The sequence below is a fragment of the Mesorhizobium japonicum MAFF 303099 genome, from assembly GCF_000009625.1.
Taxonomy (GTDB): domain Bacteria; phylum Pseudomonadota; class Alphaproteobacteria; order Rhizobiales; family Rhizobiaceae; genus Mesorhizobium; species Mesorhizobium japonicum.
The window spans coordinates 3,204,296-3,261,311 of record NC_002678.2; the positions used below are offsets into that span (position 1 = coordinate 3,204,296).

Genomic DNA, 57,016 nt, shown 5'->3' on the forward strand with positions numbered 1-57,016 from the left:
ATGCCGGCGGCCGCGGCAAGCGCGGATGCCCCGATCAGCACGTAGCGGCGATCGGTGCGGTCGGAAATCCAGCCGAAGGGAAGCTGCAGGATCAGCGTGCCGAGCGGCATCACCGAAAGCAGCAGTGCCACATCGGCCTGGCTATAGCCCTTGGCCGTGGCATGGATTGGCGCGAAACCGGAAATCGACATGGACAGGCCGCCGACCGCCAGCATGCCGGCAACGCCCACCGGCGAAATCCGCCAGGCCCGGCGCAGCGCCACCGAGGCCGCCTGCGGCGCCGGCGGCTGCGCCAGCCGTGTCATGCCGACGGGAAGGATCGACAAGGCGGTGAAAACGATGCCGATCAGCGGCGCGTCCGCGGTTTTGATGTCGACCAGCGCCAGCGTCGCATAACCAACGCCGAGCCCGGCGACATAGGCGACGTAGAAGAAAGCCATCACCCGGCCGCGTATGGCGTTGGCCACGGCATCGTTCAGCCAGCTCTGCGCGACAATGAACAGGCCGCATATGGCAAAGCCGTAGAGGGCGCGCGCGCCGATCCACAGCACGGGGTGCGGACCGGCGCCGATGGCCGCGTTGGAGAGCGCGATCAGCGCCGACAGCACCATGAAGGCGCGGGCATGGCCAACCCTGCGCACCAGCGGCCCGGTCAGGATGCAGCCGGCAAGACCGCCGGCCGACAGGCCGGTGACGATCAGCCCGGCCCAGGTCGGATCGAAGCCCTCGACGCCGAGCCGGACCGGGATGTAGGCAAACATCAGCCCATTGCCGATGGCGATCAGCGCCATCGACACGATGACACTGGCGATCGCGATCAGCGGCGTCGGCGCGCTGCCATGCTCTGGCTCGACTGCGGGTTGGGTCTTGGTTTGAGTTGCCATATCCGGTCAGCATCGCCGATCCATCAGGCACGCGCCGCTGTAAAAACGACATGGCCGGGCGGCCTAAACGCTCGCCCTCGCGTTGCGGAGAGGCGTCACCCCTTCGCCATTTTCCGGATCGCGCTCGACGACAGCGACGAGCGCGGGCCGTGGATGAAGGTCCAGGCCGGCGCCCTCATGCGGGCAAGAAGCGGCGCGTCGCCTTCGTCGATGCGGGCATAGTCGAAGGTCTTGGCGACGACCGACGATAGGAACGACAGCGTCGCGCCCGGCCGGTCGATGACCGCGATCGGGAACGTCAGCACGATCTCGCGCCAGCGCTGCCAGCGATGGAAATCGCGCAAACTGTCCGCACCCATGATCCAGACGAAGTCGACGCCGGGATTGCGCGCCTTGACCAGCGCCAGCGTGTCGGCGGTGTAGCGCACATGATGCGCCGCCTCGAAGGCGGTGACCTTGATCTTGGGGTTCCTGGCGATCTGCTCGGACAGTTGCAGCCGCTCGGCCAGCGGCGCCAATTCGCGCGTGCTCTTCAGCGGATTGCCCGGCGTCACCATCCACCAAAGCTGGTCGAGCGCCAGTCGCCTCAGCGCAATTTCGGCGACCAGCGCATGGCCGGCATGCGGCGGATTGAACGAGCCGCCGAACAGGCCGACGGTAAGGCCTTTTTCGGCATGCGGCATCTTCAGGTAGGCGGAGGGGATGGTCGGCTGAAGGGACGACAGCATGGTGCTAGGCACCCCCCTCTGTCCTGCCGGACATCTCCCCCTCAGGGGGGGAGATCGGCGACTTCACTGACGGCAGAAATTCTGGGGCGGCAGCGATTGGCGAAAGCAGAAACAACAGCCAATCTCCCCCCTTGAGGGGGGGGCCGGCAGGGCAGAGGGGGGTCCGCGCGCGCAACGCCTCAGGCTCTATCGACGAAAAACGTCAAGGCCTCACCTGTCCCGACCCGCGCACGCGATATTTGAACGAGGTCAGCTGCTCCACGCCGACCGGCCCGCGCGCATGCATCTTGCCGGTGGCGATGCCGATCTCGGCGCCCATGCCGAACTCGCCGCCATCGGCGAACTGAGTCGAGGCATTATGCAGCAGGATCGCCGAATCGATCTCGTTGAAGAACCGCTCCACGGCCTTCGGATCCTCGGCGATGATCGCCTCGGTGTGATGCGAGGAGAAGGTCTCGATATGCTCGATCGCGCCACCGATGCCGTCGACCAGCTTCACCGCGATGATGGCGTCGAGATATTCGGTCACCCAGTCGGCATCGGTCGCCGGCTTGGCGTCGAAAAACACCTTCAGCACCTCTTGATCGGCATGGATCTCGCAGCCGGCGGCGCGGAGCGCATCGAGGATCGGCACCAGGTGCGTGGACGCCACCGCGCGGTCGACAAGCAGCGTTTCGGCGGCGCCGCAGACCCCGGTGCGCCGCATCTTGGCGTTGACGGCAATCTTGACCGCCATGTCGAGATCGGCGGAGCGGTCGATGTAGAGATGGCAAATGCCTTCGAGATGGGCGAAGACCGGCACCCGCGCCTCGCTCTGCACCCGCCCGACCAGGCTTTTGCCGCCGCGCGGAATGATGACGTCGAGCGCACCACCCAGCCCCTTCAGCATCTCGCCGACAGCGGCGCGGTCGGTGGTCGGCACCAGCTGGATGGCGTCTTCCGGCAGGCCGGCGGCCTTCAGGCCCTCGACCAGGCAGGCATGGATGGCAGCGGAGGAATTGAGCGAATCCGAACCGCCGCGCAGGATCACCGGATTGCCGGCCTTGAGGCAGAGCGCACCGGCATCCGCCGTCACGTTCGGCCGGCTCTCATAGATGACGCCGACGACGCCGAGCGGCGTGCGCACGCGCTCGATCCGCAGGCCGTTCGGCCGCTCCCAGGCGGCGATCACGTCGCCGACCGGATCCTTGAGTTCAGCGATTTCACGGATGCCGTCGGCCATCGCGCGGATGCGCGCCGGAGTGAGCTTCAGCCGGTCCATGAAGGAGGCGGACAGCCCGGCTTCCTCGCCATTCGAGACATCGATGGCATTGGCGTCGAGAATGTCCTGCTGTCTGGCGACGATCGCGTCCGCCATGGCAAGCAGCGCGGCATTCTTGGCAGCGGTGGGGGCGATGGCCAGCGGTCGAGCGGCGGCGCGGGCGCGGCGGCCGATATCGGCCATCAGCGCCACGGTGTCATCCCCGGATTTTTCATGCAGCTTCAGCATGGCTCATCCTCCGCTTATGTCGCCCCCAGCGTGACTCACCACGAGGTCGTCGCGGTGGATCATCGCTGAACGCGCTTCGTAGCCGAGCACGGTTTCGATCTCGGCCGTCTTCAGGCCTGCGATCCTTACGGCATCGGCGGCATCATAGGCAACCAGCCCGCGCGCGATCTCGCGCCCGTCGGGCGACAGGATCGCCACCGTATCCCCGCGCGAAAAATTGCCGCTGACCAGTTTGACGCCGGCCGGCAGCAGCGATTTGCCCGATGCGAGCGCACCGACGGCGCCGGCGTCGACCGTCAGCCGGCCGGCCGGTTCGAGCTGGCCGGCGATCCAGGTCTTGTAGCCCTTGACCGGATTGGCGCTCGGCCGGAAGAAGGTGGCGCGCTCGCCGCGCTCGATCGCCATCAGCGGCGACAGCCGCGTGCCCGAGGTGATGATCATCGCGGTGCCGGCGGCGGTGGCGATCTTGCCGGCATCGAGCTTGGTGCGCATGCCGCCGCGCGACAGTTCGGAGGCGGCAGCCCCCGCCATCGCCTCGATGTCGGGCGTGATGCGGTCGACCACCGGAATGAACTTGGCCTTGGGGTCGCGCGCCGGCGGTGCGGTGTAGAGCCCATCGATGTCGGAGAGCAGCACCAGAAGATCGGCGCCCATCATGGTGGCCACGCGCGCGGCCAGCCGGTCATTGTCGCCATAGCGGATTTCGGAGGTGGCGACCGTGTCGTTCTCGTTGATGACCGGCACCGCCTTCATCTTGAGCAATGTCGAGATCGTCGCGCGCGCATTGAGATAGCGGCGGCGCTCTTCGGTATCGCCAAGGGTCAGAAGAATCTGGCCCGACTTCAGGGCGCCCCTGCCGAGTGCATCCGACCAGGCGCCGGCGAGCGCGATCTGCCCGACGGCGGCGGCCGCCTGGCTCTCCTCGAGCTTCAAGGCACGCTTGCCAAGGCCAAGGATGGTGCGGCCAAGCGCGATGGCGCCGGAGGAGACGACGAGGATTTCGGCGCCGCCCTGGGCAAGCACCGCTATGTCGTCGGCGAGCGAGTCCAGCCAGTCGCGCTTCAAGCCGCTCGCGCGGTCGACGAGCAGCGCCGAGCCGATCTTGACGGTGATGCGCCGGTATTTTTTCAGCGACTGCATGGTCTTACTTTTCCCAGCGCGTCTCGACCACGGGCGCGGCCTCCGCGCGCGCCTCGGCAATCACCGTCATCAGCGCCCGCAGAACGGCCTCCACACCTTCGCCGGTGACGGCGGACAGCAGCATCGGCGCGCGGCCGGCGGCGCGCTTCAGCGAGGCCACCTTCTTCCTGCGTGCATCGGCATCGAGCGTGTCGACTTGCGAAAGGGCCAGTATCTCGACCTTCTCGATCAATCCATTACCATAGGCATCGAGCTCGGCGCGCACGGTCTTGTAGGCCTTGCCCGGATTTTCCTCCTGCGCCGAGACCAGATGCAGCAGCACGCGCGTGCGCTCGACATGGCCAAGGAAGCGGTCGCCGATGCCGACGCCCTCATGCGCGCCTTCGATGAGGCCCGGAATGTCGGCGATGACGAATTCGCGCGCATCGATGCGCGCGACGCCGAGGCCGGGATGCAGCGTCGTGAACGGATAATCGGCGATCTTCGGCTTGGCCGCGGTGACCGCCGCCAGGAAAGTCGACTTGCCGGCATTGGGCAGCCCGACCAGCCCGGCATCGGCGATCAGCTTCAACCGCAGCCAGATGTTGAGCTCTTCACCGGGAAGACCGGGATTGGCGCGGCGCGGCGCCTGGTTGGTCGAGGTCTTGAAATGCTGGTTGCCGAAGCCGCCATTGCCGCCCTTGGCGAGGAGGAAGCGCTGGCCGACCACGGTGAGGTCGCAGATCAGCGTCTCATTGTCTTCCTCGAACACCTGGGTTCCGGCCGGCACTTTCAGCGTGACGTCGGCACCCTTGGCACCGGTCATGTTGCGGCCCATGCCATGGACGCCGGTCTTGGCCTTGAAATGCTGCTGGTAGCGGTAGTCGATCAGCGTGTTCAACCCGTCGACCGCTTCCAGCCAGACATCGCCGCCGCGCCCGCCATCGCCGCCATCCGGCCCGCCGAACTCGATGAATTTCTCGCGCCGGAACGACACCGAACCGGCGCCCCCGTCACCGGAGCGGACATAGACCTTGGCTTGATCGAGAAATTTCATGGGATTGCAGTTTCTTTTATTGGCCTTGCGGCATTGCTCTAAACCTTGGGCCTTGCTCTAAACCAAGGCGCGGTCAAGGGCGAGGCCGTTTTGTGACAATGGCCGCTTGGGGTCGGCCGGAGACATGTTGCCATGAAGCTTGTAACCTACAACATCCAGTACGGCATCGGCCTTGATGGGCAATACGACGTCGCGCGTATTGCCGACGCGGTGCGCGGCGCCGATGTGGTCGCGCTGCAGGAGGTCACCCGCAACAATCCGAGGAACGGCGGGCGCGACATGGTCGCCGAGATCGGCGAGGCGCTGCCAGACTATTTCGCCGTCTATGGCAGCAATTTCGAGGCCAATATCGGCTCGCGCATCGAGAACGGCCGCGCCATCACGACCACCTTCCAGCTCGGCAACATGATGCTGTCGAAGACACCCATTCATCTGTCGCGCAACCTGCTTTTGCCGCGCAGCCGCAGCTTCGAGATGATGAACTTCCAGCGCGGCGCGCTGGAAGCGCTGATCGAGACGCCGCTTGGCTTCATCCGCTTCTATTCCATCCATCTCGATCACCGTAGCCCGGTCGAACGCGCCAGCCAGATCCAGTTCCTGCGCCGGCGCCTTTTGAACTACGCGCTCGAAGGCGGCGCGCTGTCGGGCGTCGCCGAGATCGGCCTGCCGGAATTGCCGCATCCCGAGGCCTTTGTCGCCATGGGCGATTTCAACATGCTGGCCGGCTCGCCCGAATATGTCGAACTGGCCGGCCGGCCGGACCATCAGTTCGGCATGCCGCTGACCGCCGACTTCGCCGTCGATGCCGCCGTGCGCCTCAACGTCACCGGCGACGATCTCGCCAGTTGGGTCGACCCCAAGGACCCGGCGAACACCAGCCGCCACAAGCGCATCGACTACGTCTTCACCAGCGCCTCGCCTGCCCGGTCGCTGCAGCACCTGTGGGTCGACCACCAGGCAACCGGTTCGGACCATCTGCCGGTATGGGCCGAACTGGGCTGACTCCAAATTTGATCCGAATTTCGGCACTGCGCGCCGAGATGTGTCGAGATTCAGGTCAGGCCGAGCCGAGAATGGTGGGGTCCGAGAACCGGAGCGGAGCGTACTCTTGGTACGTGAGCACCGGAAGCGCAGGACGCCGCCATTCGCAGGCCGGCCTCACCTGAATATCGACACATCTAGAAATGCACCCAGTTCCGCAGGCTCGTCCAGGTCTTGCGATCCAGCCTGTAGCGCTCGACCGGCACCTGGCCGGCGACGATCGAGTTCAGCATGCCCTGCCCGGCATACTGGAAGCCGCACTTGTGGATCACCCGGCGCGAGGCCGGGTTGATGACCCGGGTCGAGGCATGCAGCACCTGGACCGACGTCTTCTGGAAGGCGAGGTCGACCAGCGCGTGGGCGGCTTCCGTCGCATAGCCGCGCTTCCAGTAGGGTTCGCCGATCCAGTAGCCGAGCTCCAGCCCGCGATCGGTGGTGTTGAGCCCCGCGCAGCCGACGAAGGTGTCGGTTCCGGCCAAAGTCAGCGCATAGGCGATGCCGGCGCGGCGCGACCGTGTCATGGCCAGGAAGGCGCGGGCCTCGGCCTCGCCATAGGGGTGCGGCATGCGCGCCAGCATTTCGGCGACATGACGGTTGTCGGCAAGCTCGACCAGTTGGGCGATGTCGCTCTCGCGCGGCGCTCGCATCACCAGCCGCTCGGTGACCAGCACCGGGCAGTCTATCGCGTAACTTTCGTCTTCTGAGTCTTCCGCTTCGGCAACCATTTCAAAGTCCTCCAGGCACAAGAAAAAGGGGAGATGGAAACCCATCTCCCCTGATCCTTTTCCTGGCGTTGCCAGACACCGGTTCCCGAGATGGGCGCCGGTGTTCTAGTGCGGAACCGGCTACTCCGCGGCTTTGGTAATCGGGTTGACCGATACGTAGGTTCGGCCGTTGGCTTTTTTGTTGAACGTCACGGCGCCGGATTCGAGCGCAAAAAGGGTATGGTCCGTGCCCATGCCGACATTGACGCCGGGATGCCAGGTGGTGCCGCGTTGACGAATGATGATGTTGCCCGGGATGACGGCTTCGCCGCCGAACTTCTTCACGCCCAGACGCTTGGAATGCGAGTCGCGACCGTTGCGCGACGAGCCGCCAGCTTTCTTGTGTGCCATCTAACTAACTCCGTTGCGCCGCAAGGCGCCTAAAAGGCCTTATGAACGCGTTCGCGTTCCGTTTCAAGTCCGATCCGGCGGATGTTTCGCCGGAAAAATTACTTCTTCGCCAGTTCCTTGGCCTGCTCGCGCCAGTCCTTGATCTGGTCGGCGCTGAACGGCATGTGCTCGTCGATCTTAGCGACATCCTTGTCGGTCAGCTTGGCGAGCTGCGCGAAGGTAATGATGCCCTGCTCGTTGAGATCCTTGGCGGCGACCGGGCCGATGCCTTTGATCACGGTCAGGTCGTCCGGCTCGCCCTTCGGCGCCTTGAAAAGCGGCGCAGCGGCCGTCTCGGCCGTCACGTCTGCCTTGGGGGCAGCTTCCTTCTTGGCCTTGGCCTCCTTCGGCGCAGCCTCGGCAGCAACCTCGGCCTTGGCTTCCGCCTTCACGGCGGCCTTCTTGGCCGGCTTGGCGCCACCCAGCAGGATCTCGGAGATCCGCACGGTGGTCAAAAGCTGACGATGGCCGATCTTGCGGCGCGAATTCTGGCGGCGGCGCTTCTTGAAAGCGATGACCGTGCGGTTCTTGCCCTGCTCGACGACTTCGGCGGTAACCAGAGCGCCATCGACGAACGGCGCGCCGAACGTGACATTCTCGCCCTCGCCATGCGCGAGCACGTGGCCGATCTCGACGATATCGCCGACATTGGCTTCGACTTTTTCGATCTTCAGGAGATCGTTGGCGGCAACGCGATACTGCTTACCGCCCGTTTTAATGACTGCGAACATTTTTTGCCTTTCGCTGTTCGGTCGGCCTCGATGAACCGCCTGAGGCGGTTCGGCCGTCTTTTTGTCAGTCTGCGGGTTCAAAAAACAAGCGGCGCGGAAGAACCCTCCACGCCGATTGCGCGCTGTCCCTAACCGAAGGTTGCGTGGGAGTCAAGACAACAGCCATTGCCGGGACAGTTATTGGCCGGCAAAGACCGGGCATGTCGACATGAGCGCCCGGCGTCGCCGTCGCCTGGCGGCGAGGATGCGCGGTTGCCCGTGAAACCGCATGGGCTCGACTGCAAAGACCTGCCCTGTTTCAGCTGCTTGCCCGGCAGGCCAGACGGCAAGCCAAATATCGGTGGATTTGGCCTTGTAACCTGCCCGTTCAGCCGTTATCTAGTGCGCCGCGCCGGCAACGGCCGACCATGACCGCGGAGAGGTGGCAGAGTGGTCGAATGCACCGCACTCGAAATGCGGCATGGGTGCAAGCCCATCGGGGGTTCGAATCCCTCCCTCTCCGCCAGATACCATTGATTTAATTGGATTTTTCCAGATTTCTGCTGTCAACCATAAGGTTGACCATAAAGCAGAGATAAGCCGAAATGACCTTGCCCCTCCGATATAATCCGGTTTGAAGTTCGTTCTGGCCATCGAGAGGACCAGGACATGAAGCGCAGCCGCTTCTCTGAAAAGCAGATCATCGGAATTTTGAAGGAGCATGAGGCCGGGGTCTCGGTCGCCGATCTGTGTCGGAAGCACGGCGTCAGCGATGCTTCGATCTACAACTGGAAGGCCCGCTTCGGCGGAATGGATGTCTCCGAGGCTCGGCGACTGAAGGCGCTGGAGGACGACAACACGCGGCTGAAGCGGCTTCTGGCCGACGCTATGCTCGACAATGCCGGTTTGAAGGATCTGGTGGGAAAGAATGTATGGTCCGCCCCGCCCGTTGCAATGACGATTCCAGTTGCCTAAATGTATCCGGCCTCTCGCGAGTGGACTGCGGTTGCAGCCAGGCCCGTGAGAAGATCCGCGCTCGCCGTTCCCAATAAATGGTTCGGGCACGAAGCCCGCTTTTTTGCACAGGGCTTGCGGCATGCTGATCCACTGTTTCGTCATCACTATTCCCAAGCCTTGCAATCGAGCCGGAGGCGTTAGGCGAATGCAGGATCCCAGACAATACGCGCCATCTTAGCGGCAAGTGCGAACGGCCTTGTTCGGGTGCATCCGGCTCTGAAGGCCATCAAGCGAGCTTCCCAACCGATCCCACGTTCGATCCAGATGACGGAAGCACGATCGTGCTCCGTGAACCAGGAGCTTGCGGACATAGCGGTTTCCGCGCTTGCTGACGCCAAGTAGCTTCTGCATGCCTCCGGTCGAGTATTCTCAAGCGACCAGCCCCAGCCATGCGGCCAGATAACGGGCCATCTGGAATTGGCGTCCGCTCCCATCGGCCGCTAGAGGTGCCGTGGCCCCAATGCGCCGATCCCTGGAATCGTCATGAGCCGGCGGGCAACATCTTCTCGATCGGCAATTGCCTCGATCTCCCCTCGTCACGTCGCTGATGCGCTGCTCCAACTGGCGCAGATCAGCGAACAGGTCCATGAGCAGTTTGCGCATGCCGGCGAGAGGTCATTCAAGGTCATCGAGAACCAGTGGCAAGTCGAGCTTGAACAGGCCCGCTCCTTGTCTCAATGCAATGTCGTATTCCAGGCAGAATGCTCCCATCTGATTGATGAGACGCGTTCGCGTGCCGATCATCTGGTCGCGCACGCGATGCAGCGCCTGGAGGTCGGCTTGCTCCTCGCTCTTGATCGCGGCAAACCGCATCGTCGGCCGCGTTGCAGCTTCGGCTATGGCCTCGGCATCGATGATGTCGCTCTTGTTCGACTTCACATGTGGCTTCACGAACTGCGCTGGAATCATGCGAACCTTGTGCCCCAGTGCCTGCAGTCTCTGGCGATCCATTGTGATCCCGCGCACGATTCCATCCCCACGATCACAGGCGCTGCTGCCGCTCAAAGAACTGCAGCAACCCGTCGCGTCGAAAACGAGCTCGCTGGACTGGCTCACCCTGGGTGTCCAAATCGACGACGTGGAAGATGTTCTTGCCGATATCAATTCCATAGACGGCCGCAGGGCGCGGCGCATTGCGTGGGAACATTGCAGCCTCCTTTGGTGTGGTTGCCCAGATGATGCTGCGGGAGGAGCGGGTCATCCCATTAATGGTGACGCCCGCGCGGCCAAGCGGAAAGCTGTCGCTCGCCTGAAGGAAGGCTTCGGGATGAGCGAACGGCGGGCGTGCAAAGCCATCGGCTGTTGCCGCATGACGGTTCGCTACGAGACCAGCAGGCCGGACTACGGCGAGGTCCGCGAGCGGATGAAGGCGATCGCGCAGGAGCGTCGCCGGTTCGGCTTCCGGCGTCTTCTCGTGATGCTGAGGCGGGAGGGCCCCGGCTCTATCGGGAGGAGAAGCTCGCCGAGTGGCCGCAAGCGGGCGATTGGGACCAGGGCGCCGATGCTGGTGCCGCTGAGGCCCGACGAGCGCTGGTCGCTCGACTTCGTATCGGACCAACTCACCGACGGGCGCTGCTTCCGCATCATGGCCGTCGTCGACGATCGCACGAGAGAGGTGCCTGGCACTCATCGTTGATACGTCTCTCTCGGGCATGCGGGTTGCCCGCGATGCTATCCTCTCCTGGGCGGATCAGAACCGCGTCGAATGGCATTACATTGCGCCCGGCAAGCCGATGCAGAATGGCTTCATCGAGAGCTTCAACGGCCGACTGCGCGATGAACTGCTCAACGAGACGCTGTTTACCTCGCTGGCTCAGGCGCGCGTAGCCATCGCCCTGTGGCGTTACCGACTACAACACCGCGCGGCCGCACTCCCAAATCGCCTGACAGACACCGGCCGAGTTCGCCAGCACCTTCAATCCGCGACGGTCGCTCGCGCTGCGCTATGCCAAAGGCTCCGCGCCAGCGCCCGCGCTTCACCCGCCCAGCAGGGCACAACCCACGAGCAGGCTCACATTTCAAACTTACTCACTACCCTTTTTGGGGGGATTTCAATTATTAGGGATACCGTATATAAATGTCTGCGCCTCTGCGCTCATTTCTAAAATGGGGAACAGTCATGCAAAATGGAAAAACGCTTCAACTAGCGCTTCTGGCGTCTATTTCGCTTTTTCTCACCGACGCCGCATTAGCGAAGGATGCCTATAAGACACCCTGTAGAGTTGACGCCAAGCGGATTTGTCACATGGACAATGATGTTAAGGCGCAAGGCTGCCTTAAACAGCACCTCAACGAACTCACCCCGGCCTGCAAGGCGTTTCTCACAAAAAAATGAATGACTAAAGGCCTGTTAGGCGGGCGCTCGAGTTTTGACGGCTGCGATGATTTTGTCGGGGCGGCGGTCAAGAGAAGGGTTTGCGTTGCTGGTTGTGTTCTTGGCGGAAGCCGTTGATTGCCGCTTCCATTTCCATGGCAGTAGTTCGGGCAGCGCATCGCGCGAGGATCGGCACGCGGGCCAAGACGTTGAAGCCATCCCGATACTCAGTCAAAGACCAAAACAGATTTACTTAGTGGGACCGACTATTTGCACTCAGTCGCGCTGGTCTTTTTGGTTTTTTTAGACTTGGGACATTTGGGAAGGCTTGGTGCGCTATCATGACCCTTTCCATGACCGCCTCCGCCTCCGCCTCCGCCTCCGCCTCCGCCTCTAGCCGCTGCAGCGCCAACAAGCCCAACGCATCCGACAGTTGCGCTTATCATCGAGAGAAGTGCTCGACGTGACACACGCATTGTCCATCCTCCCGCTTGAAGCAAATTTTAGTAAGAAACAGGTAAATACGGAATGACATTCTATGTCACCATTATACGAAAACTGCGGGCTTCGCTACAAGTTTGTTAGGTGCGCACACCATCAGTACAGCTTGCCCATCACGCCTTGACAGCACTCCTCGACTGGATTCTTCCTGTCGATTTTGTTAGCAAGACGGAATGAGAAACCGATTGCCGCCCGCTTGGGCAAAGCACCTCAAAACTCAACCATCGGTTAAGGTGGCAATGCCGAAGGCCACACTGCCGAAAGCCCAGCCAAACGCCAGCCCGCCCCGCAGCCAGGCTGATGACATGCTGTTGAGACAGGCTCTCGAGCTACAGCAGGCTAAGCGACTGCCTGAGGCAGAGGAACTTTGCCTTCGCGTCCTTGCACGTACGCCAAACCATCCGCTGGCTTATTATATCCTGGGTACCCTCGGCATTGGATACGACAACGAGAAGGCCTTGCGGTATTTCGCTCGGGCGGTGGCAGAAGAGCCTCAAAATCCCTACTATCACCTTAGCCTTGGTGAGACCTATTTAAAAGTCAGCGAATTCACACCGGCGATCAGGCACATTCAGCAGGCCCTTGATTTGAAGCCGGATCTGGTGGAAGCGCTCTGCGCCTTGGGCGATGCTTACAATGAGTTTGACAAGGGGGAATTGGCACTGCCGCTGTTCGAAAAGGCGCTCAAGATTGACCGATATCATCCTCTGGCCCGATTGGGGCTGCCCTACGCTCTCGCAAGTCTCGGTCGCATGGACGAAGCTGCGGTTCTTTTGAAAGAGGCGATAGACCGGCGCATCGCGTTACCGACCGCTTACGGTGCACTTGTACAAACGCGCAACTTCACCGAAGAGCCCCCCGAACTAGAGTCGATCTTGGCGGAGCTTCGAGACCCGGATCTTGGATCGGAAGACGCATCGGCGCTCCATCACGCCGCCGGAAAAGTGCTCAACGACCTCGGCCGTTACAAGGAGGCGATGGTTCACTACAAGAAAGGGAATCAAGCCGGGGGTCATAAGTTCGATCTGGAAAACTATCGTCGCTGGATCGATGCCATGATCGAAACCTTCACCCCGGAACTGTTCGCTTCAAGGGCCGCTTACGGCAATCCCTCGGACGCGCCTGTATTTGTTGTTGGCATGCCTCGCTCGGGCACGACGCTGACCGAGCAGATCTGCGCCAGCCATCCCAATGTTCACGGGGCCGGCGAGCTCGGCAAGCTCAGACGGGTCGCCAATGGGATCGGCCTCGCGAACCGCTCCAACACGAATTTCGCCGAATCAATCGCGACGTTTACTCCCGATCTGACTAGGGCTTTGGCCGGGGAGCACCTTGCCTATCTGCGCGAGCGGGCTCCAGATGCGCTTCGAATCGTCGACAAGATGCCTCACAATTTCGAGCTGATTGGCCTGATTGGCATTCTCTTTCCCAACGCGCGTATCATTCATTGTCGCCGCGATGCCATAGACAATTGCATCTCCTGTTTCGTCCTGCGGTTCAATGAAGCGCACAGCTACAGCGCCGACCTGCAGACTCTCGGGCTCTATTACAGGGAATATGACCGTTTGATGCGACACTGGAACAAGGTTCTACCAGGCCGCATCTTCGAAAATCGCTATGAGGCGTTGATTGAAAATCAGGAGCAACAATCGCGCCGTCTCATAGATTATCTCGGGCTGCCTTGGGATGATGCCTGTCTGCGCTTTTTTGATAGAGAGGGTTCTGTAAATACTTATAGTCGCTGGCAGGTTCGCCAGCCGATCTACACATCGTCGATTAAGCGCTGGAGAAATTATGAAAGCGAAATCCAGTCTCTGATCGAATCGTTGGGCGATCTTGCCGAGACCTAACCGGTAGCTTCGGAGATTGGTCGGCCTTCTGGCCTGCCCCAATTCGCGTCCGACGGCCTGGCCCCCAGCAAAGCGCAACCTGATAAGTCGTGACTCGCTCGCATAGTAGTGCAGCTTGTACTAGCAAATGAAAAAACCCGGCGGTTGCCCGCCGGGTTCCGATTTCGACGATCCGAAATCTGTTAGAAGGAGCGCTGGAAGCGGAGGATGCCGCCGACGCTGTTCTTCTTGTCGGCGTTGGTCCAGTTGACATTGGATGGATCGGTCGTGATCTCACCAAACTTGCCATAGTGATCCCAGTCAACTTCGGCCGTAACCGTGAAGCCAGGAACGATGTCATAGGCAACGTTAGCCGCCACGCCATAGTTCTTGAGCTCGTCACCCGACACCTGAACGTTGAACGAGGCCTTCTCGTTGAATTTGTAGGTGCCGCCGGCCCAGAATGCCCAATTGCCACCCCACTGCTTGTAGAACCCGCGACCGTGAGCGTCGATAAAGTTGGTCGAGTCGTCGTTGAGCTTGCCGTCAGAGCCGTAACCGCCAATGACGAAAAGTGACAGCGCGCTGGAGACGTTCACGTCCAAGCGCACCTTGCCGGCCACCGATTCGTAGTTGCTGTCATAAGCGACGACGCCGGTGATGGCGCCCCAGCCCTGCGTGTACTTCACGCCGCCGACGACATGCGGAACATAGCTGTCAATCGTGCCCTTTCTGCCGGAGCCTTCTTCCAACGAGACCACCGCCGAGAAGCCGTTGCCGGCGTCGAAGTAGTACTGGACGACGTTGGTGTCGAAGTCGCCGTAGGGAACGATCGTGTCGTTGATGACGCTGCCGGCGTAGCCGATGAACGTATCGAAGGCCGATTCATCCTTACCGACGCGGAGACCTCCAAGCTGGATCCACGCGAAGTTCAGCGAGACACCCTTGTCGTGCGCGACATTAAAGTTCCCATTGGTGCGTGTGGCGTAGTCGTTGTGGTTGCCGAAGTTGAAGCGGGTCTCGGTATAGGTCTTCAAGGTGCCGAGCTCAGTCTCTTGACCGGTCCAGGTCCTCAGCGAAAGGCGTGCGTTCTTGTGCCAGTTGGACTGTTCCTTGCCGGACCGCACGTCGAACGCTTTTGAACCGTCGAACGAGCCGACATCGCCACCGGCGATGTCATAGCGGACATAGCCGCCGATACGCAGGCAGGTTTCGGTGCCGGGGATGTAGAAGTAGCCAGCGCCGTAGACGTCGCAGATCTTGACGTATTCAGCGGGTTCCGGCTCAGCGACGACGACGGCGTCGGCGGCGCGCGCACCGGAAACTGCGATCAGGGCCGCAGCGGAGCCGAGAAGAAGGCTCTTAATGTTCATTTTCTGACCTCCAGAAAGGGTGTTAAAAAAAGGGTCTGGGTATTCTTTGCTGAAGGACAGCGTTCCCTGCCCCATCCCCACTACCGAAAAAGATGCGCACCGCGCCGCTCCTTCGCAATGGACATTTACCCATGAGCCGGCGCTGTTCAACAACGATCGTACATGCGAAGGGGCTGGTGGGCTGCTATCGGCGAACCTTGTTGCAGAAATGACACGGATTGAACGCACCCGGTAATGTCTGGTTAATAAATACCCCTTTAGCAGGGAGACTTCAGCGGCGGTTCTCGTAGCCCGACGTATTGGTGAGAGGATCATTGAGATCCACACAGACGCAGGTTTAGGGCTTAGGGACTTGGCATCAGGCATCCGCGTGCGGGTTCGCGACAGGATCGTCACGAGCCGCAGCCACAACAGCGTCGACCATATCCATTCGCAGCATTTCGATGGGCAGACGCCCGCCGAGATTGGTACATGGATGGGTGAGCCAAAACCAGGCGGTTCTCGGATGCCCGATAATAGAAAGAACGTCGCCGATGCCCTTTGCCGGTCTGCCATCGACAAATTGCGTCAAAGGAAAAACGAACTTTCGCCTCCCCTTTAGCAGGGCAATAACCTCGCTGCGCCGTTGCCACCTATAAAGGGTGGATCTGGGTATACCGAAGGTCGCTTCCAAGAAAGTTGGTCCCGCCACCGGCCCAGCCCAATTTTCTATCACCATAGCACTGAGTTCGTTTTTTTGTTCCTCATGAAGGATAGCATGATCTGGTTTTGGCTGCTCCTGGTCGGACTCATCGCGAAACCTAGTCATCGCCGTTTTGGCGAGCTCGGCCACGAATTTTTTTGCAAACTCCCCTAATTCGCCCTGCATCGCGTAGATAGCTTGATGCTGTTTTCTCGGAAGGCTTAACATCGCAGCGGCGACGAGGCCGCTTACCAGCCCGGCGGAAATCCGCCCCTGTCTTCGCATGCCGTCATTATATTGAGCCAGGATAACCTCAACCTCCCCTGCCACCAGACTTGCAACCTCGCCTTGGATTTTCCTAAGGAATTCAGACGTCGTTTCATCAGTCATACCAGACCTCGTGCAGGCACCTCGGCCGTGACCCCGCGCGACGAGTGTCTTGAGTTAAGAACAGAGACGCAGATGTCGAGGTGATTAGTCGAGAGGTAGTCGTAGCGCATCGTCATTTTTAGAGTGCGATGGCCAAGCCATAGCTGTACCCGTCGCAAATCCACGCCCCCTTGAACCAACCTCGATGCACACGTATGGCGTAGGACGTAGGGAACAACGCCCGCTTCATCACCAAGGCCAGCCCGTACCTTAGCCTCATTCCAAGCGGCACGGTATTTGTGTTGTTCGATCCCGCTAAATGGTCCCGGTCCTGACGCCTTTTTTTTGATGGGCGCCAAAATTTCGATTAGGCGAGAGGATGCTGGAATAGTCCTTTCATACCTTCCTTTTCCTCGGGAAAGATGAATCTCTTTGATGTCAGCGGAAATATCTTCCCACTTCAAATTGATTATTTCATTTGTTTTTGCGCCTGTGTCAACAAGGACCACTGAAAGTTCATAGTATTCTATAGAAATTTCTCTTAGATGGTTGAATATGGACAGTTCCTCTTGATCCGTTAGAAACCTTATCCTTTCAGGAGGCTCTTCCAGCTTACGGAACTCCGGAATTGCTTTCACGGAGCCTGCCTTTAATGCGGCTCGCAATAGCTTACTAAGTGCCATTGTTTTTCGGTTGATAGTAGCCACGCTGTTTCCACGTTGGTGCAGTACTGAGTGAATTTTTTCTAGGTCTGTATAGGAAAATGATTGGAACTGGCAGTTCAGCAAAATTTCGTTAGCTTCCAAAATAAAAGAAAAGACATTAGTCCTGTGGGCACCGTCATTCCAGAGACTATCCCCAAATTTTTCCAAAAGTTGCCTCAAGGATGACGCCTGATTGAGCTCTACAGCAGATTGTGACATTGCTTTCACCCGGACGGTACGAATAAAAGGGATGATCACCAGGACATGGCCGCATCGTTGAGTGTCACCACCCGATCATTGAACGCTGACCCGAGGTTTTGATCAAGCCAGAGGAAGCGAAATTTCGTGAGTGAAGACCGGTGCATCGGGGGCTTTTCAAGCTTTACGCCTGCTCGCTGAATTAGCACTATGCCTGTTGTGTCGCGGCCACCATTGACCAGATAGGCCCAATCGTTTGTTCTATCGAGAGTTTGGGAGCAGGCCTTCGGGCATGGTCCAGAAATGTGCGAGAACATGGAGCGATCCTTTCCCGCGCGGAACGATGAACTGCTCAACGAAATCGACTCTTTCACCGTCGCGCCTCGCGCAGCATCAGGGCAGCCTCGGTGCGGTTTCTCACATACAGTTTCGACAGCACGCCGGTCATATGATACTTGACGGTCTTCTCATGCAGTTCCATGCGCCAGCCGACTTCCGTGATGCTCAGCCCCTCGACCACCAGCCGAAGAATGTTCGTCTGTCGCGCTCGGTCAGTTGCTCGAGCCCGCACCGCTATGCTGTTGGCAGGGTTCGGGGACTGGAGGTCCGAAAGCATGCGCTCCTACAATATCGGTGAAAGATAGCTTCGCCGGCCGCCATGTTCGATCCTTCTGTGATCGTTGGTGGTGAGGCCCGACGCTGAGGTTGCCGCCTCCCGTTGGGCCGCTTCGCGGCACCTCGAAGGCGCACCCCTGGGCGGGGGGTGTGTAGCGCCAGAGGGTGCTGATTACTAATGCGCCCCGCTGCATTGGCCCCGGCGGGGGGTCTTCGGGGACTTTCAAAGGGCGCAGGCAGGCCGACAGTCGTCGTCACGTGCACGTGCGGACCGTGCCTTCCTTCAAGAGCTTCTGCCAATCCGGCCCGAGCGTGTCGCGAGCAGAAACCGCCTGGGCCGCGCCCGGCTCGCCTTCTTTGAACATCTTCACCCCGAGCGATTGGTGGTGGCCGCCTGACACAATAGTAGGACCAGGGATGTATTGTGTGTTGGCGTTTAACGTCGCCATGTTCGCATTCACCGAGGCGGTACCTATCGTCTGGTAACTGCCCGGCATTTGAGTCACGCGGACATCGTTGCTCGCCGCCGCGTCATAGATGATGTAGCGATCATATCCGGCCTTGAGAGTGTCAATTGCCGCCTGCTTTTGCGCGACTCGCGCGGCACCGATGCCGCCGCAGACTGGCGCGGCCGAGGTTTGGACAATCTCCGTACTGGCCGATGTCCGGATGGCGCTGCTGGCCGCACAGGCTGACACAAGCCCGCACGATAGCGCGAGCGCAATGGCCTTGGATTTCAATGATGCCCCCTGCTCCTAACCCTAGGTCGAATAGAACGCGGGGCACAAGCGGCTGTCAATGTCATGCACGGTGAAATGCTGTATCTTTTGGGTATACTCTGACAAGACAGCGAGGCGAGACGCGGAAAGCGTCTTATTAGGGTTGACGTCCGCAATATGAGACAGTACGTATTGAGGGTCTAAACCCAAACGAGACAATTCGGAGCCGGCACCAATGAAATACGGATACGCCCGCGTAAGCACGACCGACCAGGACTTATCAATCCAGACCACGACGTTGAAAGCGGCGGGGTGCGAAGTCATCCGCGCGGAAAAGCGGAGCGGCACGAGCATGGACAAGCGGGCAGAGCTGGCGACGCTCCTTGATTTTCTCCGGGCTGGCGATACCCTGGTAGTGACGCGCATTGACCGCCTTGCGCGGAGCGTCGGCGATTTGCAGACGATCATGCGCCGCCTTCGCGAGAAAGGCGCACACCTTCAAGCGACAGACCAGCCGATTGATACCAGCACGGCCGCCGGGAAAGCCTTCCTAGATATGCTGGGCGTCTTCGCGGAGTTCGAAACCAATCTCCGCCGCGAGCGCCAGATGGAAGGCATCACCAAGGCGAAGGTCGCCGGCGTTTATCAGGGCCGCAAGGCTTCAATCGACGCGGAACAGGTGCGCGCCCTCCGCGATAAGGGGAAAGGCGCAACCGAGATAGCCAGGGAATTGAAGATAGGGCGCGCCAGCGTCTATAGGCTCATAGCGGAGTCCGCCTGACAACACTGATACCTCGGCTATAGCTTTTGGCCTTAGACCAGTGGAACCAGGTTCTGGAGGAGCTTGTGTTCCTTGATCAATTTTCCGTTGCGAGACGTCCGGATATAAGTGATCGATGCTCGTACTGGCTTAAGGAGTAGTGTATCCTTGAACTGCAAATCGGCAAGGTATTTAACCGCAAGGTCGTCTGCGACATTGCCCTTCAGCGTCCCCGCATCACCCTGAAGCCTCAATTCAAATTGGTGAGCGTCGGGCAATATACCTAAGAGGGTCCCTTCGACCAATTCTGTTTCCTCGGTGACCTCGACCGCATTCAAGCGCTCGTAGAGAATGCCGACGTCTGCATTTGTCAGAGCGAGAGCGTGCTCATCTCCAACAATACGGGTGCTAGCGCCAGCTTCCTGCAAAACTTTTGTAAACCTTTGCACGGCCGCAATCATTCGCGGCTGCGTGTTTGCGAGAATGTCGTCGAAAGTTTCATCTGACTGCTCGTTCGTCATTGCTCCAATTAGCGCTGTGGCACTTTCCACAGCCTGCTTCAGCGGGGTGGCGACAAGTTCGTGCTGATCTGGTGCGATTTCCTCAAGCATGAAACCCATGGACCCTCTCACCAGGTCCCGAATGAAAAGCTTACCCTTGCCTGCCCCCTTAATCGGGCCGCGCTCAGGGAGATCCTCGCCAGCCTGGGACGCAAGCGCGACCGAAATCATCCTCTGATAGCTATTCAGGGCGTCCGTCGAAAAATCGAGCCGTATGTCTCCTTGCCCGATCACTGGCAAACCATCAAAGATCAGTGCCACACTGGCGTAGCTATTGCTCTTGGCTTTCAACTCAGCAATTCGCAGATCGAGCTCACGAAGCCTATTTTCCCACATTAAGCGGGAGGTCCCCCAAGCTCCTTGGCCGGCCTCGTTCCGCTGACGCTCAACAAACTGCCGGTCGCTTTCGAGCGACTCAAGGGAGAGAAGCGTCGGCATTATGCCTCCCCTAGCATGGCGGCGGCTGCCTGATCTGAGGCAGGGTCTACCACGATTGCAAGAAACCCTTTCCAGGCAAAGGTGTCTCTCTGATGCGAAAACAAGCTATACCAATACATAACCGCTTGCAGCATGTCGCCAAGGGGCGTCCCTTCTACGAGCAGTGCATATGTGTCGAGCTTCAGGTGCTCCTTGTTATGCTCGCGGTTGGCAACCCTGTCGCGCCAAAAAGCTTCACCCTGTTGCAATAGTTCAGGTGCGGCACCGACATATTTGGAAGGCAGGTTCAAAATGCTGAACACGTCTATATCGCTCGGAGGCCGGTTCGCAGCCAACTCGATATTTTCCACAAAGCTTCCGTCGATGAATTGGACCCCAGACACATAGCCTTCCTCGGCTAGCAGTGTGCGGTAGCTGATCAGATTTCTCAGCAAAGACCGCCGCTCGGCAGTCGTTCCAAACGTTTCAACCACTTCTGTCATATGGGTAAAGTATGGCGATCGGTTGGCCGAAGTCGCGTCACCACCAATGAACGGTGGCATCAAGCCATTGCCGTTAAAGCCTGGTATCGGCAAGAGCCCCCCCATCACCGCCTTCGGTAGCGCACACTCTTACCAAGAATCGTAAATAAGTCTGCAACAAAATTAAAGGGCTTCCTGATGCGGTTGCTGGCAGCCGATTACGACCACTTGGATCTATTCTGGAAACATAAAGAGTACTTTTTCTTCATTTCGCCGCCTCCGGCCTGAACTTTCGCACAATCGTCTCGAACAGGATATCTGAGATCCACATAGCGCTTACGCCGATGAGGAACGCGGCGGCCAGTGTAGTCCTATCGTCGGAAGGGTCTGGGATCGGCAGTCCGGTCGCCTTGAAATAGAACACCACGGGCAGCGCGAGATAGGCCGCCGCCAGCGCGCTTGCAGATGGGCGAGGTCACCATTTCGCGCAGCGGAGGATGTCGGCGAGGCTGTGCCATCAAAAGCGTGCTGCGGGACATGGCCGAGGAAGCCGTTGACCGCGTCTGCGGTAGTCATTGGCGAAACAGTAGATCAGCGCCCTTTTTCCCAAGCGTTAGCTGTCACTCTCGATTGTAAGCGGCGTGGGTAGCGCGGGCGTTGCGTCGACAGTCAGCACCTTGGCCACCTTCGGAGAGGCAGCGAGCGCTGTCAGCGAGACAAGCGCCTGGAGATGAGCGTGGCTGTTGTCAACGGTTGCCCTCACGTCAAACGTGGCGTGGGGCTTGCCCAGCGTACGGTTGAGAATTTCCTGTGCCGCCGTCACGCGGAGCTTTTGGTCGTCGCCGTCGAGCGCTTCACCAAGCCTTTGCACGGCCTTGGGTGTCAAGGCGCGGAGCATCTCCTTCACTTCTTCGGGTGTTTTTGGGCGACCGCTCGGGTTGCCTGAGACGCCGGGTTTCCAGAGGTGTTTAGCCACGGAATTTTCCTTTCATATTAAAACCATGATGCGGGACTGATACCAAGATTGTTCACTGTTGGACAGTCTGCGGCCGGAGTTGCCTGATCGCTTCGGTGGGGGATACGCCCGCGCGGAGCTTGGCTTTGACAGCCTCGATCTGTTCGCGGGTGGCGGCCGGCAGCGGTTTCTTTTCGGCCGGTTCTAGCGCCGGTTCGGTGGTCTTGGTCTTGGTCTTACGTGGCATGTGTTCTGTTTCCTCAACGTTAGGTTGGTGAGTAGACGGGATTTCACCGGTTTCCGCCTGCTGTTCGATTTCAAATCGCGAGAGCGGGCCAAGCCGCGCTTCGAGCCATGCGCGAACGTCATGGACACGCGCCGGGTCGTATTCGATCGTGCTGAGAGGCCCGCGAGCGCCTTTGGGCCGGTACTTCACGCGGGAGGGGAAACTGGGGACATCCCCTTTCCTATAGTGGATAATAGAAGGTCCGCTTAAGGGGATGTCCCCAGTTTCTCCCCCCTTCGCGCGCTGGTATTCCTTCCGCGCCGCTTCCTCACTCGGCCACTCGTCAGGGAAGAACTTGAACGCGTGCCGCGCATTGTGCGGGAACACCCCAAACTCCCCTAAGAGCCGATCGCGCAAAGACACCATGCCCGCGAGTTCACCCGACGTGACCAAATCATCAATCAGCACCGTGTCTAGTGGCACGTCCGTTAGCAACCATACGACGACCGCGTCACCTGCTCCGCGACGAACCCCCCGCGCCCTTCCGACTGCCTGCACGAGTTCCGCTTCGGTGATTTGCCTCCGAACCATCTCCACGACAGGATGCGCGTGAACCAAGGTCTCGTTAGAGACGCAAAAGGGGGTGCCCGCGATCGCCCGCATGCGGTAATGGCCCCACCCCCGCTGAATGCCAGGTTCGGTCTTCGCGGGCACCGCTTCCGGCTGATCATAGAACAGCCCACTCGCGAGCATTTCCAGAACATCCCCAGCGGGCACCACGCGCCCTACCACCGCGAGAACGTCTACAACCTGCCAGCCATTTTGCCCCCGGAGGTTGCCGTAATGACCTAGCAACAGACGCCCCTCGCCGCGACGGCGTGCCGCGTCGGCTGCTTGCTCACTCTCCTCCAAAGCCTTGTAGGAAATCAGCCCTGCCTTCCTGTAAGGGGCGGTGAGGGCGAGTACCCTGCCAACGATACCGTCGCGACGCCTTGCCCGGGCGTCCGCCCGTTCGCGGGTATCCCGGACGCGTTCGGAGCCAACAAGAGCCGTCTTGCTGTTCGCGCGATCGACCACCTGCACCACGCGCATATGAGGCGCTTGCGCATGTACGCGGGTCACGTCTTCAGGGCGGAGGTTGGGGAGGGCGAGTTTCAGCAAACGTGCATCGCCGGTTGCGTCGATCGCGAGCACGGGTTGGTCGGCGATCTTGAGCCGCTTCCGATATCCGACCTGAAGCTGGGCGCCGCTCGCGGAATAGGTTACCCGCCAGCCGTTGAGGGGCTTGTCGGGCCGGGCTGTCATGATGTCGGGGGAGAGTTGCGCTTTGATCGTACCCCACACCCGCGCGTTGCTCCCCGCGTCTTTGAAACGGGCGCGGACAGAGGCGAGCGCGGCCCGGAGGGCGTCACCGGTCAGCCCGTCCGCGAGGAATTCCTTGAGCTTCGTCTTGATCGCGTCGGCGCGGCCGTATTCGATGTCTTTCGCGAGTTCCGCTGTGCCTTCGGTCAAGCCGGCGTCGCGGAGTTGGGCAGGGGTAGGGACATGTTTGCCGCCGCCCATCGCGTCATAGAGCTTCTGGCGAGCTTTTGCGAGGCTATCGATCGCTTCGAGGCGCTTCAGAGTGCCTTCCTGCCAATCGCGCTCCCATTCCGGCAGGTCGATGTCACCCGCCGCGAGGAGCTTTGCCGGATCGACCGTGACCCCTGTGTCGAGTGATTGGATGAAGGCTTCGTCAATGACAGCCATGTCGCAGTTGCGGGCGGTGTTCTGTGTCAGGTAGGCGGATGGCATGACCACCACTCCAGGCGCCTTCTTGTCGTTCCGTTGAGCAACCCAGCCGCAACCGGCTTTGAAGGGGCAGGTCTTGCACACCATATCGGCGACGTTTCCACCTAGCTCCTCAACCACGCCCGCGTGAGCGCGCATGTCGGGGTGGCAATACATTTCGCCCCGCACTTCGTCGGTACGGCCACGGTGGGAGCGAACGTTGACGCTGTCAGGGAAAAGGGCGCGGGCGCGTACCTCCACCTCCGCCGCGAGGGTGTTGTCAGGCACGAAAACGTGAAGCCGCTTTCCGCCTTCCCCAGCGAAGTGCTCGGCGTAGGCCGCCGCCGCGCGCAACGTCCGTTCGGTCTTCCCGAGGCCGGGGGTCGCAAGCAAGGCGGCGTGATGGATAGGAGTTCCACCTTCCGGCTCCAACACCTCCGCGAAGAAATCACGGGCGGCATCTTCAAGCACCTTTTCCGCCTCTGCGAGGGGGAGTTCCAACGGGTAATCCGCTTCGGCGGGCGCTTCGTCCATATCCGCGTAGAGCTTCACGACGCGCTGCGTCGCTCCCCGGATAATGCGGTCCAACTCGCCGTCTGTCAGGTAGCGCTCTTCAATGTCCTGCAAAGACCGTGTGCGCGGAGCGCTCCGGGCGGCCTTGCGGATCATCTCTTTGAGGGCCGGCATTTCCGCTTCCCACCGCGACGGGGGAGTGGCCTTTGCCCAATGCATACCCGCCGACAAGATGACAGCATGAAAGCCTTTCAGGTGTTCTTCCCCCTCGCCCATCTGAGCGAGGATTTCCTCAACGCTGTCGCCTGACACGATGTCACCCCACCCTGTTCCCTCGCCACGGGGAGCCTCATTCGCGAGGCCGATTGATGGGACCGACACGAAGTCCCTTGCCCCCTCCAGCCAGCCCCAACGGGCGCCGCAGGGATCGCTAGCACCCTGAAAAACGGGGTTTGCCGTGTAGTGGATTTGGACGCGGAGGAAGAGCCGGGGGTCGGCCGGGAAGCCCCGCATAGAGCGCCACGCCTTCAACTCCGCCTCGCCGAGCGGCCGGTCAAGCCAAAACCAGACGTGCATATTGATGATGTTTACGCCACCCTTCACACCCGCGCTCGATGATAGCTGCCACACCGCGCGGACGTTCTGGAACTCTTCGGGAAACTGTGTGCGGAGGAGCCATGACAGCATTTCCTCCGGCTCCCTCCGAATGTCCATCTCCTCCGGGCCGGGAAACTTGTCGATATCGACACACACCCAATGACGCGGCTTGTCATCGAAATGCGCATTGAGCCGGCGGGTCCTACCCCTCTGCGCCACGCTCTCAAAAGCGCTCCCGTTCGGTTCACCGCGAATTACCGTCTTCGAAGGGTCCGCCGCCGTTTCCATAAGCACCCGCGCAAGGTCATCGATGTCGCCGACAGGGGCTTGCTCAAAGGTGAACCATTTCGGGTCCGCGAATGCTTCCGTCGCCCACGCCCCAGCATGATAGACGTGTTTCTTCGCGAGGCGGCGGCCGGTGTGTTCTTTCAAGACAGTAATGCTGTCAGGCATGTCAGGCTTTCGTGGGGTTGCCGTCCGGCGGGGTTGCCATTCGGCAGGGGTTGTCAGGGAATAGGGGTAACTGGGAGAGCAAGCCCCCGCGTCAGGCGGGTTGTCAGGCGGTCAGGGAGCTGCCAGGGGGTGGAGGACAGCCCTTTTTAGGAAAGCCCGTGTTAGCAAGCCCCTCGGAGGGCTGGAAAACATGGCGCTTGGGCAAAAGGCCGACGACGCGTTGTCGGCCTTCAGCGCTTGTCAGGCTGTCAGCGTTCACGCCTTGGCTTGTGCGTGTTCAAGATGACGAAAGACGCTACGAGGCGGCGCGGGGCACCCGCTTCCTCGTTGCTGTAGTAAAGCCCCCACGGCATGTCGTTATCTCCAAGGACGGGGCTCCGCGAGACCCATAGCGCCGTGGCGGGGTGGAGTGTGTGGTGCGCCAGAGCTTTCAAAACCTCGCTCAGGTCTTCGTCGAGAAAACTCACACTCACCCCGAGGGGGTATTGAAGCTCCCGCCGGATGGTTTCGGCGAGGTCATTAAGTTTATTGTTAATGAGAAAGCTAACTTCGCGTGGAGAGAAGATTGGTTCTTCCCGCAAAAGCGCGTCGCGCGCTGGCCCTGGACCAAAAAAGGCCGCGTGTTCGTCAGCACGAAAGCCAAGAATTGTGGAGAGTTCGATACCCGAAACCATCGCATCGGGGTATTGGCGGAGGTAAAAAAGCAACTCGTCTTGGGTCGCTCCGAGGCCATTCACTTTGCCGAGATCGGTAGGAATAGCGTCTTGCCGTTCCGGTGTTGGGGTCATGGGTTTTTTCCTGGATTGAGCTCAGTCGCGCGCCGCGCCAATTTCTTTTGCGTTGGCGTCAAACCAGTCGCGTGCATCTTCGATCGCGATCACAGTCCGTCCGCCGATCTTCCGGGCTTTTAGACGCCCCGATTGTATTTCCTGGTAAATCTTCGACCGGCCTATCGACGCCCAGCGGGCGAAATCAGGAATGGCCAGTGCGCGAGCCTCGAATTTGGTAAGCATCTTCAAATTGCATCCTTTTGTATTGATTTGGATGCTTACGTTATTTCACAGAGCGGCCGAAAAAGCGATGCAGGACTTCGACTGGAACAACTGTCTATTGTACGAGACACACCATCTGTTGCTTCGCTGTGATTTGTCAGTGCTGGCAAGTCCTGTCAGCGCTGACAAGACTTGTCAGGTGCAGAACGCTGACCAAGCATCCATCAACACACGTCGCTTCGCCAACGCGTCGCCACGACGATATGCACGCTCTGTCGCGTCGCCTACCGCGTGGGCCAGCGCCGCTTCGGCGACTTCGCGAGGAGCGTCGGTTTCCTCCGCCGCCCAATCCCGAAACGCCGACCGAAAGCCGTGCACCGTCACGTCATCTTCCCCGCATTGCCGCAGCATCATAGCCAGCGCCATTTGGGAGAGCCCCTTGCCCTCTTTGGCCCCTGGGAAGATGAAGCCGTCAGGCGCAGTGCGGACAGGAACTACGGCGTTTAGGATTTCCAGCGCGCGTGCTGACAGCGGGACACGATGCTCGCGTCCGGCTTTCATCCGCGCGGCGGGAACCGTCCACACGGCGTTAATCGCGTCGATTTCGTTCCAGCGGGCCAAGATCACTTCCCCGGTGCGAGCGGCTGTCAGGATGAGGAATTCCAGTGCCAGCGAGGACACCGCGTCAGACTTGCGCAATTTGGCTACGAAGGCGGGAACACTCGCATAAGGAAGCGCGGCGTGATGCCCGCGCGATAGCTTACTCTGCCGAGAGAGTAGCTTATCGAGGTGGCCGCGCCATCGAGCCGGGTTCTCCCCCTTGCGCAAACCTTGCGCCTTTGCCGCGTCAAGAATGCGTTCAATACGGCCCTGTGTCCGCTTCGCAGTTTCGGGTTTCGCCGTCCAGACAGGTTGCAGCACGGCCAGCACGTCGGCCGTTTCGATCCCGTCGAGGGGGAGGCGTTGAAGGCGCTTCGCGTACACCTTCATCGTCATTTTCCACTGCGCAATGTGCTTCGCGTTTCGGAAGCCCTTGGCCTGTTCCGCAATAAACGTATCCGCGAATTCGCCGAACGTCTGCGCCTTGATTTGCTGTTCCTTTTCGCGGCGCGCGTCGTCCCAGGGATCACCACCTTGCGCGAGCGTTGCCTGATACGCACGGGCTTGGTTGCGAGCGTCTTTCAAGGAAATACCCTTGGGGCCATCGACTACCCCGAGCGCCAGTTCGCGGCGCTTACCGTGGCGGCTGTAAATGAAAACCCACCGCCGGGTGCCTGTCTTGGTGACAAACAGATAAAGCCCGGTGCCTTTGATGCTGTCAGAATAGATTTCGCCCGGACCGGCAAGCACCGCCAGCGCCTTGTCTGTCGTGATTTTCGCCTTTGCCGTCATGGCCCGCCTCCTAGAAACATAAAGGCAACCATAAACCAAACTGGCGGAAAGAGGCAAACACGACCGAACGCCAGCGGACATGTTTCTTGAAAAAACGCTTGTTATCAGCGGCTTAAAATACGACCCAAACCATCACGAACGATCCTGGGGTATATCTTGAGGCGGACTCCCTCTCCGCCAGATTTCTCGCCTAACTGATTGATTTGACAGACTATCTGTCATCGCCATTTGCCTCCTTCCCAATGCGTTTCCCAAGGAACCGCAACCGAAGGAGACTTGGAACGCATGGCGCTTCACCGACCAAAAACCAGATCATTATCGGCAGATTTTCACGCCGAACCATCCTTGTTGGGGCAATCGCAACCGTTCCGGCCGTAGGAGCCGCCACGGCAGCGCCACAGCAGGTACCGGTTTCCGACCCGCTGGTCGACGCAATGGCGGCATACCATGCGTGGATGGCCGACTTTATGGCTATTCCCGAAGGTCAGATAACTAGGGACAACGAGGAAGCTCTCGTCACAGCGACCTATGGGCCGGCGCACGACAGACTTTGGCATGAATGCCCACCGGCAACGAGCCTTCGCGGCGTGGCAGAGGCAATCCGCTACACCCTTCGCGAGAATTGCATTCTCTGCTCTCCCGCTGAGAACACGCTGGAATCCGCACTCGCGTTCCTTGTGAGGGAGCATGGCCTATGAACGCCCACACGCCCATTCTGAAGCCCCTTGGAATGCCGAAGGGTATGGACCCGCGCCAATGGCGCCAGTCTGTCGAGAAGCGCCTCAACGACCTTCTGGACCGCGCCATCTCGCTGATCACCGCGCTCGATCTCATGGAGGTCGATTGCGACCTGCAGGAGACAGCAGACGACGAGCCGTCGCTGGGTTGCATCGATGATCTTGAGCTCGACAATTGCGATCTGGAGGACGGCGACGATCTAGAGGGATTATGCCCTGGCGACTAATGGCGAAACCGTCATGTGGCCCGACGATCTGGAATCGCAGGAAGTGCTTGTGAGGAGCGGCATATGACCCTGCTCGATCCGAGCGCCGATCGGCTACCAGCGGCGATTAAGCCGAGCAACGACATGATCGTCCTGCCGTTCCACCACGCTTACCGCAACAACTTCGGAATGATCCCTGTGCGCACTCAAGACGATTTCATGCTCGTCTCGCCGTCGCACTACGACCCTGAGCGCTACCCGCCGGGCTCCGACGCCCACCATTTTAGCCCCGCTGCCTCAACGGTGGCGGGCTTTTCATTTGGCGGTGGGGACCAGCGGGATTAGCGGGCAAAACGCCGTCGCTTTCGAGTGTCAGCAGATGTGGTAAGGTTGATTGTCGGCGAGTAGCAGAGGTCCAGCAACAATGACTTTGAGGCGAACCAGAGCTCACGGCACATCCGGCTTGGTTCTAGCGGTTTGCATTGTATTTGCTTGGCAGAACGCCACTGCCGCTCAAACTTGCGACGCAGCCGCGACGCCTGGCGTCAATTGGCAGGACTGTGACAAAAAGCTTCTCATCCTAAAAGGACAGGACCTGAGCGGGGCGAACCTGATCGGTGTTGATTTCACTTCGACCGACCTGAGGAACAGCAATCTCCTTGCGGCAAATTTTGAAAAGGCAACGCTTGTGCGTGCTTCCCTGGCCGACTCGACCGCCAAAGGCGCCCGGTTCGACAAAATCGAGGCCTACAGGACCGACTTCAGCCATATGGACGCGCAGGGCGCTGTGTTTACGGGCGCGGAAGTACAGCGCTCGAATTTCCAGGACGCCAATCTGACCAATGTTGATTTCACAAAGGCGGAATTGGGGCGAGCGCAGTTCCATGACGCCGATATCAGCGGCAGCCGCTTTTCGTTTGCCAATCTCGCGCGGGCGGACTTCCGAGGAGCGACGTTCACCGCGCCGATAGACTTTGACCGCGCTTTTTTCTTTCAGACCCGTATCGAGGGCCTCGATCTTTCCAATTCGGCGGGTCTGTCCCAGTGGCAGCTCAACATGGCTTGCGGAGACGCCCGGACCGAGTTGCCTTCTGGCTTGACGAGGCCTGAAGATTGGCCCTGTAGCGAGCCATAGGCTCGGCGCCGTGTCGCTGCCGGGGCTGAAATCGTCAAGCGCGCCCTTGCGGGGGCGAAGCTTGCTAAACCCGTGTCTTGCGGGAGACGCCATATTCAATCAAGCGATCGCGCATTTCATTCAGAGCTCTTGCATATGGCTGGTTGGCATCGTCAAAGCCATCGTTGATAGTGCTCATCTTCCCCGCCAGGCGACGCATCGCAGCTTCATTTGTCCACACCCCATAGTTGGATGTGACAAAATCGAGTTTTCGCAATTCCGGGAGGAACTCGGGGAAGTATATGGCCGAGATGGCGAACGCCTTGGCAAGCGGCTCTGACGGCAATTCATGCTTTTCGCCAAATGCATTTATCCGGGTCTTCAGATTCATCCATTCGTCGTGCTGCTGCAGCAATCCGAACAGTTCTTCAAAGCGCTGAATCCGCGTTGCTCGGCTAGCCGAGCGGGATTCAAGCCACTGAGTAATTGCCGGTCCAACCGCAACGCCTAGAAGAGCCAACCCGCCGCCGACAATGACTGGCAACAATACCGACCATTGATCTGTTGCTTCTACCGGCAAATTCCGTCCTCCAGCCTCGCCGACCTATACACATGAATTTAGGCGAGAGCTATGAGGTCGCAGGCGGTGCCGCACGGAAGTTCGACGCGAACCCAACAGAGTGATCGCCGGCTGTTCACGGCTGCCCTAGGCGCTCAATCCTCGGACAAGCAGGCGCGACGATCACGCCGGCACGCCGGAGATGCCCAGCGCCTCGACGTAACGCTCGGCGAACACCTTGTCCAGCCACGGGTTGATCTGTCTCTGCAGGGTGAGCGTGTAGGTCGGAAACGCCTCCATCAGCCGCCGCGCCGCCGCCTGCGCCTCGTCCAGCCGGTTGAGTTTGACCAGCGCCATGATCACCACCCGGTGCGAGGAGCCGTAGTTCGGCATTTCATGCAGCGCGCGTTCTCCCCATGCCAGCGCTTCCTCGTAGCGCTCGAGCATCAGGTAGCTCATCCCGATGCCGGAGAGCGCGATGCCCTTCTCGGGGTCGACCGGGCTCAGCCGCATTGCCCTGTGAAAGTGCTCGATCGCGACGAGCGGGCGGCTGGAATGTGCGTTCACCCAGCCGCTGCCGGTATGGCCTTGGGCCGAATTGGGGTTGAGCAGCAGGGATCGTTCGATCGCGCCCAGCGCCATCTCGTAGTCCTTCGCGCTGTAGGCGATCACCTGCGCGGCGAAGCGCAGGCTCGTCGGGTCGTCGCGCGCTTCCGCCAGGACCTCGCGCGCCATGCGCACGGCGACTCGGACATCGTCGGGCTCGTGCCAGCACTGGCTCACGGACAGGCTGCGGATATAGGCGCCGAGTCCCTTTGCCAAGTTGAAGCCAGGGTCGATGCTGAGCGCCTCGTTGGTGAGCCGGCGCACGTCGGCAAAGCCTTCGCGCGTCATGCTGTAGAAGCGCGGCAGCGCGCGCAGGTAGAGGTCGTAGGCGCTGATGTAGTCGGTCGGCTTCATGCGCGCCTGCTTGATCTCCTGCAGCCGGATGCTCGGCTCGACAGCGCCGACGACGCTCTCGGTCACCTTGTCCTGCAGGTCGAAGATGTCGCTCAAGTCGCCCTCGAAGCGGTCCGCCCAGACATGGTGCCCGCTGATCGCGTCCACCAATTGCCCACTGATGCGTACCCGCGATCCTGCTCTGCGGATGCTGCCTTCGAGCACGTAGCGGACGCCCAGCTCGCGCCCGACCTGGCGTAGGTCCACCGCCCGGCCCTTGTAGGTGAAGGACGAGTTGCGGGCGATCACGAAGAAGGAGTTCACCCGGCTCAATCCCGTGATGATATCCTCCACCAGCCCGTCGGCGAAGTATTCCTGGTCGGGGTCGCCGCTCATGTTGGTGAAAGGCAGAACCGCGATCGAGGGTTTCTCGGGCAGGGCAGGCGGTGCAGCCACCGAGGCGCTGGCGTCGGTCTCGACGCGGTAAGCGCGCACAGGCCGCTCGATGTTCTTGAGGCGCAGGTCGCCGAGCGGCGTGAAGCCGCAGTCGAGCTTGCCTTGAAGGTGGTCGTAGGCGGTGCCCGAGACGACCACGGTGCCGGGATCGGCGATGCTTTCGAGGCGAGCGGCGATGTTGACCCCGTCGCCGTAGAGGTCGCCGTCCTCCTCGCAGACCACGTCGCCGAGATTGATGCCGATGCGCAAGCGTATCCGCTCTTCCTCGGCCGTCTCCGCCTCGTGTTCTGCCAGGGCCTGCTGGATCGCCATCGCCGAGGTCACCGCGTTAACGACGCTCGCGAACTCGCACAGCATGCCGTCGCCGGTGAGCTTGACGATCCGACCCTGGTGCTCGCAGACCAGCGGTTCGAGGAGGTCTTTGCGGTAGATCTTCAGCCGCTCGAGCGTGCCGCGCTCGTCGCGCTCCGTCAGCCGCGAATAGCCGACCACGTCGCAGGCCAGGATCGCTGCGAGGTGCCGCTGCGTGGTCATTTCACCACTCAGCCAAGCGCCTGCACGCGGGCCGCCCCGCATCCATGTCCTGCCAACTTCCAGGCGCCTCCCGTGCATGGTATCCATCTCTCCCAGTCTCCGCCGGTCGCCGATACAGAACGTAGAACGCGGCTTGACCTTGCCTTCACAAGATTTCGCTTTTCCGCTTGCGAGGCGTGGAGCGCTCCGGTCGCCGCGCCAACAGCCAACCGACGACACGCCCACGCAGCCTCTGGGGACGTTGAAACGCCACTCCTCCCAGAAGGTCGGAGATATTTCCTGACCTGTGTAACCGATTGACGCCACCGTGGCGGTGCTTTTGTATCGGGTAGGCATCACAACAGACGTTCGCGCCTTGAGGTGCTGACGCCGGCAAGTGGCGCAACGCTGCCGTCCGACGCCGGAGTGCGTCCACTTGAGGCGTGTCGCCTTCAGCCCGCCCCACCCGCCCGATGCGCCGCGATCGCACTCAGAAAAACCTGGCCGAATTCCTCGAGCTTCGCCCCTCCCACGCCATTGACCTCGGCGAAGGCGTCGAGGTCGCGCGGGCGGCGTTCGGCCATGTCGATCAGCGTCCGGTCGGAAAACACCACATAGGCCGGCACCTGGCGTTCCTTGGCCAGGCGCAGCCGCAGGGATTTGAGCGTGGCCAGCAGCGAGGCGTCGACGCCTTCGGCACCCGAACCCTCGGCCGCCCGCATCTTGCGCAAGGCGCGGCTGCGCATCTCGACACGGTAGTGGAACGGCAGTTCGCCCCGGCCAAGCGCATGACCCTTTTCGGCGATGGCGAGGCCGCCATGGCCGTTAGGGTCCGGTTCCAGGAACCCGCCGGCGACGAGCTGCCGGATCAGCGATGTCAGGAGATCCTTCTTGTGCGCCGCGCCGCTGCCGAAGCTGGCGAGCTTCTGGTGACCGCGGGCAAGGATCTTCTCGGTCTCATGGCCAAGCAGGATGTCAATGACATGGGCGGCGCCGAAGCGCTCGCCGCTCTGCGCGACCGCGGCCAGGATGATGCGCGCTTCCGCGCCGCCATCGGCGCGCGGCACCTGGTCGAGGCAATTGTCGCAATTGCCGCAAGGCGAGGCATCCTCACCGAAATAGCCAAGCAGCACCTGGCGCCGGCACTGCGCCGTCTCGCAATAGCCGATCAGCGTGTCGAGCCGGCGATGTGCGCGCTTCTTGTGCTCCACCGCTGCATCCTCGTCGTCGATGAACAGCCGCCGCATGCGGATGTCGCCTAGGCCATAGAGCATATGCGCTTCGGCCTTGCGCCCGTCGCGGCCGGCGCGACCGATCTCCTGATAATAGGCTTCCAGGCTGCCCGGCATGTCGGTGTGGAAGACATAGGCGACGTCGGGCTTGTCGATGCCCATGCCGAAGGCGATGGTCGCCACCATGACGACACCGGACAGTGTCATGAAAGCGTTTTGATTGGCCTCGCGCGCCTCCTTGCTCATCCCGGCATGATAGGCGAGCGCGGTGACGCCGTTCTTCTCGAGGAAGGCCGCCATCTCCTCCGTCTTCTTGCGCGACAGGCAGTAGACGATGCCGCTCTTGCCTGGGTGGCGCTCGATGAAACGCAGCAATTGCCGCTTGCTGTCCTGCTTGGATTCGATGGCGAGCTTGATGTTGGGACGGTCGAACCCCAGCACCAGCGTTTCGACCCGCTCGGCGAACAGCCGTGCCTCGATATCGCTGCGCGTGCTCTCATCCGCCGTCGCCGTCACCGCGATGATTGGCACGTTGGGGAAGATGTGCCGCAGCCGCGACAGGTCCTCATACTCGGGCCGGAACGCCGGCCCCCATTGCGAGATGCAATGCGCCTCGTCGATGGCGACCAGGCTGACCTCGAGCCTGGAAAGCGCCTCGAGCATGCGCTCGGTCATCAACCGTTCCGGCGCCAGGTAGAGCAGCCGCGTCTGGCCTGATGCCACGCGGCGCCAGGCCGCGACATTTGCCTCGCGGTCGAGCGAGGAATTGATCGTATCGGCGCCGACGCCCGCCAGCCGCAAGGCGGCGACCTGGTCCTGCATCAGCGCCACCAGCGGCGACACGACCAGGGCGAGCCCGCCCATGACCAGCGCCGGCACCTGGTAGCAGAGCGATTTGCCCGCACCCGTCGGCATGACCGCCAGCACATGGCGCCCGCAGAGCAGCGCGTCGATGACATCGGCCTGGCCGGGGCGGAAATCATCGAAGCCGAACACGTCCTTCAGGACGCGCCGCTTGGGATCCTCCGCCCGAACACTCGCAGCCTGTGCCGACATCAGGCGGACACCGGACGAGAAGCGATTTTTCGGGGATGGGAGAGGATGTGGGAATCGATCAAGATGCTCTCCGCGTGGTGCCTTGGAGTAGCGCAGCTGCCCTCGGAACACAACCGGAACAGTCATCCATGTTGACGGCGGACTGATTGGCCGTGGCCGGCGAAGGCACACCTTCCCCGGCGACACCTGCACCCCCGCTGGATTCCCTCCCGCGCCAGGATGTAAGCTTGGTCGGACGAGCCAGGGAGGGCGCGATGCTGCAGGTGAGACAGGATGTCCTCGGCGAACGGTTCCGGCTGCAGCGCGCCGCCTTCGAGAAGCAGCCCTTTCCGGATCCAAGCGTGCGGAAAGACCGCCTGAAGCGCCTGCTGGCGCTGACCGAGCACCATGAGGCGGACATTTGCGCCGCGATCGACGCCGACTTCGGTGGCCGCTCGGCGCATGAGACGCGGCTGGCCGAACTGTTTGTCGTGCGCGCCGGCATCCGCCACACGCTGTCTCATCTGAGCGGCTGGATGCGGGAACGTCGTGTCGCCACCACCTTGCCGTTCCTGCCGGGCCGCAATCGCCTCCTGCCGCAGCCGCTGGGTGTCGTCGGCATCGTCTCGCCGTGGAATTACCCGTTCCAGCTTGCCGTCGCGCCGGTCACGGCAGCGCTCGCCGCCGGCAACCGCGTGCTGGTCAAGCCCTCCGAACTGACGCCGGCCTTCTCGGCGCTGCTCGCCAGACTGGCCGGCGAGCACTTCGCCCCGGACGAGTTGAGCGTCATCACCGGCGATGCCGAGATGGGCAAGGCTTTCGTGTCGAAGCCTTTCGATCACCTGCTGTTCACCGGCTCGACCGCGGTCGGCCGCCAGGTCGCGATCGCCGCCGCCGCCAACCTGACCCCGGTCACGCTCGAACTCGGCGGCAAATCGCCGGCGATCTTCGACCCCTCCTGCGATCTCGATGCGGCAACAGCCAGCATCGCCTATGGCAAGCTGCTCAATGCCGGGCAGACCTGTATCGCGCCGGACTATCTGCTGGTGCCCAAGGGGCAGGCCGGCACGGTCGCCGCCAAACTCGCGACCGCGGTGGCGCAGCTCTACCCCACCTTGCGCGACAACCCCGACTATACCGCCATCATCAGCGAACGGCATTTTCAGCGCCTGCGCGCCATGATCGCTGAAGCCCGCGATGCCGGTGCCGATGTCGTCGAAATCAACCCGGCCGGCGAAGACTTCGGCGCCGCGAGCCGCAAGCTTTTGCCGACCCTGGTCAGCAATGCCGGCCCGGATTTGCGGCTGATGCGCGAAGAGATTTTCGGTCCGGTGCTGCCGATCATCGAATACGCCACCATCGACGAGGCGATCAGCCATGTGAACCAGGCCGACCGGCCGCTGGCGCTCTACTGGTTCGGCAAAGACAGCACCAACCGCCAGCGCATCCTGCGCGAGACCGTCGCCGGCGGCGTCACCATCAACGACTGCATGCTGCACCTGGTGCAGGAGAACCAGCCCTTCGGCGGTGTCGGCGCCAGCGGCATGGGCGCCTATCACGGCGAATGGGGATTCCGCACCTTCAGCAAGGAGAAGCCGGTTTTCCTGCAGTCGCGCCTGAGCGCCGGCGCCCTGCTGCGCCCGCCCTACGGCAAGACGTTCGAGCGGCTTTTCGGCCTGCTCCGGCACATCACCTGACCGAAGGCAGCCATCGGTTGTACGGCTCATTAAGCTTATCTTCACCACGATGCGGCAGGCTTCACATCCTGCGGTCATGTCTTGAGTACCGCGGCGCCACAAGCGCCCAGGCAACAACCCGCGCCTCTTTTGGGGCGCGGGTCATTCGCCCGCACTCGATCTCCCCGATTTGGCTAGGCAAGTCGTCGGCTAAAGCACGATGCCGAAAAGTGTGAAGCGGTTTTCGGACGACATTATGCGCTATCTCTTTGATTTAGAGCAAGAAAATCAGCCCGAGGCGGCGTAAAGCTGTCGACCAGCCGTCCCGCTTCCAGTGCCTTGACGCCGTGCACCAGGCCGGACGGCACGATGAAGCTGCCGCCGGCCTCGAGGATTTCCGTCCGGCCGTCGATGGTCACCTCGAAGCGGCCCTCGGCGACGTAGCTTGCCTGGACATGCGGATGCGAATGCAAGGCGCCGACACCACCCTTGTCAAAGCCGAATTCGACCAGCATCAGCTCATCGGTGGAGAGGAGAACGCGCCGCCTGTTGCCATCCGGCGTCGGCGTCCACGCCCCCTCGCCGGCATGCGCGAAGATCTTGGGCTTCGTCATCGTCGTCCCCCTCATCGCGCCAGCCAGCCGCCATCCACCGGCACCGCCGCGCCATGCATATAGTCGGAAGCCCGGGCCAGAAGGAAGACGGCGGCATCGCCAATATCGGAAGGCTCGCCCCACCGCCCCGCCGGAATGCGGCCGAGAATGGCGGCGCTGCGGTCAGGGTCGGCACGCAGCGCCTGCGTGTTGTTGGTCTCGACATAGCCCGGCGCGATGGCGTTGACGTTGATGCCCTTGGCCGCCCATTCGCAGGCGAGCAGCCGGGTGATCCCGAGCACGCCATGTTTCGAGGCGGTGTAGGAGGCGACGCGGATGCCGCCCTGGAAACTCAGCACCGAGGCGATGTTGACGATCTTGCCCCGGCGACCGTCGGCAAGGGCGCGCCTGGCGAAGGACTGGCAAAGCAGAAAGACCGTCTTCAAATTGACGTCCATGACATCGTCCCAGTCGGTCTCGGTCAGATCGACCGCATCGGCGCGTCGGATGATACCGGCATTGTTGACCAACCCGTCGAGCGGCCCGCTTTCGTCCCAGACCCGATCGAGCATAGGACCGGCGGTCGCCGTGTCGGCAAGGTCGGCGCTCACCGTCTCGAACCTGGCACCGATGGCCGCGACCTTGCTCGCCGTCTCGTCCATCGACGAACGGCCGACGCCGATCACCACACCGCCGGCGCGCGCGATCGAGAGGACAATGCCTTGTCCGATGCCGGTGTTGGCGCCGGTGACCAGAATGCGCTTGCCGGCCAGGCTGAAGGCGGAGAGATCGATGCCGGTGCTGTTCATGTCAGCCTGTCATGCTGATCCAACAGCCGCCGCCGTTGGGATCTTGAGCCGCCGCCATCAAAGCCGGTACGCCTTTTTCGCCAGCGTATGGGCCAATTCCCGTGCCAGCTCATGCGCCTCGTCCTCGCGCAGCCGATGCTCGGCGACGAGGCGCGCCAGGAACGCACAGTCGACTCGCCGCGCCACGTCATGGCGAGCCGGGATCGAGGGAAAGGCACGCGTGTCGTCGTTGAAGCCGACAGTGTTGTAGAAGCCGGCCGTCTCCGTCGTCATCTCGCGAAACCGGCGCATGCCTTCCGGACTGTCGTGGAACCACCAGGCGGGGCCGAGCTTCAACGCCGGGTAAACACCGGCCAGCGGCGCCAGCTCGCGCGCGTAGCTGCTCTCGTCGAGCGTGAAGAGGATCACCGTCAGGTCACGCTCCAGCCCGACGCAGTCGAGCAGCGGCTTCAGCGCCGTCACATAATCGGTCCGCGTCGGGATATCGAAACCCTTGTCGCGGCCGAACCTCTGGAAGACAGAAGGCGAATGATTGCGCCAGGAACCGGGATGTATCTGCAGCACCAGCCCGTCATCCCGGCTCATCTTGGCCATCTCGGTCAGCATCTGGGCGCGGAACAGCTTGCGCTCGCGCTCATCCTGCGAGCCGCGGCGGATGCGGTTGAACAGCTCCTGCGCCGCCGCGTCGGAGAGATTGGCGGTCTCCGCCGTCGGATGGCCATGATCCGACGAAGTCGCGCCAAAACTCTTGAAGAAGGCGCGCCGCTGGCGATGCGCGTCGAGGTAACCGGCCCAGCTGCCGGTGTCGCAGCCGGTGATCTCGCCAAGCCGGTCGAGATTGGCCGAAAACCCTTCGAAATCGGGATCGACGACCGCGTCCGGCCGATAGGCGGTGACGACGCGGCCCTCCCAGCCGCTGTCGCGGATCATTTTGTGCCATTCGAGATCGTCAAGCGCGCCTTCGGTCGTGGCGATGACCTCGATGTTGAAGCGCTCGAACAGGGCGCGCGGACGGAAATTCTCCCACTGCAGCACCGTCGCGATCGTATCGTAGTGGCGGTCGGCCGTCGTGGCATCCAGCGGCTCTTCGATGCCGAACAGATGCGCCAGCACATGGTCGAACCACAACCGGGTCGGCGTGCCGCGAAACAGGTAATAATGCTCGGCGAAGCGCCGCCAGATCGTTCGGCCGTCTGTTTCCACCGGCGCGCCATCCAGGCTGGCCACGCCGAGATCCTCCAGCCGCACGCCCTGGCTGAACAGCATGCGGAAGATGTAGTGGTCGGGCACGATGAGCAGTTGCGCCGGATCCGGAAACGGCTCGTTCAGCGCATACCAGCGCGGATCGGTGTGGCCGTGCGGGCTGACGATGGGCAGGTCCTTGATGCCGGCGTAGAGGTCGCGGGCAAGCGAGCGCGAATGCGCTTCGGGTGGAAACAGCAGGTCCGGATCGGTCAGCGCGACCATGGGGAAAGCGGCTCCTCCAGTCTGGGTAGCGGTACGTTCGGGCCAGAGCGATGTCAATGTGCGTTGGCAAAGCGGCATCCTTGCGGCAGGCGCAAACAGGTGTTACCCCGCCTGTCATCCACAGCCCCCAGCCCCGGTATGCTGATGACCAGAAGCCATCTGTCCGACGCCACGCTACGCAAGCTGCCCGCCGGGACCAAAATCCCTGCATATGACCGCGGCCGCATTGCTCCGGGCATCGTGCATCTCGGCGTCGGCGCCTTCCATCGCGCCCATCAGGCCGCCTATGTCGACGAGTGCCTGGCGGCGGGCGAAACGGACTGGGGCATAACAGGCGTCTCCTTGCGCAGCCCCGACACGCGCGATGCGCTGTCGCCGCAGGACGGGCTCTACACGCTGGCGATCCGCAGCAGTGGCGAGGAGGAGCTGTGCGTCATCGGCTCTATCCAGTCGATGCTCGTGGCGCCGGAAAACCCCAGCGCGGTGCTGGCCGCGCTGACCGATCCACGCACCCGCATCGTCACGCTGACCATCACCGAAAAGGCCTATCTCAGGGCTGCGGGCGGCGGATTGGACGCCGCCCATCCCGACATCATCCACGATCTGGCCAATCCGCAAATGCCGAGGACGGCGCATGGTTTCCTCGCCGAGGCGCTTGCCCGCAGACTGGCCGCCGGCACCCCGCCCTTCACCGTGCTGTGCTGCGACAACCTGCCGGCCAACGGCGCCACGCTGCATCGGCTGCTGACCGAATTCGCCAAGCTGCGCGATGCCAGGTCTACCACTGGAGGCGACACCAGAATCGCCGACCATATCGCGAACCAGGTCGCCTTTCCGTCGAGCATGGTCGATCGCATCGTGCCGGCAACCACCGACGCCGACCGGGCGCGCATCGCTGGCGAACTCGGTGTCGACGATGCCTGGCCTGTCATGACCGAGCCCTTCCGCCAATGGGTGGTCGAAGACAATTTCTCCGCCGGCAGGCCGGACTGGGAAAAGTTCGGCGTCACCATGGTTGGCGATGTCGGCCCCTTCGAGGACATGAAGCTCAGGCTGCTCAACGGCGCGCATTCGGGCATCGCCTATCTCGGCCTGCTCAGCGGCCACGCCACCGTCGACCGCGCCTTTGCCGATCCGGCGATCCGGCAATTTGTCGACGGGCTCTGGGCCGAGGCCATCCCGACATTGCCGGAGGATGCCGGACTCGATACGGCAACCTACACAGCCGAGCTTGCCGAGCGTTTCTCCAACACCGCGCTTGCCCACCGCACGGCGCAGATCGCCAATGACGGCAGCCAGAAACTGCCGCAGCGCATCATCGCGTCCGCCATCGAGTGCCTCGAAGCCGGCACCGAATTCGTGCATCTCACCCTGGTGGTGGCGGCCTGGATCGCCGCCTGCGCCGCGCGCGGAAAAACCTTGCCTGAAAACCATTTCACCGATCCGCTCGATGCCGCGCTGAGGGCGCTTTTGGACCAGCAATTGCCGGCGAACGAAACCGTGACGGCGGTGTTCGACCTGGCCGGCTTTGCCAGGGACAACGCCGAACGCCAGACGCTGATCGAGCTCACGGCGGTGCATCTTGTGCACTTGCGGCGCGATGGTCCGACATTGGCCTTCGCCGCCTTGGGCATTTAAACAAAAAAGCGGGGCAAGGCCCCGCTTTTCATCAAGTCATCTGGTGCGGATTTCAGGCCGGCAGAATTGCGCCTTCCAGCGTGGTCAGCTGGCTGAGGAACTGCTCGGCCTTGCTGCGCGCCTGGTCGTCCTTGGCGTCGGCGGCATCTTCCTTGGCTTCCTGGATGCGGCGGGCGAGATCGGCCCGGTCGACATCCTTCACGGCGACAGCCGATTCCGCCAGCAGGGTGCAGCCGGCTGGAACGATGTCGGCGAAACCGCCGAACACGACATAGCGCTCTTCGCCGCCCGAGGCGGTCTTCACCGTGACGACACCCGGCTTGATCGTGGTCATGACCGGCGCGTGATGCGCCATCACGGTCATCTCGCCTTCGGCGCCGGGGATGACGACGGATTCGACCTGCTCGGAAACCAGCAGGCGCTCCGGCGAGACCAGTTCGAATTTGAAAGCTTCAGCCATGATCACTCTAGCGAGTAGGGAATAGTGAGTAGCGAGTAGGGAAGAAACTCGCTTGGCTCACCTTGCCCTATTCGCTACTCCCTATTCGCTATTCGCTTCTTATGCCGCTTCAGCCGCCAGGCGCTGTGCCTTCTCGACCGCTTCCTCGATGCCGCCGACCATGTAGAAGGCAGCTTCCGGCAGGTGATCGTAGTCGCCGTTGCAGAGGCCCTTGAAGCCCTTGATGGTGTCGGCGAGGTCGACGAGCTTGCCCGGCGCGCCGGTGAACACTTCGGCGACGAAGAAGGGCTGCGACAGGAAGCGCTCGATCTTGCGGGCGCGGGCCACGGTCTGCTTGTCCTCTTCCGACAGCTCGTCCATGCCCAGGATGGCGATGATGTCCTGCAGCGACTTGTAGCGCTGGAGGATCGACTGCACCTGGCGGGCAACCGCATAGTGCTCTTCGCCGACAACCATCGGGTCGAGCATGCGCGAGGTCGAATCCAGCGGATCGACCGCCGGATAGATGCCCTTTTCGGCGATGGCGCGGTTCAGCGTCGTCGTCGCGTCAAGGTGGGCGAACGAGGTCGCCGGCGCCGGGTCGGTCAAGTCGTCGGCGGGCACGTAGATGGCCTGCACCGAGGTGATCGAGCCCTTGGTGGTGGTGGTGATGCGTTCCTGCAGCGCGCCCATGTCGGTGGCGAGCGTCGGCTGATAGCCCACGGCCGACGGGATACGGCCGAGCAGAGCCGACACTTCCGAACCCGCCTGCGTGAAGCGGAAGATGTTGTCGACGAAGAACAGCACGTCCTGGCCCTGGTCGCGGAAATATTCAGCCACCGTCAGGCCGGTCAGGCCGACACGGGCGCGCGCGCCCGGCGGCTCGTTCATCTGGCCGTACACGAGAGCCGCCTTGGAGCCTTCGCCGCCGCCCTTCTTGTTGACGCCGGATTCGATGAACTCGTGATAGAGATCGTTGCCCTCGCGGGTGCGCTCACCGACGCCGGCGAACACCGAATAGCCGCCGTGTGCCTTGGCGATGTTGTTGATCAGTTCCTGGATCAGCACGGTCTTGCCGACGCCGGCGCCGCCGAACAGGCCGATCTTGCCGCCCTTGGCGTAAGGCGCCAGCAGGTCGAGCACCTTGATGCCGGTGATCAGGATCTGCGCTTCCGTCGACTGCTCGACATAGGTCGGAGCCGGCTGGTGGATGGAGCGCATCTCGATCGCATCGACCGGGCCCTCTTCGTCGACCGGCTCGCCGATGACGTTGATGATGCGGCCCAGCATGCCCGGGCCGACCGGTACGGTGATCGGCGCACCGGTGTCACGCACTTCCTGGCCGCGCACCAGACCTTCGGTGGAGTCCATGGCGATGCAGCGCACGGTGTTTTCACCCAGATGCTGGGCAACTTCAAGCACCAGGCGATTGCCGACATTGGTCGTCTCGAGCGCGTTCAGGATCGCCGGAAGGTGATCGCCGAACTGCACGTCGACGACTGCGCCGATGACCTGGCGGACCTTGCCGACAACGCCGGTTGCCTTGGCGGCCACGGCCGAAGTCTTGGCCGCCGCGGCCTTGGCCGGCGCTGCCGCCGTCTTTGCCGGAGCTGCCTTCGCGGCGGCTGCCGGAGCCTTGGCCGCCTTTACGGGGGCTGCGGCCTTGGGGGCCGCCGTCTTGGGGGTCGCTGCTTTCGCCATCGTCTTTACCCTTTTTCGTCCTTTGTTTCTCACGCGGTCCTAGAGCGGGCCGATGGCCCGCGAACCGCGCCTAGAGCGCTTCAGCGCCCGAAATGATTTCGATCAGTTCCTTGGTGATCTGCGCCTGCCGCTGGCGGTTATAGGTGATCGACAGCTTGTTGATCATCTCGCCGGCGTTGCGCGTCGCATTGTCCATGGCGCTCATCTTGGCGCCCATTTCGCCGGCCGCGTTTTCGAGCAGCGCCCGGAAAACCTGCACGGAAATGTTGCGCGGGATGAGGTCGGAGAGGATCTCGCCCGGCTCCGGCTCGTATTCGTAGACGGCATTGCCGCCATCCACCGCTGCGGCGGGAGCCGAAGCGACGCCGGCGGGAATGATCTGCTGCGCCGTCGGGACCTGGCTGATCACCGATTTGAACTGCGAATAGAACAGCGTGCAGATGTCGAAGGCGCCCTCGTTGAAGAGGTGGATGACCTTCTTGGCGATCGCGTCGGCATTGACGAAGCCGAGCGTCTTGACCTCGCGCAGGTCGACACGGTCGAGGATCATCGAGGCATAGTCGCGGCGCAGGATGTCGAAACCCTTCTTGCCGACGCAGATGATCTTGACCTGCTTGCCGTCGGCCAGAAGCCGCCGGATATGATCGCGGGCAAGACGGGCGATCTGCGAATTGAAGCCGCCGCACAGGCCGCGCTCGGCGGTGCAGACGACGAGCAGATGCACGTTGTCCTTGCCGGTGCCGGTCATCAGCGCCGGGGCATCGCCGCCGCCGCCGATTGCCTGGGTGATGTTGGCCAGCACGGAACCCATGCGCTCCGAATAGGGGCGCGCCGCTTCCGCTGCCTCTTGCGCACGGCGCAGCTTCGCCGCGGCGACCATCTGCATCGCCTTGGTGATCTTCTGCGTCGCCTTGACCGAGGCGATACGGTTACGAAGGTCTTTTAATGAAGGCATGCTTCAAACCTGATCCCGTCTTGTCGCTTCGCTCAGGCGAAGGTCTTGGCGAAAGCGTCGATCTCTGCCTTCAGCTTGGCGCGCAGATCGTCCGACAGCGCCTTTTCCTTGCGGATGGCGTCGAGAACGTCCTTGCCGGCCGCACGCATATGGCTGAGCAGGCCATGCTCGAACTTGCCGACCTGGTTGACCGGCAGCTTGTCGAGATAGCCGTTGACGCCGGCGAAGATCACCGCGACCTGCTCTTCCGTCTTCAGCGGCGAGAACTGCGGCTGCTTCAGGAGTTCGGTCAGGCGCGATCCGCGGTTGAGCAGGCGCTGCGTGGCGGCGTCGAGATCCGAGCCGAACTGCGCGAAGGCCGCCATTTCGCGGTACTGCGCGAGCTCGCCCTTGATCGAGCCGGCAACCTGCTTCATCGCCTTGATCTGCGCCGAGGAACCGACGCGCGACACCGACAGACCGACGTTGACGGCCGGACGGATGCCCTGGAAGAACAGGTTGGTTTCGAGGAATATCTGGCCGTCGGTGATCGAGATCACGTTGGTCGGGATGTAGGCCGACACGTCGTTGGCCTGCGTTTCGATGACTGGCAGCGCCGTCAGCGAGCCATTGCCCAGATCGTCATTGAGCTTGGCGGCGCGCTCGAGCAGGCGCGAGTGCAGATAGAAGACGTCGCCCGGATAGGCTTCGCGGCCCGGCGGGCGGCGCAGGAGCAGCGACATCTGGCGATAGGCGACGGCCTGCTTCGACAGATCGTCGTAGCTGATCAGCGCATGCATGCCATTGTCGCGGAAATACTCGCCCATGGTGCAGCCGGCGAACGGCGCCAGGAACTGCATCGGCGCCGGATCGGAAGCGGTGGCGGCGACAATGATCGAATATTCGAGCGCGCCGCGCTCTTCCAGCACCTTGACGAACTGCGCGACGGTCGAGCGCTTCTGGCCGACGGCGACATAGACGCAGTAGAGCTTTTCCTTCTCGGGGCCGTTGTCGTGCACCGACTTCTGGTTGAGCATCGTGTCGAGGATGATGGCGGTCTTGCCGGTCTGACGGTCGCCGATGACCAGCTCGCGCTGGCCACGGCCGACCGGGATCAGCGCATCGATGGCCTTGAGGCCGGTCGACATCGGCTCATGCACCGACTTGCGCGGGATGATACCGGGCGCCTTGACGTCGACGCGCTTGCGTTCGGTCGCCTTGATCGGGCCCTTGCCGTCGATCGGGTTGCCGAGCGCGTCGACGACGCGGCCGAGCAGGCCCGGACCGACCGGAACGTCGACGATGGCGCCGGTGCGCTTGACGGTGTCGCCTTCCTTGATGTCGCGGTCGGCGCCGAAGATGACGACGCCGACATTGTCGGCTTCGAGGTTGAGCGCCATGCCGCGGATGCCGCCGGGGAATTCGACCATCTCGCCGGCCTGGACATTGTCGAGGCCGTAGACGCGGGCGATACCGTCACCGACGGACAGCACCTGTCCAACTTCGGAGACCTCGGCCTCCCTGCCGAAATTCTTGATCTGGTCTTTCAGAATTGCGGAAATTTCCGCGGCGCGGATGTCCATCAGCCGACCTCTTTCAGTGCAAGCTTGAGCGAATTGAGTTTGGTTTTGAGCGACGTATCGATCTGGCGCGAGCCTATCTTGACCACCAGCCCGCCGAGCAGCGACGGATCGACGGTGACGGAGATGGCCACGTCCTTGCCGGCAACGCTTTTCAGCGCCGCCTTGAGTTCGGTCTGCTGGGCAGCCGTCAGCTCGTGAGCCGACGTCACTTCAGCAGCGGTCTCGCCACGGTGTTCGGCGGCGATCTGGCGGAACGCCTTGATCATGCCGGGCACGGCGAACAGCCGGCGATTGCGGGCGACGACGCGCAGGAAATTACCGGTGAGGCCGGTGATCCCAGCCTTGTCGGCGATCGCCGCGATGGCCTTGGCCTGCTCCTCGCCGGAGAACACCGGGCTGTTGATCAGCCGGGTCAGGTCGGAACTGCCAGCCAGCATCGCCTCGAAACTGTTGAGGTCGGACTCGACCTTGGCCACGGAATTTGCCTGCAGGGCGAGTTCGAACAGCGAACCCGCGTAGCGTTCTGCGACACCTGAGATTGGCGATGACGATTGGGCCACGGACCGTCTTTTCTCTTGTCTGACAGGCCGCAGATTGTTGGCGCGAGCAAAAACTCTGGCTAAATCTTTGACCTTACTGCATTTTTTCAAGCACGGAGGCGCGGCTTCCGCTATCCCCGGCCGAAAGTCGATTGCCGTCTAGCACAGGCATTTTAAGACCGCAATGCGTCGTTCCGCATGCTTTTCAGGCACTATTGTCGCATCCGGCGAAAGACTCGCGCCTTATGCGCCGGAATACCCTTGGATTCACGGCACAAAGCCGAAGGCAAAGGCAAGCGGCAGCGCCGCCAGGACCAATTCCACAACAATGGAAACCCAATTGAAAGGTGTGTTGGCGCCATCCGACATCATCGACAGCAGCCGGCCGAAGGCCGTGAACAGCCAAGAGAAGCCGAGCGCCATGTAAACCAGCGGCTGCGCCAGCAGGATGCAGCACAGGCCGACGCCGAGATAAAAGCCCGACATCCTGCCGCGCCCTTCGGCGATCGCCGCCGCTTTCTCCGGCCTCGGCTGCAGGCGCAGGATGCGGAAGGCCAGGCTAGGCGCCAGGAAAAACAGAAGCCCGAGCAGCACGGTGAAGACGGCGCTCGACCAGGCCAGCCATTCGCCCTGGCTCGTCGGCCAAGGAAGCGCAAAATCCATACTGTCCCCTCGAAATGCCTGTTTTGAAATTCCAGGCATTCTAGCCGAGGAAAAGCGCCGCGCCAGATGGCATCAGGCACTTTCAAAGCAATGCCAGGAAAAGTGTGAAACGGTTTTCCCGGGAGAAACGCGTGGCGTTTTCCCTAGGGAATTGCGTCAGAATAAAAAGAAAGCGCATCAACCGAGTGCGAATTCCACCGCCGCCTCGGCATGGATGCGCGTCGTGTCGAAAACCGGAATGTCGAAATCGCCCTGTCCGATCAGCATGGTGATCTCGGTGCAGCCCATGATGATGCTGTCGGCGGCCTCTTCACGGCGCAGACGTTCGGCCTCTTCCATATAGGCCGCCTTCGAGGCTTCGCTGACGATGCCCTGGCAGAGCTCGTCATAGATGACGCGATGCACCATGTCGCGCCCAGCCGCATCGGGCACGACAGGCCGCAGGCCGTATTTGTCGGCGAGCCGGCCCTTGTAGAAATCCTGCTCCATGGTGAAGCGCGTCGCCAGCAGCGCCGGGCGCTGCATGCCGGCGCGCTTGACCGCCATCGCGGTGGCGTCGGCGATATGGATCAACGGGATGGAGACGGACGTCTGCACCTGGTCCGCCAGTCTGTGCATGGTGTTGGTGCACAGAACCAGCCCTTCCGCGCCACCCGCCTCCAGCTTGCGCGCGGCTTCGATCAGAAGCACGCCTGCGCCGTCCCAATCGCCATGATGCTGCCGCTCGGCGATCTCGGCGAAGTCGAACGACCACAGCAGCAGCTTGGCCGAATGCAGCCCGCCGAGGCGCTCGCGCACGATCTCGTTGAGCAGGCGATAGTAGATGGCGGTCGACTCCCAGCTCATGCCGCCCAGAAGGCCAAGGGTTTTCATGTGATCTTCCATTTCTCGCTGGCCAGCAGCGTATCGCCGATATCGCGACCTTACAAAAAGCTCTGCGGGTCGATATCGACCTGCACCCGGACCGAACCGCGCTGCTTCGGCCCATTGGCCAGCATGGCGCGGATAAACCCTTGCATGTCTGCGCGCCGTTCGCCCTGGATCAGCAGGCGGAAGCGATGGCGGCCGCCGAGCAGGGACAGCGGCGCCTCGGCCGGACCCAGCACGAACAGGTCCGAGGCCTCCGGCGCCGCGCGGCGCAGGCCCCGTGCATGACCTTCCGCTTCCGCCCGCGTCACCGCGCTTACGATGACGCCGGCCAACCGGCCGAACGGCGGTAGGGCCGCCCGTTCGCGCTCGGCGATCTCTCGTTCGTAAAAAGCCTCGGCATCGCCCGAGACGATCGCCCGCATCACCGGATGGTCGGGCTGGAACGTCTGCAGCAGGCCGAGGCTCTTCTTGCCGGTGCGGCCTGCGCGGCCGGTCACCTGGCTGAGCAGTTGGAAGGTGCGCTCGGCGGCCCGCGGATCGCCATTGGCGAGGCCGAGATCGGCATCGACGACGCCGACCAGCGTCATGTTGGGAAAATTGTGGCCCTTGGCGACGAGCTGCGTGCCGATGACGATATCGGCTTCGCCATCGGCGATCGCCTCCAGTTCCAGCCGCAGCCGCCGCACCCCGCCCATCAGGTCGGATGACAAGACGATGGTGCGCGCATCGGGGAAATGCGTGACGACCTCCTCGGCGATGCGCTCGACGCCCGGGCCGCAGGCGACCAGATGATCGAGCGTGCCGCATTCAGGGCAGGCTTCGGGGCGGCGCTCATTGTGCCCGCAATGATGGCAGACCAGCTGGCCGCGAAAGCGATGCTCGACCAGCCAGGCCGAACAGACCGGGCAGCCGAAACGGTGGCCGCAGACGCGGCACAGCGTCAGCGGCGCATAGCCGCGCCGGTTGAGGAACAGGAGCGACTGTTCCTTCTTCTCCAGCGTCTTGCGCATATGGTCGATCAGCACGGGCGACAGGAAGCCACCACGCGCCGGTGGCGCGCGTCGCATGTCGATCGACTTCAGCTGCGGCAGCGCCGCCTCGGCGAAGCGGGCGGAAAGGATGGCCCTGTTGTACTTGCCTTGGCTCGCATTGACCCGGCTTTCGACCGATGGCGTCGCCGACGCCAGCACCACCGGGAAGCCACCGATATGGCCGCGCACCACCGCCATGTCGCGCGCATTGTAGAAGACACGGTCCTCCTGCTTGTAGGCGGGGTCGTGCTCCTCATCGACGACGATCAGGCCAAGCTCCTTGAACGGCAGGAACAGCGCCGAGCGCGCACCGGCAACGACGCGCACCGTGCCCTCAGCCACTTGCCGCCAGACTTTTTCGCGCATCCTGGGCGGCAGGTCGGAATGCCATTCGCCCGGCTTGGCGCCGAAGCGCTGCTGGAAGCGTTCGAGGAAAGCGTGGGTCAACGCGATTTCCGGCAAAAGGATCAGCACCTGCTTGCCCTGGTCGAGCGCGGCCGCCACCGCCTCGAAATACACCTCCGTCTTGCCGGACCCGGTGACGCCATCGAGCAGCGCGACATTGAAGGCGCCGGCCGCGACATTGGCGCGCAGCATCGATGCGGCGTCGCTCTGGTCCGGCATCAGCTCGGGCACCGCATAGCTCGGGTCAGGTGCTGCCACCACCGGGCGCGGCGGGATCATCACCGTCTCGAACACGCCTTGCGCCTTCAGCCCCTCGATCACCGTCGACGACACACCGGCCGCATGGGCAAGGCCCGATCGCGTCCAGGCCAACCCACCTTCGGCCGTCTCCAGCACACGCGCCCGCGCATCCGTCATCCGGTCGGGAATGATAAGCGTGCGCTGCAGCCCCTCGATCCAGGGTTCCGGGTCGAACGCCTCCGGCGCTCTGAGCAGCATGCGCGCCACCATGCCGGGCGCCGACAGCGTGTATTGCGCCACCCAGTCGACGAAACGGCGCATCGAACGGTCGATCGGCGGGCAGTCGAAAACCTGTTCGATCGAGCGCAGCTTTTTCGCATCGACAGTCTCGACCGCGCCGTCCCAGACGATCCCGGCGACCTGGCGCGGCCCGAGCGGCACGCGCACGATTGACCCCGGCACGACGCGCATGCCGGCCGGCACGGCATAGGTGTAAGGGCGTTCGGCAGGCATCGGCACCAGAACCGGCGCGGCTGCGACAAAGGGCGAATCTTCGATCATGAGGCGTGACCTTGCCCTGACTTTGGTCTAGATCAAAGGCCGACCCCGAATGTGCATGGCATGCACATAAGAATCTTCAGGAGACCCGCCATGAAATTTTTTGTCGATACCGCCGACATCAAGGATATCCGTGAACTCAACGATCTGGGGCTGCTCGACGGCGTCACCACCAATCCGTCGCTGATTCTCAAATCCGGCGGCAAGATCGCCGACGTCACCAAGCAGATCTGCGACATCGTCCAGGGTCCGGTTTCGGCCGAAGTCGTGGCGACCGAGTACAAGGACATGATGGCGGAGGCCGAGGTGCTGGCCAAGATCGCGCCCAATGTCTGCATCAAGGTGCCGCTGACGCTGGACGGCCTGAAGGCCTGCAAGACGATCCGCACCCAGATGAACCGCATGGTCAACGTCACGCTGTGCTTCTCGGCCAACCAGGCGCTGCTCGCCGCCAAGGCCGGCGCCTCGTTCATCTCGCCCTTCGTCGGCCGCATCGACGACACCGGCTCGGACGGCATGGAGCTGATCCAGGAGATCCGCCAGATCTACGACAATTACGATTACCAGACCGAGATTCTGACCGCTTCGGTGCGCACGGTGAACCACGTCAAGCAGGCGGCCCTGATCGGCGCCGACGTCATCACCGCACCGCCGGCGACGCTGAAGGCGCTGGTCAACCATCCGCTGACCGACAAGGGTCTCGCCGCCTTCCTCGCCGACTGGGCCAAGACCGGCCAGAAGATCGGCTGAGATCGTACCGTTTCAATGAGAAAAGGCCGGGCAACCGGCCTTTTTTATTATCCGTCGGAAGATGTCCGATTGTCGAAAGGGCCGCCGATCATTCCGTGCCGTCATCGTCAGGCGCGGCCGCCGGCGGGCGCCGGCCCATGATGATCTCGCGCTTGCCGACATGGTTGGGCGCGCCGACCAGGCCTTCCTTCTCCATGCGCTCGACCAGGGAAGCGGCGCGGTTGTAGCCGATGCCGAGGCGGCGCTGGATGTAGGACGTCGAACACTTCTTGTCGCGCACCACCACCTTGACCGCTTCGTCATAGCTGGAATCGCCGTCCTCGGCCGCGACGGATCCCTTGTCGAAGACCGCGCCCTGATCGTCGTCGACCTCTTCCTCGTCCTCGTCGGCGGTCACGGTCTCCAGATATTCCGGGCGGCCCTGCGCCTTCAGATGCGCCACGACATGTTCGACCTCGGCGTCGGAGACAAAGGGGCCATGCACGCGCGAAATGCGCCCGCCGCCCATCATGTGCAGCATGTCGCCCTGACCGAGCAGCTGTTCGGCGCCCTGCTCGCCCAGGATGGTGCGGCTGTCGATCTTGGAGGTGACCTGAAAGGAAATGCGGGTCGGGAAGTTGGCCTTGATCGTGCCGGTGATGACATCGACCGAGGGGCGTTGCGTTGCCATGATCAGATGTATGCCGGCGGCGCGCGCCATCTGCGCCAGGCGTTGGATCGCGCCTTCGATCTCCTTGCCGGCGACCATCATCAGGTCAGCCATCTCGTCGACGATGACGACGATGTAGGGCATCGGCGCCAGATCGATTTCCTGCTGCTCGAACAGCGGCTCGCCGGTGCCCTTTTCGAAGCCTGTCTGCACGGTCATGACGACCGCCTCGCCCTTGTCGCGGGCTTGGGCGGCGCGCTCATTGTAGCCGTCAATGTTGCGCACGCCGAGCCGCGCCATCTTGCGATAGCGGTCCTCCATCTCGCGCACCGCCCATTTGAGCGCGGTGACGGCCTTCTTGGGATCGGTGACGACGGGCGTCAGAAGATGTGGGATGCCGTCATAGACGGAGAGCTCCAGCATCTTCGGATCGACCATGATCAGCCGGCATTCTTCCGGCTTCAGCCGGTAGAGCAGCGACAGGATCATGGTGTTGATGGCGACCGACTTGCCGGAGCCGGTGGTGCCGGCGACCAGCAGGTGCGGCATCTTCGCCAGTTCGGCGATGACGGGCTCGCCGCCGATCGTCTTGCCGAGGCAAAGCGCCAGCTTGCAGCTGGTCTTGCGGAAACCCTGCGATTCGATCAGTTCTCGGAAATAGACGGTCTCGCGCGTCTCGTTCGGCAGCTCGATGCCGATGACGTTGCGGCCGGGCACGACGGCGACGCGCGCCGAAATCGCCGACATGGAACGGGCGATGTCGTCGGCAAGGCCGATGACGCGGGACGATTTGACGCCCGGCGCCGGCTCGAACTCATAGAGGGTGACGACTGGACCGGGGCGAACGTGGATGATCTCGCCGCGCACGCCGAAATCCTCGAGCACGCTTTCCAGAAGATCGGCATTCTGCTCGAGCCGCTCCTGCGACATGTAGAAGCCCTGCCCTTCCGGCGGCTGCTGCAGCAGCTCTTCCGAGGGAAGTTCATACGCCTCGCCGGTCGTGGCCGGCACGATCTTGCCGACCAAAGGCAGCGGCGAAGAGGCGCGCACGGCCGGAGCCTGCACGGTCTCCTCGGCGCCTTGCGCGACCTGCGCCGGAGCGGCCTTGCCCGCGACGGCAGAGGTTGCCATCCGCGCTTGGGCTCGCTTCGGCACACCACCCGCTACCGGCTGAACCGCGGCTTCGTTGGAGTTGGCCGGCCGGACATCCGGCAAAGCGGCAGGGGCTTGCTGGCCTGGAAGCCAGTCGATGACGCGGAACGACGCGGTCGGGTCGGCCGAGGGCGCGGCGCGGACATCGATCCGACCGGCGGCAACTGGCGCGGCGGCGCGCGGGACCGGGACGGCTCGCGACGTCTGCGACGAACCTTCGATCATGTAGGGCGCCATGAGCTCGAAGAAGACGTGATCCGACAGATAGGGCCAGCGGACGGTTTCGCGGCCTGTCGTCCTGACTGGCGCCGCCATTGCCTGGGCAGACGCGGCCGGTGCGGATGCCCGTGCTGTTGCGGCCATCCTCGGACCGGCCGTCACGACGGTCCGCGCCTTTTCGCTGGCATGCCTTGGCGCAACGGAGGCCGGCGATCTTTCATGCATCGCGGCTTTGTCGCCGGCGGGCGGCCGGGCGGCTTCCACAGCGGCGTTCCGGCTCTTCATCGCCGCAGACAATGACGAGGATGAGACTGCGGACGACGTCGCGGCCGCGGCAGGCTGTGCGACGGCTTGCCGCGCCGGCGGTTCGCCTTGCTCGGAGGTGATCTGGCGCGGATGGCGCGGGCTGGCTTCATAGTCCGGGGTGCGGGTAAACCGCACATTGGGCGCCAGGAAGAAATATTCCTGCCAGGCGGGGCTTTCGTTGCCGCCGAGATCGACAGGTGGCGGGAAATTGCCGGCCGCGGCCGCGCCGGTCTGCTGGCCGCCCGCCTTGCCGCCCGGGCCGTTGAAACGCTTTCCCTCGGGGTCATCGGGCGAAGCTGGCTTCAATGAATTGACCCGAGGAAAACGCTTGGATTCCATTCTCAAGACTCACTCTGAAATGTCTGCTGAGCAATAGGGAGCGAGTGGTTAACAGTTGCTTCCCGTCAGCGCTTTTGGAGCGGCCGAAAAATATCTTTCGCGGCGATGGCGCACGAGCCGGATTCGAGCCGATGATCGTCACCTCACGAGCATCCGCTCGCGCACATGCGTCGGGTTAAAAAGAGAACGCTCGGCCATCGCGAAGCGGGCCGTGCACCAGGATCGAGGCAGCGTTTTCCCTGAAAAGAAGGTGGCGCTAGCTGGCCGCCTTCCCGTGCCGGACCAGATCCTGGGCGATGGACAGCTGCAGCGCCTCGGCCAGTTCGCGCGCGGCGCGGTTCTCGGCATCGATCTGCGCCCGGTACGAGGCAAATTCCTGGCGCGGCCTGTCGAAGGACGAGGTGATCGAGCGCTTGCCGACGGTGATGACGGCGCCGGTTTTCGCATCGGTCAGCGTATAGTTGGCGGTCAGCGTCACCGATCCGGCGGTCGGCTCGTCCTCATCGGTGCCGACCTGCACGAGGGCCGAGGATACAACAGCTTCGGTCACGCTGAGAGTAAGCGAATAAAGCGGCGACGCCGGTTCGCCGGCACCCCGCCCGAAGCCGAAGATCAGATTGTTGCGCACCTGCTGGGCATAACGCGTCCTGACCGGCTTGATGGCGATCGACGCCAGCTCGGCATTGGCGCTCGCGCCCGTCGACAACGGCGCTTTGGAATAGAGCGGGTGCACCGTGCAGGCCGAAACCAGCGCCAGCGAGCCGACAAGCGCCACGCGGCGCAGCAGACGGCTCAGCTCTGTCTTTTCCCGATCAGGCAACGACATTGACGATCCTCTGCGGCACGATGATCACCTTGCGCGGAGCCTTACCTTCGAGTGCTTTCTGCACGAAGTCGAGAGCCAGTACCGCTTTTTCGACCGCACCTTGGTCCGCGTCGCGGGCAATTGTCAAATCCCCCCGCTTCTTGCCGTTGACCTGCACTGGATAGGTCACTTCGTTGTCGACGACCAGCGCCGGGTCGAAGGCCGGCCATGGCCGTTCGGCGACCAGATCGGTGCCGCCGAGCGTCTCCCAGCACTCTTCGGCCAGATGCGGCATGACAGGCGCGATCAGATGCACCAGGATCTCCACCGCCTCGCGGCAGGCGCCCTGCAGTGCCGGATCGGCCTTGCCTTCCGCTACCTGGTTGAGCGGCGTTGTCAGCACATTGGCCAGTTCATAGATGCGGGCGATGGCACGGTTGAAGCCGAGCTTCTCGATGTCCTCGCCGACCGCCTTCAGGATCTTGTGCGTGGCCTTGCGGACCGCTCCCGCCTCGCCGGAGTCAGCCGCGGCAGGCTTGACGCCTGCCAGCGTCTCGGCCGCCGTCGACACCAGGCGCCAGATGCGCTGCATGAAGCGATGCGCGCCGGCGGCGCCATCGTCGGTCCACTCGACGTCGCCCTCGGGCGGCGAATCCGACAGCATGAGCCAGCGCGCGGTGTCGGCGCCGTAGCCGTCGGTGATGTCTTCCGGGCTGACCGTGTTCTTCTTCGACTTCGACATCTTTTCGAGCGAGCCGATCGCCGCCTCTTCGCCGGTGGCGATCTCGATGGCGCGGCGCTTGCCTTCGGCATCCTCGATCCTGACCTCAGCCGGCGACAGCCAGCGGCCATTGTTCGAGGCGCCACCGACGCGGTAGGTCTCGTGCACCACCATGCCTTGCGTGAACAGGCCCTTGAACGGCTCGGCAAGGTCGACATGCCCGGTCGCGCGCATGGCGCGGGTGAAGAAGCGCGAATAGAGCAGGTGCAGGATCGCGTGCTCGATGCCGCCAATATACTGGTCGACCGGCAGCCATTCGTTGGCCGCTCTGGGATCGGTCGGCTCATACGCCCAGGGCGCGGTGAAGCGGGCAAAATACCAGGACGAATCGACGAACGTGTCCATCGTGTCGGTCTCGCGCCGCGCATCCCTGCCGCATTGCGGGCACTTTACATGCCGCCAGGTCGGATGCCGGTCGAGCGGGTTGCCCGGCCGGTCGAAATCGACATCGTCGGGCAGCTTGACCGGCAGGTCGGCCTTCGGCACCGGCACCACGCCGCAATCCTCGCAATGGATCATCGGGATCGGGCAGCCCCAGTAGCGCTGACGCGAAATGCCCCAGTCGCGCAGGCGGAAATTCACCTTGCGCTCGGCCATAGGCCGGTTGCCGATCGTCTTCTGCTCCAGCAGCTTCGCCACTTCGTCGAAGGCGCGGTCCGGCTTCATGCCGTCGAGGAAGCGCGAATTGATCATCACGCCGTCGTCGACATACGCTTCTTCCGTGATCTGGAACGACTTCGCATCGCCGCCCTCCGGCATCACCACCGGGATCACCGGCAAGCCGTATTTGTTGGCGAAGTCGAGGTCGCGCTGGTCGCCGGACGGGCAGCCGAAGATGGCGCCGGTGCCGTATTCCATCAGCACGAAATTGGCGACGTAGACAGGCAGCGTCCAGCTGTCGTCGAAGGGATGGACGACACGGATGCCGGTGTCGAAGCCCTTCTTCTCGGCCGTCTCCAGTGCGGCCACCGAAGTGCCCATATGGCGGACTTCGTCGATGAACTTCGCCAGCGCCGGATTGGTCTCGGCGGCCTTCTTGGCCAGCGGATGATCGGCGGCGACAGCCATGAAGGAGGCGCCGAAAATGGTATCGGGCCGAGTCGTGTAGACTTCCAGCTCATGTTCGCCGGCAACGTCAGAGGCCAGAGGCCAGCGGATCAGCAGGCCTTCCGAACGGCCGATCCAGTTCTGCTGCATCAGCTTCACTTTTTCGGGCCATTCGTCGAGGCCTTCGAGCGAATCCAGCAGGTCCTGCGCAAAGTCGGTGATCTTGAAGAACCACTGCGTCAGCTCGCGCTGTTCGACCAGCGCGCCGGAGCGCCAGCCGCGACCGTCGATGACCTGCTCGTTGGCGAGCACGGTCATGTCCTCCGGGTCCCAGTTGACCTTCGAGGATTTGCGCGTCACCAGCCCCTTCTCGACGAAATCGAGGAACAGCATCTGCTGGCGGTGGTAGTAGTCGACGTCGCAGGTCGCGAATTCGCGCGCCCAGTCCAGCGACAGGCCCATGACCTTGAGCTGCTCGCGCATGGTGGCGATGTTCTGGTAGGTCCATTCCTTGGGATGGACCTTGTTCTGCATCGCCGCGTTCTCGGCCGGCATGCCGAAAGCGTCCCAGCCCATCGGGTGCAGCACGTTGAACCCCTTGGCCCGCTTGTAGCGCGCGACCACGTCGCCCATCGTGTAGTTGCGGGTGTGGCCGATATGGATGCGCCCCGACGGATACGGGAACATTTCCAGCACGTAGTATTTCGGCTTCGGGTCGTCATTGCGCGCTTCGAACAGCTTCTTTTCGGCCCAGGCCTTCTGCCATTTGGGTTCTGACGCGCGCGGATTGTATCGTTCGGTTGCCATGGGACGTTTTTCACTTAAAAGCAGGCGCGAACCGCGGGCGACTGGCCCGGCGGTCCAAGGAATGTGGTCCGGGTGTTCACCATGGTTTGACAGACCCGTCAACCATATGGGCATCGCAGCGGCTAAAAACGCGGGTCAAAACAGCGGGATTTGCACATGGGTGACACCGTTCAGCAGTTTTTCGCGGTCAAGGCGAAGATCGCCGCCGCCGAGCGGGAAGCCCGCCGCGAGGCCGGCGCGGTGACGCTGGTGGCCGTCTCCAAGACCTTTGACGCCGCCGACATCCGGCCAGTGATCGAGGCCGGCCAACGGGTCTTCGGCGAGAACCGCGTGCAGGAAGCGCAAGGCAAATGGCCTGATCTGAAGCAGGCCTTCGCCGATATCGAATTGCATCTCATCGGTCCGCTGCAGTCAAACAAGGCCAAGGAGGCGGTGGCGCTGTTCGACGTCATCGAGACGGTCGACCGCGAGAAAATCGCCGCCGAACTCGCCAAGGAAATCGCCAGGCAAGGCCGCGCGCCAAAACTCTATGTCCAGGTCAACACTGGCTCCGAGCCGCAGAAGGCCGGCATCGAGCCGCGCGCCGCGATCGCCTTCGTCACCC

48 protein-coding genes, 1 tRNA gene and 3 pseudogenes (2 of these 52 cut by a window edge) are annotated in these 57,016 nt (G+C 62.3%); 14 read left to right on the top strand and 38 right to left on the bottom strand.

The genetic code is table 11. The features are described 5' to 3' along the window. The 5 genes from MAFF_RS16740 to obgE form a co-directional block, all read right to left on the bottom strand. A protein-coding gene (locus MAFF_RS16740; protein ID WP_010912113.1) for an MFS transporter crosses the window boundary here: on the bottom strand, window positions 1-884 show its 5' portion. It extends 415 nt beyond the left edge of the window; only the first 884 of its 1,299 coding nucleotides appear in the window; it begins with the start codon at window positions 882-884; its stop codon lies beyond the left edge, outside the window. A 95-nt stretch (window positions 885-979) separates the two neighbouring features. Continuing rightward, entirely contained in the window at window positions 980-1,612 is a 633-nt protein-coding gene (locus MAFF_RS16745) for a nicotinate-nucleotide adenylyltransferase (RefSeq protein WP_162034373.1), read from the bottom strand. A gap of 202 nt (window positions 1,613-1,814) precedes the next feature. Continuing rightward, a complete protein-coding gene (locus MAFF_RS16750; protein WP_010912115.1) occupies window positions 1,815-3,101 on the bottom strand; it encodes a glutamate-5-semialdehyde dehydrogenase in 1,287 nt (428 codons plus the stop codon). 3 nt (window positions 3,102-3,104) lie between these two features. Further along, window positions 3,105-4,241: a glutamate 5-kinase gene (proB, locus tag MAFF_RS16755; protein WP_010912116.1), complete on the bottom strand. Its 1,137-nt coding sequence runs from the start codon at window positions 4,239-4,241 to the stop codon at window positions 3,105-3,107. 4 nt (window positions 4,242-4,245) lie between these two features. Next, window positions 4,246-5,277 carry a GTPase ObgE gene (obgE, locus tag MAFF_RS16760; RefSeq protein WP_010912117.1) on the bottom strand — a complete coding sequence of 344 codons (1,032 nt, stop codon included), beginning with the start codon at window positions 5,275-5,277 and terminating at the stop codon, window positions 4,246-4,248. A 132-nt stretch (window positions 5,278-5,409) separates the two neighbouring features. On the opposite strand from obgE, the gene MAFF_RS16765 reads away from it, so the two are divergent. Beyond that, the gene (locus MAFF_RS16765) at window positions 5,410-6,279 is read left to right on the top strand and encodes an endonuclease/exonuclease/phosphatase family protein (protein WP_010912118.1); all 870 of its coding nucleotides are present in this window, start codon (window positions 5,410-5,412) and stop codon (window positions 6,277-6,279) included. A gap of 176 nt (window positions 6,280-6,455) precedes the next feature. Here the strand turns inward: MAFF_RS16765 and MAFF_RS16770 are convergent, their stop codons facing one another. The 3 genes from MAFF_RS16770 to MAFF_RS16780 form a co-directional block, all read right to left on the bottom strand. Next, on the bottom strand, window positions 6,456-7,043 hold the full coding sequence (locus MAFF_RS16770; protein WP_010912119.1) for a GNAT family N-acetyltransferase: 588 nt from the start codon (window positions 7,041-7,043) through the stop codon (window positions 6,456-6,458). A 120-nt stretch (window positions 7,044-7,163) separates the two neighbouring features. Beyond that, a complete protein-coding gene (gene rpmA, locus MAFF_RS16775) occupies window positions 7,164-7,433 on the bottom strand; it encodes a 50S ribosomal protein L27 (RefSeq protein ID WP_010912120.1) in 270 nt (89 codons plus the stop codon). A 98-nt stretch (window positions 7,434-7,531) separates the two neighbouring features. Further along, window positions 7,532-8,203, bottom strand: a complete 672-nt coding sequence (locus tag MAFF_RS16780; RefSeq protein WP_010912121.1) for a 50S ribosomal protein L21 — start codon at window positions 8,201-8,203, stop codon at window positions 7,532-7,534. Between the two features lie 415 nt (window positions 8,204-8,618). Between MAFF_RS16780 and MAFF_RS16785 the strand changes: the two genes are divergently transcribed. Both MAFF_RS16785 and MAFF_RS16790 read left to right on the top strand, forming a co-directional pair. Further along, window positions 8,619-8,708 (top strand) — tRNA-Ser (locus MAFF_RS16785). Between the two features lie 143 nt (window positions 8,709-8,851). Beyond that, a pseudogene (locus MAFF_RS16790) lies at window positions 8,852-9,115 on the top strand (transposase); the annotation flags it as partial. Between the two features lie 221 nt (window positions 9,116-9,336). Here MAFF_RS16790 and MAFF_RS16795 read toward each other — a convergent pair. Further along, window positions 9,337-10,346, bottom strand: a pseudogene (locus MAFF_RS16795) (IS110 family transposase). 75 nt (window positions 10,347-10,421) lie between these two features. On the opposite strand from MAFF_RS16795, the pseudogene MAFF_RS16800 reads away from it, so the two are divergent. The 3 genes and pseudogenes from MAFF_RS16800 to MAFF_RS16805 all read left to right on the top strand — a co-directional run. Beyond that, a pseudogene (locus tag MAFF_RS16800) lies at window positions 10,422-11,173 on the top strand (integrase core domain-containing protein); the annotation flags it as partial. 145 nt (window positions 11,174-11,318) lie between these two features. Further along, window positions 11,319-11,534, top strand: a complete 216-nt coding sequence (locus tag MAFF_RS39770; RefSeq protein ID WP_162034341.1) for a hypothetical protein — start codon at window positions 11,319-11,321, stop codon at window positions 11,532-11,534. Between the two features lie 653 nt (window positions 11,535-12,187). Further along, window positions 12,188-13,864: a tetratricopeptide repeat-containing sulfotransferase family protein gene (locus MAFF_RS16805; RefSeq protein ID WP_010912126.1), complete on the top strand. Its 1,677-nt coding sequence runs from the start codon at window positions 12,188-12,190 to the stop codon at window positions 13,862-13,864. Window positions 13,865-14,046: 182 nt separating this feature from the next. On the opposite strand, the gene MAFF_RS16810 is transcribed toward MAFF_RS16805, so the two are convergent. The 5 genes from MAFF_RS16810 to MAFF_RS16825 form a co-directional block, all read right to left on the bottom strand. Then, a complete protein-coding gene (locus tag MAFF_RS16810; RefSeq protein ID WP_010912127.1) occupies window positions 14,047-15,216 on the bottom strand; it encodes a porin in 1,170 nt (389 codons plus the stop codon). 358 nt (window positions 15,217-15,574) lie between these two features. Next, window positions 15,575-16,288, bottom strand: coding sequence for a hypothetical protein (locus MAFF_RS16815; protein WP_010912128.1), 714 nt, complete (start codon window positions 16,286-16,288; stop codon window positions 15,575-15,577). Further along, window positions 16,285-17,229, bottom strand: a complete 945-nt coding sequence (locus MAFF_RS37745) for a tyrosine-type recombinase/integrase (protein ID WP_244420801.1) — start codon at window positions 17,227-17,229, stop codon at window positions 16,285-16,287. The genes MAFF_RS16815 and MAFF_RS37745 overlap by 4 nt, the downstream gene beginning before the upstream one ends. A 310-nt stretch (window positions 17,230-17,539) precedes the next feature. Further along, a complete protein-coding gene (locus MAFF_RS37750; protein ID WP_010912129.1) occupies window positions 17,540-17,785 on the bottom strand; it encodes a helix-turn-helix domain-containing protein in 246 nt (81 codons plus the stop codon). Between the two features lie 253 nt (window positions 17,786-18,038). Beyond that, on the bottom strand, window positions 18,039-18,524 hold the full coding sequence (locus tag MAFF_RS16825) for a hypothetical protein (protein WP_044548395.1): 486 nt from the start codon (window positions 18,522-18,524) through the stop codon (window positions 18,039-18,041). 214 nt (window positions 18,525-18,738) lie between these two features. Here MAFF_RS16825 and MAFF_RS16830 point away from each other — a divergent pair, with 214 nt between their 5' ends. Beyond that, complete coding sequence (locus MAFF_RS16830) at window positions 18,739-19,284, top strand: recombinase family protein (protein ID WP_010912131.1); 546 nt, start codon at window positions 18,739-18,741, stop codon at window positions 19,282-19,284. Between the two features lie 32 nt (window positions 19,285-19,316). On the opposite strand, the gene MAFF_RS16835 is transcribed toward MAFF_RS16830, so the two are convergent. The 7 genes from MAFF_RS16835 to MAFF_RS16870 form a co-directional block, all read right to left on the bottom strand. Continuing rightward, entirely contained in the window at window positions 19,317-20,261 is a 945-nt protein-coding gene (locus MAFF_RS16835) for a hypothetical protein (RefSeq protein ID WP_010912132.1), read from the bottom strand. Continuing rightward, window positions 20,261-20,836 carry a DUF6932 family protein gene (locus tag MAFF_RS16840; protein WP_244420802.1) on the bottom strand — a complete coding sequence of 192 codons (576 nt, stop codon included), beginning with the start codon at window positions 20,834-20,836 and terminating at the stop codon, window positions 20,261-20,263. The genes MAFF_RS16835 and MAFF_RS16840 overlap by 1 nt, the downstream gene beginning before the upstream one ends. Window positions 20,837-21,335: 499 nt before the next feature. Beyond that, window positions 21,336-21,698 carry a DUF5681 domain-containing protein gene (locus tag MAFF_RS36650; protein ID WP_010912136.1) on the bottom strand — a complete coding sequence of 121 codons (363 nt, stop codon included), beginning with the start codon at window positions 21,696-21,698 and terminating at the stop codon, window positions 21,336-21,338. 52 nt (window positions 21,699-21,750) lie between these two features. Beyond that, entirely contained in the window at window positions 21,751-25,236 is a 3,486-nt protein-coding gene (locus MAFF_RS16855) for a hypothetical protein (RefSeq protein WP_010912137.1), read from the bottom strand. Between the two features lie 248 nt (window positions 25,237-25,484). Beyond that, window positions 25,485-26,024 (bottom strand): hypothetical protein, encoded by a 540-nt coding sequence (locus MAFF_RS16860; protein ID WP_044548396.1) that lies wholly within the window; start codon window positions 26,022-26,024, stop codon window positions 25,485-25,487. Between the two features lie 21 nt (window positions 26,025-26,045). Further along, window positions 26,046-26,249, bottom strand: coding sequence for a helix-turn-helix domain-containing protein (locus tag MAFF_RS16865; protein WP_010912138.1), 204 nt, complete (start codon window positions 26,247-26,249; stop codon window positions 26,046-26,048). A 174-nt stretch (window positions 26,250-26,423) separates the two neighbouring features. Further along, window positions 26,424-27,620: a tyrosine-type recombinase/integrase gene (locus tag MAFF_RS16870; protein ID WP_010912139.1), complete on the bottom strand. Its 1,197-nt coding sequence runs from the start codon at window positions 27,618-27,620 to the stop codon at window positions 26,424-26,426. Between the two features lie 694 nt (window positions 27,621-28,314). On the opposite strand from MAFF_RS16870, the gene MAFF_RS16880 reads away from it, so the two are divergent. The 3 genes from MAFF_RS16880 (at window position 28,315) to MAFF_RS16890 (ending at window position 29,698) form a co-directional block, all read left to right on the top strand. After that, window positions 28,315-28,584, top strand: a complete 270-nt coding sequence (locus MAFF_RS16880; protein ID WP_010912141.1) for a hypothetical protein — start codon at window positions 28,315-28,317, stop codon at window positions 28,582-28,584. Between the two features lie 63 nt (window positions 28,585-28,647). Next, complete coding sequence (locus MAFF_RS16885) at window positions 28,648-28,908, top strand: hypothetical protein (RefSeq protein ID WP_044548398.1); 261 nt, start codon at window positions 28,648-28,650, stop codon at window positions 28,906-28,908. A 79-nt stretch (window positions 28,909-28,987) separates the two neighbouring features. Continuing rightward, complete coding sequence (locus tag MAFF_RS16890; protein WP_010912142.1) at window positions 28,988-29,698, top strand: pentapeptide repeat-containing protein; 711 nt, start codon at window positions 28,988-28,990, stop codon at window positions 29,696-29,698. A 64-nt stretch (window positions 29,699-29,762) separates the two neighbouring features. Here the strand turns inward: MAFF_RS16890 and MAFF_RS16895 are convergent, their stop codons facing one another. The 3 genes from MAFF_RS16895 to recQ form a co-directional block, all read right to left on the bottom strand. Beyond that, on the bottom strand, window positions 29,763-30,257 hold the full coding sequence (locus MAFF_RS16895) for a hypothetical protein (RefSeq protein WP_157866003.1): 495 nt from the start codon (window positions 30,255-30,257) through the stop codon (window positions 29,763-29,765). A 162-nt stretch (window positions 30,258-30,419) separates the two neighbouring features. After that, window positions 30,420-32,165, bottom strand: coding sequence for an adenylate/guanylate cyclase domain-containing protein (locus tag MAFF_RS16900; protein ID WP_010912144.1), 1,746 nt, complete (start codon window positions 32,163-32,165; stop codon window positions 30,420-30,422). 431 nt (window positions 32,166-32,596) lie between these two features. Continuing rightward, window positions 32,597-34,432: a DNA helicase RecQ gene (gene recQ / locus MAFF_RS16905; protein ID WP_010912145.1), complete on the bottom strand. Its 1,836-nt coding sequence runs from the start codon at window positions 34,430-34,432 to the stop codon at window positions 32,597-32,599. Between the two features lie 254 nt (window positions 34,433-34,686). Here recQ and MAFF_RS16910 point away from each other — a divergent pair, with 254 nt between their 5' ends. Beyond that, window positions 34,687-36,108: a coniferyl aldehyde dehydrogenase gene (locus tag MAFF_RS16910; RefSeq protein WP_010912146.1), complete on the top strand. Its 1,422-nt coding sequence runs from the start codon at window positions 34,687-34,689 to the stop codon at window positions 36,106-36,108. 233 nt (window positions 36,109-36,341) lie between these two features. Here MAFF_RS16910 and MAFF_RS16915 read toward each other — a convergent pair whose 3' ends face one another. The 3 genes from MAFF_RS16915 to uxaC are packed head-to-tail and all read right to left on the bottom strand — an operon-like array spanning window position 36,342 to window position 38,956. Then, window positions 36,342-36,701 carry a cupin domain-containing protein gene (locus tag MAFF_RS16915; RefSeq protein ID WP_044548402.1) on the bottom strand — a complete coding sequence of 120 codons (360 nt, stop codon included), beginning with the start codon at window positions 36,699-36,701 and terminating at the stop codon, window positions 36,342-36,344. 11 nt (window positions 36,702-36,712) lie between these two features. Continuing rightward, window positions 36,713-37,489: a 2-dehydro-3-deoxy-D-gluconate 5-dehydrogenase KduD gene (gene kduD / locus MAFF_RS16920; protein WP_010912148.1), complete on the bottom strand. Its 777-nt coding sequence runs from the start codon at window positions 37,487-37,489 to the stop codon at window positions 36,713-36,715. 57 nt (window positions 37,490-37,546) lie between these two features. Further along, window positions 37,547-38,956, bottom strand: coding sequence for a glucuronate isomerase (uxaC, locus tag MAFF_RS16925; protein ID WP_010912149.1), 1,410 nt, complete (start codon window positions 38,954-38,956; stop codon window positions 37,547-37,549). 138 nt (window positions 38,957-39,094) lie between these two features. On the opposite strand from uxaC, the gene MAFF_RS16930 reads away from it, so the two are divergent. Next, entirely contained in the window at window positions 39,095-40,594 is a 1,500-nt protein-coding gene (locus MAFF_RS16930) for a mannitol dehydrogenase family protein (RefSeq protein WP_010912150.1), read from the top strand. Window positions 40,595-40,646: 52 nt separating this feature from the next. On the opposite strand, the gene MAFF_RS16935 is transcribed toward MAFF_RS16930, so the two are convergent. From MAFF_RS16935 to MAFF_RS16970, 8 genes are all read right to left on the bottom strand, one after another. After that, window positions 40,647-41,054 (bottom strand): F0F1 ATP synthase subunit epsilon, encoded by a 408-nt coding sequence (locus MAFF_RS16935; protein ID WP_010912151.1) that lies wholly within the window; start codon window positions 41,052-41,054, stop codon window positions 40,647-40,649. Between the two features lie 99 nt (window positions 41,055-41,153). Then, window positions 41,154-42,734 (bottom strand): F0F1 ATP synthase subunit beta, encoded by a 1,581-nt coding sequence (atpD, locus tag MAFF_RS16940; protein ID WP_032932130.1) that lies wholly within the window; start codon window positions 42,732-42,734, stop codon window positions 41,154-41,156. A gap of 70 nt (window positions 42,735-42,804) precedes the next feature. Continuing rightward, window positions 42,805-43,689, bottom strand: coding sequence for a F0F1 ATP synthase subunit gamma (locus tag MAFF_RS16945; RefSeq protein ID WP_010912153.1), 885 nt, complete (start codon window positions 43,687-43,689; stop codon window positions 42,805-42,807). A 32-nt stretch (window positions 43,690-43,721) separates the two neighbouring features. Beyond that, window positions 43,722-45,251: a F0F1 ATP synthase subunit alpha gene (gene atpA / locus MAFF_RS16950; RefSeq protein ID WP_010912154.1), complete on the bottom strand. Its 1,530-nt coding sequence runs from the start codon at window positions 45,249-45,251 to the stop codon at window positions 43,722-43,724. After that, entirely contained in the window at window positions 45,251-45,811 is a 561-nt protein-coding gene (locus MAFF_RS16955) for a F0F1 ATP synthase subunit delta (protein WP_010912155.1), read from the bottom strand. Before MAFF_RS16955 ends, atpA begins: the two co-directional genes overlap by 1 nt. A 246-nt stretch (window positions 45,812-46,057) precedes the next feature. After that, the gene (locus tag MAFF_RS16960; protein ID WP_032932132.1) at window positions 46,058-46,453 is read right to left on the bottom strand and encodes a DUF4345 family protein; all 396 of its coding nucleotides are present in this window, start codon (window positions 46,451-46,453) and stop codon (window positions 46,058-46,060) included. Between the two features lie 177 nt (window positions 46,454-46,630). Continuing rightward, complete coding sequence (locus tag MAFF_RS16965; protein ID WP_010912158.1) at window positions 46,631-47,326, bottom strand: aspartate/glutamate racemase family protein; 696 nt, start codon at window positions 47,324-47,326, stop codon at window positions 46,631-46,633. A gap of 50 nt (window positions 47,327-47,376) precedes the next feature. Continuing rightward, window positions 47,377-49,560, bottom strand: a complete 2,184-nt coding sequence (locus MAFF_RS16970; protein WP_010912159.1) for a primosomal protein N' — start codon at window positions 49,558-49,560, stop codon at window positions 47,377-47,379. Between the two features lie 90 nt (window positions 49,561-49,650). Between MAFF_RS16970 and fsa the strand changes: the two genes are divergently transcribed. Beyond that, complete coding sequence (gene fsa / locus MAFF_RS16975) at window positions 49,651-50,307, top strand: fructose-6-phosphate aldolase (RefSeq protein WP_010912160.1); 657 nt, start codon at window positions 49,651-49,653, stop codon at window positions 50,305-50,307. A gap of 88 nt (window positions 50,308-50,395) precedes the next feature. Here the strand turns inward: fsa and MAFF_RS16980 are convergent, their stop codons facing one another. The 3 genes from MAFF_RS16980 to leuS all read right to left on the bottom strand — a co-directional run bounded on the left by MAFF_RS16980 (window position 50,396) and on the right by leuS (window position 56,412). Next, window positions 50,396-52,972: a DNA translocase FtsK gene (locus MAFF_RS16980; protein WP_010912161.1), complete on the bottom strand. Its 2,577-nt coding sequence runs from the start codon at window positions 52,970-52,972 to the stop codon at window positions 50,396-50,398. Window positions 52,973-53,228: 256 nt separating this feature from the next. Continuing rightward, complete coding sequence (gene lptE / locus MAFF_RS16985; protein ID WP_010912162.1) at window positions 53,229-53,798, bottom strand: LPS assembly lipoprotein LptE; 570 nt, start codon at window positions 53,796-53,798, stop codon at window positions 53,229-53,231. Then, window positions 53,785-56,412: a leucine--tRNA ligase gene (gene leuS, locus MAFF_RS16990; protein ID WP_010912163.1), complete on the bottom strand. Its 2,628-nt coding sequence runs from the start codon at window positions 56,410-56,412 to the stop codon at window positions 53,785-53,787. The genes lptE and leuS overlap by 14 nt, the downstream gene beginning before the upstream one ends. A gap of 156 nt (window positions 56,413-56,568) precedes the next feature. Between leuS and MAFF_RS16995 the strand changes: the two genes are divergently transcribed. Further along, on the top strand, window positions 56,569-57,016 hold the 5' portion of the coding sequence (locus tag MAFF_RS16995) for a YggS family pyridoxal phosphate-dependent enzyme (RefSeq protein ID WP_010912164.1). The gene runs 215 nt beyond the window's last position; 448 of the gene's 663 nt are visible here — the first part of the coding sequence; the start codon lies at window positions 56,569-56,571; the stop codon falls past the right edge of the window.

What these genes read in the sequence shown, in the direction of transcription:
- MAFF_RS16745 (WP_162034373.1), bottom strand. Translation starts at nt 1,612, where the DNA reads ATGCTGTCGTCCCTTCAGCCGACCATCCCCTCCGCCTACCTGAAGATG.
- MAFF_RS16750 (WP_010912115.1), bottom strand. Translation starts at nt 3,101, where the DNA reads ATGCTGAAGCTGCATGAAAAATCCGGGGATGACACCGTGGCGCTGATG.
- proB (WP_010912116.1), bottom strand. Translation starts at nt 4,241, where the DNA reads ATGCAGTCGCTGAAAAAATACCGGCGCATCACCGTCAAGATCGGCTCG.
- obgE (WP_010912117.1), bottom strand. Translation starts at nt 5,277, where the DNA reads ATGAAATTTCTCGATCAAGCCAAGGTCTATGTCCGCTCCGGTGACGGG.
- MAFF_RS16765 (WP_010912118.1), top strand. Translation starts at nt 5,410, where the DNA reads ATGAAGCTTGTAACCTACAACATCCAGTACGGCATCGGCCTTGATGGG.
- MAFF_RS16770 (WP_010912119.1), bottom strand. Translation starts at nt 7,043, where the DNA reads ATGGTTGCCGAAGCGGAAGACTCAGAAGACGAAAGTTACGCGATAGAC.
- rpmA (WP_010912120.1), bottom strand. Translation starts at nt 7,433, where the DNA reads ATGGCACACAAGAAAGCTGGCGGCTCGTCGCGCAACGGTCGCGACTCG.
- MAFF_RS16780 (WP_010912121.1), bottom strand. Translation starts at nt 8,203, where the DNA reads ATGTTCGCAGTCATTAAAACGGGCGGTAAGCAGTATCGCGTTGCCGCC.
- MAFF_RS39770 (WP_162034341.1), top strand. Translation starts at nt 11,319, where the DNA reads ATGCAAAATGGAAAAACGCTTCAACTAGCGCTTCTGGCGTCTATTTCG.
- MAFF_RS16805 (WP_010912126.1), top strand. Translation starts at nt 12,188, where the DNA reads ATGAGAAACCGATTGCCGCCCGCTTGGGCAAAGCACCTCAAAACTCAA.
- MAFF_RS16810 (WP_010912127.1), bottom strand. Translation starts at nt 15,216, where the DNA reads ATGAACATTAAGAGCCTTCTTCTCGGCTCCGCTGCGGCCCTGATCGCA.
- MAFF_RS16815 (WP_010912128.1), bottom strand. Translation starts at nt 16,288, where the DNA reads ATGACTGATGAAACGACGTCTGAATTCCTTAGGAAAATCCAAGGCGAG.
- MAFF_RS37750 (WP_010912129.1), bottom strand. Translation starts at nt 17,785, where the DNA reads ATGCTTTCGGACCTCCAGTCCCCGAACCCTGCCAACAGCATAGCGGTG.
- MAFF_RS16830 (WP_010912131.1), top strand. Translation starts at nt 18,739, where the DNA reads ATGAAATACGGATACGCCCGCGTAAGCACGACCGACCAGGACTTATCA.
- MAFF_RS16835 (WP_010912132.1), bottom strand. Translation starts at nt 20,261, where the DNA reads ATGCCGACGCTTCTCTCCCTTGAGTCGCTCGAAAGCGACCGGCAGTTT.
- MAFF_RS16855 (WP_010912137.1), bottom strand. Translation starts at nt 25,236, where the DNA reads ATGCCTGACAGCATTACTGTCTTGAAAGAACACACCGGCCGCCGCCTC.
- MAFF_RS16860 (WP_044548396.1), bottom strand. Translation starts at nt 26,024, where the DNA reads ATGACCCCAACACCGGAACGGCAAGACGCTATTCCTACCGATCTCGGC.
- MAFF_RS16865 (WP_010912138.1), bottom strand. Translation starts at nt 26,249, where the DNA reads ATGCTTACCAAATTCGAGGCTCGCGCACTGGCCATTCCTGATTTCGCC.
- MAFF_RS16870 (WP_010912139.1), bottom strand. Translation starts at nt 27,620, where the DNA reads ATGACGGCAAAGGCGAAAATCACGACAGACAAGGCGCTGGCGGTGCTT.
- MAFF_RS16880 (WP_010912141.1), top strand. Translation starts at nt 28,315, where the DNA reads ATGAACGCCCACACGCCCATTCTGAAGCCCCTTGGAATGCCGAAGGGT.
- MAFF_RS16885 (WP_044548398.1), top strand. Translation starts at nt 28,648, where the DNA reads ATGACCCTGCTCGATCCGAGCGCCGATCGGCTACCAGCGGCGATTAAG.
- MAFF_RS16890 (WP_010912142.1), top strand. Translation starts at nt 28,988, where the DNA reads ATGACTTTGAGGCGAACCAGAGCTCACGGCACATCCGGCTTGGTTCTA.
- MAFF_RS16900 (WP_010912144.1), bottom strand. Translation starts at nt 32,165, where the DNA reads ATGACCACGCAGCGGCACCTCGCAGCGATCCTGGCCTGCGACGTGGTC.
- recQ (WP_010912145.1), bottom strand. Translation starts at nt 34,432, where the DNA reads ATGTCGGCACAGGCTGCGAGTGTTCGGGCGGAGGATCCCAAGCGGCGC.
- MAFF_RS16910 (WP_010912146.1), top strand. Translation starts at nt 34,687, where the DNA reads ATGCTGCAGGTGAGACAGGATGTCCTCGGCGAACGGTTCCGGCTGCAG.
- MAFF_RS16915 (WP_044548402.1), bottom strand. Translation starts at nt 36,701, where the DNA reads ATGACGAAGCCCAAGATCTTCGCGCATGCCGGCGAGGGGGCGTGGACG.
- kduD (WP_010912148.1), bottom strand. Translation starts at nt 37,489, where the DNA reads ATGAACAGCACCGGCATCGATCTCTCCGCCTTCAGCCTGGCCGGCAAG.
- uxaC (WP_010912149.1), bottom strand. Translation starts at nt 38,956, where the DNA reads ATGGTCGCGCTGACCGATCCGGACCTGCTGTTTCCACCCGAAGCGCAT.
- MAFF_RS16930 (WP_010912150.1), top strand. Translation starts at nt 39,095, where the DNA reads ATGCTGATGACCAGAAGCCATCTGTCCGACGCCACGCTACGCAAGCTG.
- MAFF_RS16935 (WP_010912151.1), bottom strand. Translation starts at nt 41,054, where the DNA reads ATGGCTGAAGCTTTCAAATTCGAACTGGTCTCGCCGGAGCGCCTGCTG.
- atpD (WP_032932130.1), bottom strand. Translation starts at nt 42,734, where the DNA reads ATGGCGAAAGCAGCGACCCCCAAGACGGCGGCCCCCAAGGCCGCAGCC.
- MAFF_RS16945 (WP_010912153.1), bottom strand. Translation starts at nt 43,689, where the DNA reads ATGCCTTCATTAAAAGACCTTCGTAACCGTATCGCCTCGGTCAAGGCG.
- atpA (WP_010912154.1), bottom strand. Translation starts at nt 45,251, where the DNA reads ATGGACATCCGCGCCGCGGAAATTTCCGCAATTCTGAAAGACCAGATC.
- MAFF_RS16960 (WP_032932132.1), bottom strand. Translation starts at nt 46,453, where the DNA reads ATGGATTTTGCGCTTCCTTGGCCGACGAGCCAGGGCGAATGGCTGGCC.
- MAFF_RS16965 (WP_010912158.1), bottom strand. Translation starts at nt 47,326, where the DNA reads ATGAAAACCCTTGGCCTTCTGGGCGGCATGAGCTGGGAGTCGACCGCC.
- MAFF_RS16970 (WP_010912159.1), bottom strand. Translation starts at nt 49,560, where the DNA reads ATGATCGAAGATTCGCCCTTTGTCGCAGCCGCGCCGGTTCTGGTGCCG.
- fsa (WP_010912160.1), top strand. Translation starts at nt 49,651, where the DNA reads ATGAAATTTTTTGTCGATACCGCCGACATCAAGGATATCCGTGAACTC.
- MAFF_RS16980 (WP_010912161.1), bottom strand. Translation starts at nt 52,972, where the DNA reads ATGGAATCCAAGCGTTTTCCTCGGGTCAATTCATTGAAGCCAGCTTCG.
- lptE (WP_010912162.1), bottom strand. Translation starts at nt 53,798, where the DNA reads ATGTCGTTGCCTGATCGGGAAAAGACAGAGCTGAGCCGTCTGCTGCGC.
- leuS (WP_010912163.1), bottom strand. Translation starts at nt 56,412, where the DNA reads ATGGCAACCGAACGATACAATCCGCGCGCGTCAGAACCCAAATGGCAG.